This is a genomic window from Roseivivax sediminis, from assembly GCF_900112685.1.
In the GTDB taxonomy this organism is placed as follows: domain Bacteria; phylum Pseudomonadota; class Alphaproteobacteria; order Rhodobacterales; family Rhodobacteraceae; genus Roseivivax; species Roseivivax sediminis.
Window position 1 is genome coordinate 498,817 of sequence record NZ_FOMS01000001.1, and the last position, 56,883, is coordinate 555,699.

Consider the following 56,883-nt stretch of genomic DNA (forward strand, 5'->3'; position numbering starts at 1 on the left):
GGCAGGTCGTCGCAGGTCTCGCCGTAGCCGGCGGTAAAGCGAATCTCGGCGCTGCCGCCCTCGGGAATGCGGGGCAAAAGGCGCTGCTGGTAGCGCAGGCGCGGCGCGTGCATGTCGGCCGTCGTCCGGAACCGGAAGATGTCCGGATACTCGGCGGTGCCGGTCCGGTCGGTGATCGTCACCTGGCTCAGATGTGCGATCGGCGCGATAGGCAAGGGCTGCGCCTCGGGATCGTCCCAGCGCTCCAGCGTCAGGACAAAGTCTCGTTGCAGCAGCGCCTTGCCGGTGCGCGCCTCGATCGCCGCCATCGCCGCCCGCAGGAAAGACGTCAGCACGGGGTCCTGCACGGTGCTCGCCGCAAAGCCGGAGCCGAGCCGCAGATGGTGCTTCAGCGCATCGACTGGCAGCGCCGCGTCCGGCACGGATGTTTCTTTGGTCAGGATCATGGTCGTGTCTCTCCGCTCACCGGGACAGGCCGCCGCGCGTGTCGTGCAGCCGGGCCGGGGCGGCTGGCCGCCCCGCCAATTCGGGCCATGGGGCCACGGCGCGGGGCGGCGAACCGCCCCGCGCGGCGCCTTACGAGCTCGCGCAGCGCAGCAGCTTGATCGCCGCGAAGTCCGACACGTCGCCGCCCACGCGCTTGGCGGCGTAGAACAGAACGTGCGGCTTGGCGCTGAACGGATCGCGCAGAACCCGCAGATCCGGGCGCTCGGCAATCGTGTAGCCCTGGCCGAAGTCGCCGAAGGCGATCGGGAAGGCGCCTGCGCCCACATCCGGCATGTCCTCGGAGATCAGCACCGGGTACCCCAGAAGCCGCGCCGGCTCCGCCGCGGCGAACCCGTCGGCCCACAGATGCCGGCCGTCGACGTCCTTGAGCTTGCGCAGTGCGCCCGCGGTCTTGGAGTTGCACACGAACGTGGCGTTCGCCCGGTAGGGTGCCGGCAGCGCGTAGACCAGTTCGATCAGGCCGTCGCCGGTGCCCAGATCCGCGGTCGACCCGCTCTCCACGTAGCCGAGCGATTCCCACGCCCAGCTGTCGTTGGCGACCGCGGGGTGGTCGAGAAAGCCGCGCGGCTTGTCGGCGCCGTCGCCGCTGACGAACGCGGCCGCCTCGGCGCGCGCGAACTTGTCGGCGATACGCCCCGCCAGCCACGCCTCGATGTCGAAGGCGCTGTCGTCGAGCAGACGCTGCGAGGCCTTCGGCATCGCGTTGAGCTCGTAGAGCGGGATCGAGATGCGCTCGATCGTCGGCGTGCCGCTTTCGGCGGTCGGATCGGTCTCGTTCGCCCAGCCGGCGCCGGCGTCGTTGCGGTCGATCAGCACGTCGAAGGACGTCGCCTCCACGTTCACCACGTTGGCCACCGCGCGGATCGACGCGGTCGAGGCGAGCGTGGAGCGGATCATCTCCGAGGTCGCCGGATCGACGAGGTAGCCGCCGTCCGAGTTGATCGCGGTGGAGAGCGCCTTGCCCTCCAGCTCGACGCCGCGCAGGGCGTCGTCGTCGCCGGTGCGCAGGTAGGCGTTGAACGCCTTCTGGTGCGGCGCTTCGGTCTCGGCCGAGGACGCCAGGGCGGGGCGGCGGGCCGCCGCCACGGATTTACGATCAAGCATGGTCACTCGCTCTTCCTGTGCTTCGAGTTTCGCGTAGAGGTCGGCCCGCATGGCCTTGACGTCCTGGACGAGGCCCGCGATCGCGGTCCCCACCCGGAGGGCCGGAGACACGTCTTCCCCGGTCCGAGAACGGGTCTCGGTTTCACTCATTGGTCTCTTGGTCCTTCGGTCTGGTCGGGGCCGCGTCAGCCGCCCGTCAGGTCAAGGCGCGCGGCCTCCAGCGCCTGCGCCATCTCGCGCAGGGCGCCCGCCTCGGGGCTTTCCTCGCCCTTGGCCTGCACCCGCGCACTGGAGAGCATCGGGAACGTCACCAGCGACACCTCCCACAGCTCCAGTTCGGTCAAGAGCCGCCGGCCCTTGTCGGTCTTGGTGGACTTCAGCGTCCGGTAGCCGATCGACAGCCCGTCGATGGCCCCCGCCGCGATCAGCGCCGCCGCCTCGCGGCCCTTCTCGATGCAGTCGAGGATGCGGCCCTTCACGTAGAGCCCCCGGCTGTCCTCGCGCACCTCGTCCCAGACGCCGATGGGCTGCGACGGATCGTGCTGCCACAGCATCTTGACCGCGCGCCCCTCGCCCGAAAGCCGCTTCAGCGACGCGGCATAGGCGCCCTTGGCGACCACGTCGTTGCCCTGGTCGCAGGCCCCGAAATAGGAGGCATAGCCCTCGATCCGGGCGCCCTCGGCGACGGTCAGGTCCGCCTCGAAGCTGCAGAACTTGGTTTCCAGTTGCATCATCTGCCCCTTTTCCCGCCTCACGGCGCCACGCTGAGTATGGATTGGAAGGCCTGCGCCAGGATCACCGCGCAGACGCCGTAGACCGCCAGCCAGAGCCGGCGCTCGAGCCGCTCCATCAGCGCCTCGATCCGGTCGAGCCGGTCGGAGATGTTGCCGAACTGCAGGTCCGACAGCCGCTCGTGCGCCTCCAGCCTAAGCCCCGGCGCGCAGGCGAAGGGCTCATAGTCGCCGCGCGGCTCAGCCATCGTCCGCGTCCGCATCGGTTGCGCCTCCTTCGCCGGTTTCGGGCGCCGGCAGCGGCGGCAGGCCGAGAAGCGCGCGCTTCTCCGCGTCGGTCAGAAAGCTCGCCCCGGCGACGCGCGCCCATTGCGCGTCGCGCTCGGCCGACAGCGCCGGCACCTGGTCGAGGTCGGGCTTGAGCTCCAGCACCTCGCCGGTGAACTGCGACAGCCAGTGGCCAAGGCAGGCCGCCACGCGCGTCGCCAGCGGCAGCACCGTCAAACGATAGAACGCGCGGTGCGCCTCCTGATAATTGGCGTAGGTCGCCTCCCCGGGGATGCCCAGCAGCATCGGCGGCACGCCGAAGGCCACCGCGATCTCGCGCGCTGCCGCCTCCTTGGTCTTCTGGAACTCCATGTCCGCGGGCGAGAAGCCCATCGGCTTCCAGTCGAGCCCGCCTTCCAGCAGCATCGGCCGGCCGGCATTGCGCGCGCCCTGGTGGTACGCCTCCATCTCGTGCACCAGCCGCTGGTACTGGTCTGGCGAAAGGCCGCCTGCCCCGTCCGCGCCGGTATAGACGATCGCGCCCGAGGGCCGCGCCGCATTGTCGAGAAGCCCCTTGGACCAGCGCGAGGCCGAATTGTGCACGTCCATCGCCGCGGCGGCGGGCTGCATCGGCGACAGGCCGTAATGGTCGTCCTGCGGGTGAAAGCTGCGCACGTGGCAGATCGCCGGCACCTCGGTCACGTCGAAGCGCGCCTTGCGCCCGCCGACGCTGTATTCGTAGGCCACCGGCCAGCCGTCCGCCCCCGGCACCAGACGCATCCGGTCCGAGCGCAGCACGTGCAACTCGAAAGGGGCGCCCGCCTCGCCCGCGACCGCCTCCACATAGGCGTCGCCCGACAGCAGGAGCTGACCGAAGAGGGCCTCCAGCAGCTCCGCCTTGCCCTGGCCGGGGTTCGGCCGCGCCAGCAGCGACAGGACGGGGTGCGCCTCGAAGCGCTGCTCGGCGTCCTGCAGGACCAGCGGCAGCGCCGCGGCGGCCTCGGCGATGAGCTTGACCGCGCGAAACCCGACCGGATTGCCCGCGAACCCCGTGCGGGTCAGCGACACCGTGTCCCGCGGGCTCCAGGCGACGCGCCCGGCGGTGGCGTAGGCGACGACGGGACCGGTCGCGCTCGCCTTCGCCTCGGGGGCCTCGCCCGCGTTCCGGTGGAAGAGCTGAAAGACCATGCGCACCGTTCCCTTTGTTCGTCCTGGCGTGGTCCGGGGGCTGGGCGCCTGCCCGCTCCCGGATCGAAAACCAATCTATGACCGGCCCTTTAAGATGCGGATGTCACAGCGTACGCAGCGCCGGGCGCGAGCGCGGCGCGCGCAACACCAGATCGGTCAGCGCCCAGACCAGCGCGTCCACCCGGTCCGGCGACCCCGCGCCCTCGTAGCCCTGCGCCGTCATCCGGCACATCTGCTCTTCCAGCAGTTCGAACCCCGGCGCATGCGCCACCCGCCCCTGTTCGTAGAGCGCCGCCACCGGCTCGGCCCGCGCCGCCTTGCCGCGACTGGCATGGACCTTGGTCAGCGGCACGTGCGGATCGAGAGAGCGGATCACCGCCTCCACCATGTCGCCGCCCTGGTTGACCTCGGCCACCAGCCGGTCGCCCTGCCAGCGCGCCATCGCATCGAGAGCGGCCTGCGCCCAGCCGGACGGCCCCAGCCCCTGAACGCTGGCATCCTCCAGCACCACGGCGCGCAGATCGTCCGGCCCCTGCCCGCCCTGCCGCAGCCCGGCGACGACGATGCCGCAGGTATCGGCCTTCGCGCCCGAAGAGGCCGGCGGATCGACCGCCACGACGATGCGGCCGCAGACCGGCACGTCCTGCCCCCGCGCCCCGTCGAGCAGATCCTCGGTCCAGAGCGCCCCCTCCACGTCGTCGAACAGAACGCCGTCGAGTTCCTGCCGCCCCAGCCGCGTGCCGGCATAGCGCGCGCGCACCTCCTGAAGGAAACTCTCGGCAAGGTTGGCGCGGTTGGCCTCGGTCGGCGCATGGGTGCTGACCGTGGAAGGCGCCTCCAGCAGGCGCTTGAGCACCGCGACGTTGCGCGGCGTCGTGGTCACGCAGACCTGCGGGCGTTCCCCCAGCCGCAGCGCGAATTGCAGCATGTCCCAGGTGTCCTGGCCCTTCCTCCACTTGGCCAGCTCGTCCACCCAGGCGCCGTCGAATTGCGGCCCGCGCAGCCCCTCGGGCTCGTGCGCCGAGAACGCCATCGCCTCTGCCCCGTTCGGCCAGACCAGGCACTTGCGCGAGGCTTTCCATTCGGGCCGCCGGTCGGGCGGCGAGCAGGCCATGATCCCGCTGTCGCCGAAGATCATCACCTCGCGCACCTGGTCCTGCGTCTCGCCCACCAGCGCCAGCCGCCGGCACCGACCGTGATCGAGGGGTTTGGACCCCTCGACCACGCTGCGCACCCATTCGGCGCCGGCGCGGGTCTTGCCCGCGCCGCGCCCGCCCAGGATCACCCAGGCGCGCCAGTCGCCCTCGGGCGGCAACTGGTGCGGCATCGCCCAGACCTCGAAGAGATAGGGCAGCGCCAGTTCCGCGCCCTGCCCGAGCCCCGCCAGCCAGCGCTCAAGACTTGCAGCATCGCTTGAGGCGATGGAGCCGGCAGCGAATTTCGTTTCGGGCAGCTTCGAGGTCGACGGCGTATGCATGGGCGATCCCTGCCTGTTGCTTGCGGACGGTGTTGATCTCGGTCTCGGTCTCGCGCGCGGCCTTGAGCCAGTAGCGCACGTCCGACAGAAGCTTTCCGGCCTCCGTCCGCTAACCCAGTTCCCCAGCTTCCGCCCGGGCGCGCAGATCGTGAAGTTCGGTCTGGATCGAGCGCAGCGTTTCCGCGATGGCGTCACGATCCCTTTCGAGATCGGACAACCGATCTTCCAACGTTATCAAAGCCATGAACCCACCTTTCCTGAACCGCGCCGGTTAAGGCCCCGCCGCGGCACATGACCGGGTACGGGGCAGCGCGAAACGGAAAGCTAGCGGAGGGAGCGTAATGCCGCCTTGCCCTGCGGCACCGGTCCGTAATCATTCATTCAGAATACGCCATAGGCGGCCTTACGGCGCCCGGGATCCGGCTCAGAGCGGCCAGATCAGCGGGATCAGCAGCGCCGACAGGATGCCGACGCTCAGGTTCAGCGGGATCCCCACCTTCATGAAGTCGACGAAACGATAGCCCCCAGGCCCGTAGACCAGCGTATTGGTCTGATACCCGATGGGCGTGGCGAAGCTGCACGAGGCCGCCACCATCACGGCGACGACGAGGCCCCGTGGATCGACGCCCAGCGCCTCGCCCAAAGAGATCGCGATCGGCGTGACAACCACCGCGACCGCGTTGTTGCTGACCATCTCGGTCAGCACGCTCGTCATCAGGAACACCGCCCAGATGATGAACACGCCGCGCAATTCTCCCAGATATGGCACCAGCGCCTGCGCGATCAGCTCCACCGCGCCGGTACTCTCCAGCGCCGCGCCGATGGCGAGCATGGAGAAGATCAGTGCCAGCAGGCGACCCTCGACGAAGGAAAACGCCTCGTCGGCGTCGATACAGCGGGTCAGCAGCACCACCGCCACGGCGATCACCGCAAGCGCCAGGATCGGCGCCATGCCCAGCGCCGACAGCACCACGATCCCCGCCAGAGCGCCCAGCGCGATCGGCGCGTGGCCGCGCCGGAAGGCGCGCGCCGTCGGATGCGTGACATCGACCAGCGCCATCTCCTCGGCGAGGCGGGAGATATCCGCCGGCGACCCCTCCAGCAGCAGCGTGTCGCCCACGCGCACCACGAGATCGTCGAGTTGTCGGCCGATATTCTGGTTCCTCCGGTGCACCGCCAGCGGATAGACCCCGTAGCGGCGCCGCAGCCTGAGCGCCCCCAGGCTGCGCCCGACCATCTTGCACCCCGGTGTGATCAGGACCTCCACCGTGGTGGTCTCCACCGAGGACACCTGGTCGACGCGCTTCAGCGACTTGTTGCGCTGCAGGCTCAGAAGCTCGGTCATCTGCGTGCGCAGCACCACGCGGTCCCCGACCTGCAACTGGACCCCTTCGAGGTCGCGGCGCAGCGACACGTCGCCCCGGACCACGTCGATCAGACGCACGCCTTCACGCTTGAAAAGCTGCACGCCCAGCACGTCGCGGCCGATCAGGTTGCTGTCCGGGGGGATCACCGCCTCGGTGAAGAACTTCATCCGGCTGCGGTCCGACAGCATCCCCGCCATGCTTTCGCGCTCGGGCAGCAGGAACGGGCTGACGAAACGCAGGTAAAGAACGCCCCAGACCACCAGGACCAGCGCCAGCGGCGTGACCTCGAAAATCGTGAAAGGCTCCAGCCCTCGCGTGCGCGCCACACCGTCTACGAGCAGGTTGGTGGAGGTGCCGATCAGCGTCGTGGTCCCGCCAAGGATCGCCACGTAGCTCAGCGGGATCAGAAGCTTGGAGGGCGACAGCCCCAGCGTCTTCGACAATTGCACGAAGATCGGCAGCATCACCACGACCACCGGCGTGTTGTTCATGAAGGCGGAGGCTATGACGACCAGCGCCAACAGTCCCACGAGCGCGAGCCGCGGCCGCTTCTCCGCGCCGGACTGCGCCACCGACGTGACCGCCTCCAGCGATCCGGTGCGCACCAGCGCGCCCATGACCAGGAACATCGCCGCAATGGTCCAGGGCGCGGGATTGGCCAGCACGTCGAGCCCCGCCTCATAGGGCAGAACACCGGTCGCCAGCAGGGTCGCGACGCCGCCGAGCGCAACGACCTCGGTCGGATAGATCTCGCTGACGAAAAAGCCGAACATGACGACGATCACGGCGATCGCAATCAGGGCATCGGTATTCTGCCCGAGGCTCATCAAGTCCATTTTGCCCGCAATCCTGCCGCCTGCGGCCCGTTGAAAGGCCACTGGTCATATTGTCGAAGCCGAACGGGTGGCACAAGCGGGCCGTTGCCGCCCCGTGGCCTCCGGGTCACGGTGTCGCGGGCTGAAGCCGTCCGCCGTCGCGGATCATGTGCACGGCGCTGGCGCGGCCGGTGCGGTCGTCCGTCTCCACCAAGACGCCCGACAGGGTCGCCGGCCCTCCGGCCGGCTGGAACCGGCCCTTGGGCATTCCGGTGATGAACCGGCGCAGCGGCTCCGCCTTCTCCATCCCGATCACTGAATCGTAGTCGCCGCACATGCCCGCATCGGTCAGGTACGCCGTCCCGCCCGGCAGGATCTGCGCATCGGCGGTGGGCACATGGGTATGCGTGCCGACCACGAGGCTCGCCTTGCCGTCACACACGTGGCCCATCGCCATCTTCTCGGAGGTCGCCGCACAATGCAAAACAACAACGATGGCCTGCGCCTGCCCGCCCAGCGGATGCGCCTTCAGCGCCGTCTCCATCGCAGAGAACGGATCGTCGAACGGCCGCTTCATGAACACCTGGCCGAGCACCTGCACCACCAGCACCTTGCGTCCGCGCCCGTCGGTGAACAGCCGATGGCCACGCCCCGGTGCCCCCTTGGCGTAGTTCAGCGGCCGAACGATGCGGCTTTCGCCCTCGATGTATTGCAGCATGTCCTTCTGATCGAAGGCATGATCGCCCAGAGTGACGCAATCGGCGCCCGCCTCGAACAGGAGCTTGGCATGATCGCCGGTGAGCCCGGCGCCGTTCGAGGCGTTCTCGCCGTTGATGATGCAGAAATCGACGCGCCAGGCCTCGCGGAGGGCCTTCAGCCGCTCCGCCACGGCCTCGCGGCCGGCCCGGCCCATCACGTCGCCCAGAAACAGAATTCGCATGGCCCCGCCCCTTAGTCGCGCCGACGCCAAAAGCAAAGCGCAAACCGGCGCAGTACCGCGATGACGGTACCTTCGGCCGCCCGTGACGCGTCCCTGTCCCCTGAAAGCCGTTTTCGCCGCGAACGCCCACGGACGCGCCCGAATGACGCTCGTTCAGGGCCGATCGCCCCCCTTGCCAAGCGGCCGGATCGGGGGGACAAGAAGGGCCATGGCGAAGAACTCCGACAACCCGGCCGATCCGTTCAAGAAGGCGCTCGCCGAGGCCACCAAGGTCATGGCGCACGATTCCGAACTCACGGTCAGCTACACCGTCGACCCATCGGGCGTCTCCGGCGACGCGATGCGCCTGCCGCAGATCTCGCGCCGCATGGGCGTGGACGAGGTACTGCTGGCGCGCGGCACCGCCGACGCGCTGGCCCTGCACCGCCGCTACCACGACGCCGGCACGCATGCGCGCTACGCCCCGCAGGGCGACATGGCGCGCGAGATCTACGAGGCGATGGAGGTCGCGCGGTGCGAGGCGATGGGCGCGCGCGACATGCCCGGCACCGCCGGCAACATCGACGCCAAGATCGGCCACGAGGCCGCGCGCAAGGGCTACGCCGAGGTCACGGACGCCTCCGACGTGCCGCTCTCGGCCGCGGCGGGCTATTACGTGCGCCACCTCGCCACCGGGCGCGACCTGCCGGAGGGCGCGCGCAACGTCATGGAGCTCTGGCGCGGGCACCTCGATTCGCAGGCCGGCGGAGCCCTCGGCGATATCGACGCGGCGCTCGCCGACCAGACGGAATTCGCGCGGCTGGCCCGGCGCGTGATCACCGATCTCGGCTACGGCGACCAGATCGGCGACGATCCCGACGAGTTCGACGACGACGCGCAGGACGACGCCGAAGAGGGCGCCGAGGACGAGCAGGACACCGATTCGACCGGCGACGACGAGTCGGGCGAGGACGATCCCGACGCCTCCCCCGAACAGAGCCAGGACCAGACCGACGAGGCCCAGCAGGCCCAGGTCTCGGCCGACGAGATGGCCGACCAGGAGATGGGCGAGGAGACCGAGCTGCCCGAGGGTGATGCGCCGATGGAGCCGCCGCCGGCCCCCGCGCCCTCCGAGGCCGATCCCAACTACACCGTCTACAACTCCACCTTCGACGAGGAGATCCGCGCGGAGGACCTCGCCGACCCGGTGGAGCTCGAACGTCTGCGCGCCTATCTCGACCAGCAGCTCGATCCGCTCAAGGGCGCGGTGTCGCGGCTGGCCAACAAGCTGCAGCGGCGCCTTCAGGCGCAGCAGAACCGGTCGTGGGAGTTCGACCGCGAAGAGGGCATCCTCGACGCCGGCCGGCTGGCACGCGTGGTCGCCAACCCGACGACGCCGCTGTCCTTCAAGGTCGAGAAGGACATGGAGTTCCGAGACACCGTCGTGACGCTCCTGCTCGACAATTCGGGGTCGATGCGCGGCCGGCCGATCTCGATCGCGGCGATCTGCGCGGACGTGCTGGCGCGCACGCTGGAGCGCTGCTCGGTCAAGGTGGAGATCCTGGGCTTCACCACCCGCGCCTGGAAGGGCGGTCTCGCCCGCGAGGCCTGGCTCAATGCCGGGCGCGAACAACAGCCGGGCCGACTCAACGATCTGCGCCACATCATCTACAAGGGCGCCGACGCGCCCTGGCGGCGCACGCGCGAGAATCTCGGCCTGATGATGAAAGAGGGCCTGCTGAAGGAAAACATCGACGGCGAGGCGCTGGAATGGGCGCACCGGCGGCTTCAGGGCCGGCCCGAGGCGCGCAAGATCCTCATGGTGATCTCGGACGGCGCACCGGTGGACGATTCCACCCTGTCGGTGAACCCGGCGAACTTCCTCGAGAAGCACCTGCGCGACGTCATCGCCATGGTCGAGCGCAAGAAGGCCGTGGAACTTCTGGCCATCGGCATCGGCCACGACGTGACGCGCTATTACGACCGCGCGGTGACGATCACCGACGTCGAACAGCTCGCCGGGGCGATGACCGAACAGCTGGCCTCGCTCTTCGATAGCGATCCCCGGGCGCGGGCGCGCGTCATGGGGATCCGGCGCGCCTCTTGAGCGCGGTTTCGGATCGGCCTGCGGCCGATCCGACCCGCCGGGGGGCTCTGCCCCCCGGACCCCCCGGAGTATTTCCAGCCCAAAGAAGCAGGAGGACGGCGTGAGAGGAGACGGGGACGCTCCGCTTCAGAGTTTCGCCGAAAGCGCGCGGCCCGAGCAGGGACCCCCGCGGCTCGCGGCGCTGCGCGCCGAGATGAAGCGCGAAGGGCTGGACGGGACGATCGTGCCGCGCGCCGACATGTATCAGGGCGAATACGTCGCGCCGCGCGACGACCGGCTGGCCTGGCTGACGGGGTTCACCGGGTCGGCGGGCCTGTGCGTCGTGCTGGCGGATCGCGCCGGAGTGTTCATCGACGGGCGCTACCGGCTGCAGGTGCGCGGCCAGGTCGCGGAGGACTTCACGCCCGTCGACTGGCCCGCCACGCAGCCCTGGGACTGGATCGCCGAGGCGCTGCCCGACGGTGGCCGCGTCGGACTCGATCCCTGGCTGACCACGGTCGAGGGGCTCGCGCGCCTCGAGAAGGGCGCTCCAGGCGTGACCTTCGTGCGCGGCGACAACCTCGTCGACCGGATCTGGGAGGATCAGCCGGAGGCGCCGCTCGGACCGGTGAGCGCGCAATCCGAAGCGCTGGCGGGCCGTGCCCATGCCGACAAGATCGAAGCGCTCGCCAAGGACCTGGGGACCGCCGACGCGACGGTGATCACCCAGCCCGACAGCATCGCCTGGCTCCTGAACATCCGCGGCAGCGACATCCCGCGCAACCCCGTGCCGCACGCCACCGCCATCCTGCACGCGGGCGGGCGGGTGACACTGTTCATCGCCGCGGACAAGATCGCGGAGCTTGGCGACCATCTCGGCGAGCGCGTCACCGTCGCCCCGCCCGACAGCTTCGCGGATGCCCTCGCCACGCTCGAGGGCCCGGTACGGATCGACCCGGCCACCTGCCCCGTTGCCGTCGCGGACATCCTGCGCGCCGCCGGCGCCGCGATCGAGGAGGCACAGGATCCCTGCCTTCTGCCCAAGGCGAAGAAGACCGAGGCGGAGATCGCCGGCGCCCGCGCCGCCCATGCCCGCGACGCCGCCGCGATGGTGCGTTTCCTCGCCTGGCTCGATTCGCAGCCGCCCGGGAGCTTGACGGAGATCGACGTGGTGCGCCGGCTGGAGGCCGAGCGACGCGCCACGGGCGCCTTGCTCGACATCTCCTTCGACACGATCTCGGGCTCCGGCCCGCATGGTGCGATCGTGCACTACCGGGTGACCGAAGCGACCAACGCGCGCGTGGAGGATGGCCAGCTGCTTCTGGTCGATTCGGGCGGACAGTACCGCGACGGCACCACCGACATCACCCGCACCATGCCCGTCGGCAGTGTCGGGGCGGCCGAGCGCGCCGATTTCACCCGCGTTCTGCGCGGGATGATCGCCGTCTCGCGCCTGCGCTGGCCCCGCGGTCTCGCCGGCCGCGATCTCGAAGCGGTGGCGCGCGTGCCGCTGTGGGAGGCGGGGCGCGACTACGGCCACGGCACCGGCCACGGCGTCGGCGCCTATCTCAGCGTGCACGAGGGCCCGCAGCGGCTCTCGCGCAGCGGCACGGTCGCGCTCGAACCCGGCATGATCCTGTCGAACGAGCCGGGGTTCTACCGTGAGGGCGCCTACGGCATCCGCATCGAGAATCTCGTGGTGGTGCAGCCCGCGCCCGAGATCCCGGGCGCCACCGTGAGCGAGATGCTGACCTTCGAGACGCTGACCTACGTGCCCATCGACCGCCGGTTGATCGTGGCCGAGATGCTCACCCGGGCCGAGCGTGACTGGCTCGACGCCTACCACGCGACCTGCCACGCGCGACTTGCGCCGGAACTGGACGCCGAGACGCGCGCATGGCTGGACACGGCCTGTGCGCCGCTGTGACACAATCCTGTGACCCCGCGCGGGGCATAGAGAACATCCAACGAGGGAGAAACCATGAGCGACGATATCAAGATCCGCCCCGCCGACGGCACATGGGTGGTGCGCGCGGGCGGCGCCGTTCTGGGCGAATCCGCGAACGCGCTGGAACTGAGCGAAACCGGCTATCCGGACGTGATCTACTTCCCACGCGACGACATCGCGATGGCGCTTCTCGACCGGACCGACCATGTGTCGACCTGCCCCAAGAAGGGTGAGGCCGTGTATTTCTCCATCATGTCCAAGAGCCGGACCTACCTGAACGCCGTCTGGAGCTACGAGAGCCCGCACGAGGCGGTGTCCGCCATCAAGGGCTACCTCGCCTTCCAGGAACAGGACGGGGTGACGGTGGAGCAGCTCTGACCGGCGCCGCACCATCGTCGGGGCGCGGCGGCCTTCGGCCTTGGCTCCGCGCCGTGACCCCGTTCACATGTGGCGCGGGGCCGCGCAGCGCCGGGCCGCGGACCGGCGATCCCGCCGTCCGAGCAGCGCGCTTTACCGCAGCCACCTCGGCAAGACCTCGGCGCGCCGCGCCAAACCTACCAAATCGCCGGTCCAGGGGGCGGCCCGGCGATCCGCGGCGGCCTATCGGCCTTTATTCCGCGGTTGGACAACGATCACGAGAACCGCATGGCACCCGCTCCACGCCGAGGTCAGCTGTGCTCTTCCTCCGCCGTCGCCGCCAGCGCCCGGTTGTAGGCCTTCAGCGCATCCACGTGGAACAGCGCCCCCTGTAGCTCCAGCGTCCCTGTCTCCGGCGACCGGCGCACGACCGGCAGGAACTCCGCGCTGGTCTCCTCGAACCGAGGCAGCGCTGTCTCCAGAGTCGCGGAGACGTTTACCGAAACGCCTTTCTCGATCATCTCGAGACAGACTTCGGTATCCGCCGCCCCGAGGTCGGTCGGCTTGCGCATCAGCCCCTGCACCCGGAACATGCACAGAAGATAGGCCTGCGGCCCCGCGGCCAGATGCACGTTCCGCCGCTCGACCTGCGTGAGGAAGAACGACCGATCCACCAGCCGCGAGGCCACCGCGATCGACATCGACACTGACACCATCACGGCAAGGCCGGTCTGCCAGTCGCCCGTCAGCTCGAACACGATCAGCGTGGTGGAGATCGGCGCCCCCAGCACGGCCGCCGCCACCGCCCCCATCCCCGCGAGCGCATACAGCGTGTGCGACCCCGACTGGTTCGGAAACAGGCCCGTCGCGATCAACCCGAAGGCCAGCCCGGTCAGCGCCCCGATCATCAATGAAGGCGAGAACACCCCGCCGCCCATGCGACCCGCCATCGTGATCGACAGCGCGGCGACCTTGATCATCACGAAGATCACCGCCTGTTCAGCCGACAGGCTCCCGGTCAGCGCCAGCGACGTGGTCTCGTAACCGACCCCGATGATGTGCGGGAACCAGATCGCAATGACGCCGAGCATCAGGCCCGCCGCCGCCGGCCGCAGGAAGTTGGGCAGGCCAAGCCGATCCTGCCACGCGCTGGCAAGGTCGTCCGAATAGAAGATCGCCCGCATCGTCACCACCGCCACGACGCCGCAGACCAGGCCGAGGATCAGGAAAGCGGGAAGCTCCAGGTAGAACTCCACCGTCGTCGTCCCGGGCAGCCGGAACTCCGTGACGTCTCCGAAGGCGAGCCGGTTGATCACCGTGCCCGCGGCCGAGGCGATCACGATGGGCGCGAAGGCGTGCAGCGCGAAATGCCGCAGGATCACCTCCAGCGCGAAGATCGCCCCGGCGATGGGGGCGTTGAAGCTGGCCGACACCGCCGCCGCCACCGCGCAGCCCAGAAGATCGCGCCCGGTGATGCCGTCGGCATGGATGAGGTTCGCGACCCGCGACGAGATCATCGCGGCGATATGCACCACCGGTCCCTCGCGCCCGGTCGATCCGCCCGTCGACAGCGTGATCCACGAACACAGCGCAGAGGCCATCCCGGCCCGTCCCTCGAGCCGGCCGTCGTTCAGCGCCGCCCCCTCGATCACGTCCGAGACCGAGCGGATGCGCCCGTCCGGCGTGAAGAAATGCACGATGATGCCCACCGCGATACCGCCGAGCGCCGGGATCGCGATGAGCCAGGGCCAGTAGAGTCGCGCGGCGAAACTGGCCAGCAGGCTGGGGTCGTCGACCCCGTAGAGCGTCGATTGCAGCCATTCGATCCCGAGGCGGAAGATCAGCGCGGCGACACCGGCGGCGATGCCGATGGCCAGCGCGATGAACCAGAACTGCACCTGGCTCGGCCCGGCATGGCGCAGGAAATCCCACCCCCGCCGCACACGGCCCATGGCGTCTTTCACCGGTCGCGGAATGCCGTCCCTGCCGTCCATGCTTCCCCGGGCCAAGCGGCGCGATGCCCGCCGCAGCGGCCCCGGCTTAGGACGTCTCGCCCGCCCGGCCAAGGCCCACGCTCGCGAAAACCACGCAAAGCCTGCGACGAAGCCGCGAAATTGCGCGCGTTCAGCCGGCCAGAAGTGCCCGCGCCGCCGCCCGCGCCTCGTCGGTAACGGTATCACCCGACAGCATGCGCGCGATCTCTCCCTCGCGCGCGGCGCGGTCGAGCGCGGTGACCGTCGACAGCGTCGTCTCGTCCGCCACCCGCTTCTCCACCCGCCAGTGATGCGCGCCGAGCGCGGCGACCTGCGGGCTGTGGGTGACGACCAGCACCTGCCCTCCGGTGGCCAGGTCGGACAGGCGCCGCCCCACGGCGTCGGCGGTCGCGCCGCCGACGCCCCGGTCGATCTCGTCGAAGATCATCGTCACGCCGCGGTCGCGCTCCGCCAGGCACACCTTCAGCGCCAGCAGGAACCGCGACAGCTCCCCGCCCGAAGCGATCTTGTCGAGCGGCCCCGACGGCGCGCCGGGGTTGGTGGCCACCGTGAAGGCGACCCCGTCGCGCCCCTCGGGCCCCGGCGCGGCCTCCGCGATCACCGTGCGGAACACCGCGCGCTCCATCTTCAGCGGCGCCAGCTCCGCCGACACCGCCCGGTCGAGCCGTTCCGCCGCCGCGCGCCGCACTGCGCTGAGCCGTTCGGCCTCCGCGTCATAGGCCGTCTCCGCCTCGGACAGCGCCGCCTCCAAAGCGCCGAGCCCCTCGGCGCCGCGGTCGAGCGCCTCCAGCCGGCCCTCCAGCGTCTCGTGCAGCTGCGACAACTCGTCCGGCGCCACCTGGTGCTTGCGCGCCATCGCCCGGATCGCGAACAGCCGCTCCTCCGTGGTCTCCAGATCGTGCGCGTCGAAGCTCAGCCCGTCGAGGCAGGCCTCGATCCCCGACACCGCCTCACCCAGCTCCGTCATCGCCCGGTCGAGCGCGGCCAGCGGCGCATCGAGCGCGCCATCCGCCCCCTCGACCGCACCGTCGAGCCAGCGGGACGCATCGCCCACCGCCTGCTCTGCACCGTCGGAGAGCGCGGCATGGGCGCGAGCGATGTCCTCGCGGATCCGCGCGGCCGCCTGCATCCGGCGGCGTGCCACGTCCAGCGCCTCCTCCTCGCCGGGCTCGGCGGCCAGCTCGCCCAGCTCCTTCACGGCAAAGCGCAGGAAATCCTCCTCCGCCCGCGCGGCCTCCACAGCCTCGCGCGCCTCGCTCAGGGCCCGCTCCGCCGCCGCGCGCTCGGCCCAGGCGCGGCGCACCGCCGCCCGCGCCGCCCCGGCCTCGGCATACTCGTCAAGAAGCGCGCGATGCCCCTTCGGATTGAGCAGCCCGCGATCGTCATGCTGACCGTGCAGCTCCACCAGCCGGTCCGACAGCCGCCGCAGCACCTCGCCCGAGGCGCGGCGGTCGTTGATCCAGGCAGTCTTGCGCCCGTCGCGCCCGTTCACCCGCCGCAGGATCAGCGTGTCCTCCACGGGCAGGCCCGCCTCCTCCAGAACCTCGCGGGCCGGGTGCCCGTCCGGCAGGTCGAACTCGGCCGTCACCTCGCCCTGCGCCGCCCCGGTCCGGACAAGGTCCGCCCGGCCGCGCCAGCCCAGCACGAAGCCGAGCGAATCGAGCAGGATCGACTTGCCGGCCCCGGTCTCGCCGGTCAGCACGTTCAGGCCCGGCTGGAAGACAAGCTCCAGCCGGTCGATGATCAGGATGTCGCGGATCTCGAGCGCGCGCAGCATGACCGAGGATGTAGAGCGAAACCGCCCCCGCCTGCAACGGCCCGCGGTCACCCGCACCGGCTCCGGCTTCTTTGGGCCGCAAATACTCCGGGGTGAATTGGCCGCCCCGCGGCCAAGAGGGGCAGCGCCCCTCAGGGATCCGACCGCATTCGCGGGCTCTGGCCGGCGCGCCCGCGCAGGGCGGGCAATCTGCCTCCCGGGCGCTCAGACGCCGCCGCTCAGAGCCACTCGCCCTTCACCATCTGACGGTAGATCGCCGACAGCCAGTTGTCGCCGGCGGGCCGCATCTCCAGCCCCTGACCGGTGAGAAGCGCGTAGCTGTCCTCGTACCATTCCGTCGACTGGTAGTTGTAGCCCAGGATCGCGCCGGCCGTCTGCGCCTCGTCGGTCAGGCCGAGCGACAGGTAGGCCTCCACCAGCCGGTGCAGCGCCTCCGGCGTATGCGTCGTGGTCTGGAAATCCTCCACAACCACGCGGAAGCGGTTGATCGCCGCCGCGTAATGCTGGCGCTTGAGGTAGTAGCGCCCGATCTCCATCTCCTTGCCGGCGAGGTGATCGAACGCCAGGTCGAATTTCAGGATCGCCGTGCGCGCGTATTCGCTCTCGGGATAGGTCTCGATCACCTGCCGCAGCGATTGCAGCGCCTGGAATGTCAGGCCCTGGTCACGGCCGACTTCCTCGATCTGATCATAGTAGCTCAGCGCCAGCAGATACTGCGCGTAGGCGGCATCGTCGTCCAGCGGGTAGAAGTCGATGAAGCGCTGCGCGGCGGCGCGGCTGTTCTCGTAATCGCCGTCCTGGTGATACGCGAAGGCCTGCATGATAAGCGCCCGCTTGGCCCATTCCGAATACGGATACAGCCGCTCCACCTCGCCGAAATAGGTCGCCGCGTCGTCCTCGCGATTGCGCTCGAGTTCGAACTCGCCCCGCTCGAAGATCTGCTCGGCGGTGAAGTTCTCGAGCGGCACGCCGCCCGGTCCTGTGCCCGGCCCGCTGCCGTCGCCGCAGCCCGCGAGCAGACCTGCCACCACCGCGAGTCCGACCCAGGAAAACCGCCTGTTGCCCCCTGTCATACCGGATCACCTCAGCCCTCTGCGGAGCCTGCCGCCCCTTCTTCCCCACGCCTCTAGCATAGAAAATTTCGGTGCAAAACGGCTTTGGGTCACTTCACCGCGCGCGGCGCCCCGGCGCCGATGCGAAAATCGCCCCGGCCTTGCAACCAGGGCGATCCTGTCGCGTCTATTGAAACGGTTCCTGCCGTCACGCGACGGCGGGAATCTCTTCGGGCTGGATGCCCACGCCCGGCAGACGCGCCCGCGCGTCGCCTGCGACTTCCACCAGCCGGAACGCGGCCGGATTGCGGAACAGCGCGTGCAGCAGCAGGTTGGTCATCGCGTGACCCGCCTTGTAGCCCTCGTAATGGCCAATGATCGGCCGTCCGGCGAGTGCGAGATCGCCGAGCGCGTCGAGCATCTTGTGACGCACCGCCTCGTCGGCGTGCCGCAGCCCTCCGGGCGACAGTACCTCGTCGCCCTCGACCACGACGGCATTGTCGTAGGTGCCACCGAGCGCCAGCCCCTGCGCGCGCATCGCATCGACATCGGCGCGGCGGCAGAAGGTGCGGCTGTCCGACAACTCCCGCACGAAGGTGCCGTTGGAGAGGTTGAGCGCCTTTTCCTGCGTGCCGATCGCCGCATCGGCAAAGCTGATGTGGAAATCCATGGTCAGCCCCTGCCCCGGGGACAGGCGTGCCCAGCCGTTGTCGGTCTGCACGGTGACCGGCTCCAGCACCTCGAGCGCGCGCACCGGCGCGTTCAGGCTGCGCAGCCCGCGCGACAGGATCCCCCGCACGAAGGGTGCGGCCGAGCCGTCGAGAATCGGCACTTCCGGGCCGTCGATCTCCACCAGCGCGTTGTGCACGCCGCAGCCGGCCAGCGCGGCCATCACGTGCTCGATGGTCTGAACCTCGACGCCGGCCGCGTTGCGGATGCGGGTGCAGAGCGGCGAGCGGTCCACCGCGTCCCAGATCGCCGGCACCATCGTATCGCCGAGCCGGATGTCCGTGCGCTTGAACCAGATACCGTGCTCGGCGCCGGCGGGGCGGATCGTCAGACGTGCGTTGCGACCGGAGTGGAGCCCCACTCCGGCGAAGGCGATCGGTGCGCGGACAGTCGTTTGCACGGCTCGGCTCCAGTCTGACTCATCGCAAGAGGCACCACGCCCCCTGCCGCTACACCGGAGATAGAGACGGGCAGGGTTTCGCTCAAATCAAAGATTGCAACGCTCTGAAACATGCCGCGGCCCAGCGCGGCGGCCCGCAAATAACCATCCTACAACAAAAAACGCCCCCTCCAAGGAGGGGGCGCCGATCGTCCGCTGGGCCGCGGTGTTCAGTTTGCCTGGCGCCGCAGGAAGGCCGGGATCTCGATCTTGTCCTGATCCTCTTCGACGTGCTCGTCCTGCACCGGCTCGGGCCGGCGGGACTGCACCGGGGGCTGGCGGCGGGCCGTCGCGGCGGCGGGCGCCGCCTCCTGCCCGTGGCCGGTCATCCGGTTGATGAGGGAATTGATTCCGAAGCGTGTCTTTTCGTGCTCCGCAGCGCTTTGCGCGGCGGCGCGCTGCGGCGCCGGTTGCTGCCGTTGCGGCTGCTGCTGTTGCGGCTGGGACGCAGCGCGGCCGGCAGGCGCCTGAGTGCGGGCTGCCGCGGCCTGCAAGCGCGCCAGCGCCTCGGGCGACGGCGTGCCAGGCGCCGGGGCACGCGGCGCCACGTAGCTCTCGGGGCCTTCTTCGGGTTCCACTTCGACGGCGCGCGGCTCGAACTCCGCGACCTTGGGCTGGTAAGCCGGCGGCGGCAGACCGTCGTCGTCCTGCCGGCCGTCTTCCTCGAACACGTTGCCCATACCGTCGTCGGCGCGCTCGGCGTTCATGTCCTCGAACAGCGTCGGTTCCTGCTGCTCCGACGCGCGGGCGGCCGGGGCTTCGGGCTGCGGATCGGCGACCGGGGACGGGCGCGACGGCGTCTCGGAGATCTTCGGTGCCGCGTGGGCGACGTCTTCGGCCTCCACGTTCTGACGCAGCGGCTCGCGCAGACTGCGGCGCGGCACCGGGATCTCGGTGTTCACGTCGGTCGCGTCGATGCCGGTGGCGACGACGGACACGCGCATCTGGCCTTCCATCGTCTGGTCCAGCGTCGAGCCGACGATGATGTTGGCATCCGCGTCCACTTCCTCGCGGATGCGGTTGGCCGCCTCGTCGAGTTCGAACAGCGTCAGGTCGTGGCCGCCGGTGATGTTGATCAGCACGCCCTTGGCACCGCGCAGGCTGATCTCGTCGAGCAACGGGTTGGCGATGGCCTTCTCGGCGGCCTGGATCGCGCGATCCTCGCCGTCGGCCTCGCCCGTGCCCATCATCGCCTTGCCCATCTCGTCCATCACCGCGCGCACGTCGGCGAAGTCGAGGTTGATGAGGCCCGGACGCACCATCAGGTCGGTCACGCCCTTCACGCCCTGGTACAGAACGTCGTCGGCCATCGAGAACGCCTCGGTGAAGGTCGTCTTCTCGTTGGCCAGGCGGAACAGGTTCTGGTTGGGGATGATGATGAGCGTGTCGACGACCTTCTGCAGCGCCTCGACGCCGTCCTCGGCCTGGCGCATGCGCTTGGAGCCCTCGAACTGGAAGGGCTTCGTGACGACGCCGACGGTCAGCACGCCCAGCTCGCGCGCGGCCTGCGCGATGATCGGCGCGGCGCCGGTACCGGTGCCGCCGCCCATGCCGGCGGTGATGAAGCACATATGCGCGCCGGCCAGGTGATCGACGATGTTCTCGATCGACTCCTCGGCCGCAGCAGCGCCGACGGAGGCGCGCGCCCCGGCGCCCAGACCCTCGGTCACCTTCACGCCAAGCTGGATGCGGTTGTCGGCCATCGACTGCTGCAGCGCCTGCGCGTCGGTATTCGCAACCACGAAGTCGCAGCCGTCGAGCGCCTTCTCGATCATGTTGTTGACGGCGTTACCGCCTGCCCCGCCCACGCCGAAGACCGTGATCCGCGGCTTGAGATCGTCCTGACCGGGCACCGTAAGGTTGAGTGTCATCTGGTTTCCGCCTGCTTGCTCTGGGCTTCGAAACAGCCCTTTTTCCGCCTGTTTCCCCCGATTCTATCGTCAGCAGCCTCTGACGTCACGCAAAAAACACGCAAATCATACCAAATGCGGCCATTCAACCGGCTTGATTCCGCCCGATATACGCGCTCACCGCATATATGGCGTCTACCAGTTATCCCGGAACCACCTGACAGCCCGCCCGAAGGCGCGGCCGCTCAGCCGCTCCACCGGGATCTCGAAGTCCCACCATTCGTCCTGCGGATGCGCCGCAAAGAGGCACAGGCCCACCGCGCTGGCAAAGCCCGGCCCCGTGGCCGCCTGCGGCAGGCCATGCACGCGCATCGGCCGGCCCAGCCGCACCTGCTGGCCGAGGATCTTCGAGGCCAGCCCATCGAGCCCCGGGATCTGGCTGCCGCCGCCGGTCAGCACGATCTGCTGGCTCGGCAGGTATTCGAAACCTGCCGCGTCGAGCCGCGCGCGCACTTCCTCGAGGATCTCCTCGACCCGCGGGCGCATGATGCCGATCAGCTCGGCGCGGCTCACCGTGCGGCGGTCGTGGTGCCAGTCGCCGGTGTCGCCGCCCATCTCGATCATCTCGCGGTCGTCCATGCCGGTGGCGACGACGCCGCCGTAGAACGTCTTGATCCGCTCCGCCGTCGCCATCGGCACTTGCAGGCCCATGGAGATGTCGCCGGTGACGTGGTCGCCGCCCATCTTCACCGCGTCGGCATAGATCATATGCTTTTTCATGAAGATCGACACGCCGGTCGCGCCGCCGCCCATGTCGATGCAGGCCGCACCCAGCTCCTGTTCGTCTTCCACCAGGGCGGAGATCCCGCTGGCATAGCCCGACGACGCGATCCCGGCGAGTTCGAGATCGCATCGCTTCACGCATTGCGCGAGGTTCTGAACCGCCATCGCGTCAACCGTCAGCATGTGCATGTCGGTGGCCAGTTCCTGCCCGATCTGTCCGCGCGGGTCGGACAGCCCGGACCGGTGGTCGAGCGCAAAGTTCACCGGCTGGGCGTGCAGCACTTCCCGGTCGTGGCCGAATTCCGGCACGTCGCAGGCCGACAGGACGCGGGCGATATCCTGCTCGCTGACGGTGGTGCCGTGCAGCTCCACCTTGCCGGTCAGCCCGTAGCTGCGCGGCTCGGCGCCCGAAAAGCAGGCGATGACATGGTCGACCCGGATCTGCGCCATTTTCTGCGCCGCCTGCACGGCGGTGCGGATCGCGCGCTCGGTCTCCTGCATCGCGCTGATCTCGCCGAAGCGGACCCCGCGCGAACGCGTCGTCGCCGCGCCGATCACCCGGAAGCCCGACTGACCTGCCAGCGATCCGACACCGTCGATGTCGCTGAATTTCTCGCTCCCGTCGAAGCGCAGCACGAGGCACGCGATCTTGGAGCTCCCGACGTCCAGGATGGCGACCACACCGCGCTGCATGGCTGCCTTGCGCATGTTGCGCATCGCCCGCTGGGATTCGTAGAGCTCGATCATCTCAGTTCTCTTCCCCCGTCTCTATCGCCTTGATCCGCCAGAGTTCTTCCAGCGCGTGATCGGTCATCCGAAGCGTCGGCCGCTGCGCCAGGCGCAGGTCCACCGCCACCAGGTCGCGCGCCAGAAGGTCGACCGCGTCGTCCATCGCGATGGCGCGCTCGAGGGCGCTCACCGCACCCTCTTCGGGCAGCATGATCCGCTGGCCGCGATCCAGCACCACGTCCCAGCGCCGCTCGCCCTTGCGCACGAGGCCGCGCAGCCGATCCCTGATCGGCGCCGCCGCCTCGAAAAGCGCGATCGCCTCGCCCACCGCCGCGTCAGCGCCCGTGCCGGCGATCACCGGCAAGCCGGGATGGGCGCTGCGGGCGACGGCCGGGCCGACCCCCACGCCCTCCTCGTCGACGAGCGTCAGGCCCGTCGCGGTCCGCCACAGCACCGCCGGCACCCTCTCGGTCACAGCGATCTGCAGCGTCCCGCCCTGGCGGATGCGCAGATGCGCGGACTTCACCGCCGGCAGCGCAACCACCGCCTCGCGCATCGCGTCGAGATCGAGGTGGAAGGACGAGATCGGCAGGTTGACCGCGAGCGCGTCGCGCACGTTCTCGGCCAGCGCGTCCGAGGCGCCGTCGACGGCCATCAGCTTGACCATGAATTCCGGGCGCTCCTGGACCACAGCCTTCAGGTCGCTCCAGGCAAGCGCGATGCGCTCCTGCGTCGCCGGCTGGCTGAGCCACAGCGTCGCCGCGCCGAATGTCACCGCCAGCGGAATCCCGACGCGCAGGATCAGCCGGTAGAGCGGCGTCAGCATCATCCGCTGCATCCGGTAGCGCAGCCGCGACGGCGCGGGATCGGTCCGGGTCACCTGTTGCACGAGGCGTCCTCCACCAGATGACGGCACATCTGCCCGAAGGAGATACCCACCGACTCGCCCTGTTCCGGGGTGAGCGATGTAGGCGTCATGCCCGGCTGCGTGTTGGTCTCAAGCAGGATCAGCCCGTCCCGGCCGCGGCTCTCGTCCCAGCGGAAATCGGTGCGGCTGATCCCGCGGCAGCCGAGCGCGCGATGCGCGCGCTCGGCGAAGCCCAGACAGGTCTCGAAGATGTTCTGCGGGATCTCGGCGGGAACGACGTGGCGCGACCCGCCCGGCTTGTACTTGGCGTCGTAATCGTACCAGCCGTCTGTGATGATGTCGGTCACGCTCAGTGCCCGATCGCCCAGCACGGTCGTCGTCAGCTCGCGCCCCGGGGCGAAGGCCTCGACCATCACGATCTCCGGCATCGTCTCGGCCAGTTGCGGCGGCCCGTTGGTGCCGTCCGTCACAAGGTAGACCCCGACCGACGAGCCCTCGTTGTAGGGCTTCACCACGTATGGCGGCTCCATCACGTGCCCCGCGACGACCTCGGCCTTGCCGGCCTGCAGGCTCTCGACCACGGGCAGCCCTTCCCGGCGGTAGATTTCCTTGGTGCGGATCTTGTCCATCGCGAGCGCGGAGGCGAGCACACCGGAATGGGTGTAGGGGATCCCCATCCATTCGAGCAGGCCCTGCACCGCGCCATCCTCGCCCAGGGGGCCGTGCAGCGCGTTGAAACAGACGTCGGGGGAAATCTCGGACAGGCGCATGGCAAGATCGCGGCCGCAATCGACCTCGATGACCTCGAACCCTTCGCTCCGCAAAGCGGCGGCACATTCGCGCCCGCTCGACAGGGACACCTCGCGCTCCGCCGAGATGCCACCCATCAACACTGCCACTTTCGGGTTTGTCCTGCTCGACATCCCCAAAACGCCTCATGTCTCGCGCCTCCGCCGCGCGGCTGCGCGCGGTCGGGACCCGTTGTTATATCGTGCAACCTGCCTGCGGTCGCTCTCGCCGGTTACCCGGTCTGCTCGGGGGTGGTTCCGGGGCACCGAAGCGGCCCGTCCACCCTCAGTCGCGCGCCGGTTCTCCGACGCGCATGATTTCCCAGTGTAGTGATATTCCACTGGATTGAAAAACGTTTTTTCGCACTTCCTCGCCCAAACCTTCGAGATCGGCCCCGGTTGCGCCGCCGGTGTTGATGAGGAAGTTGGAGTGCTTTTCCGACATCTGCGCGCCGCCGCGAGTCGCCCCGCGCATGCCCGCATCGTCGATCACCTTCCACGCCTTCAGGTCGTGCACGTCGTCCGCGCGGCCGGTGGAGGAAAAGCCCGCCGGGTTGCGGAAGGTCGACCCCGCCGTGCGCTCCTTCGTCGGCTGGCTGGCGTCGCGCCGGGCGAGCTGGTCTTCCATCTTCGCCTCCAGCGCCTCGGGCTCGCCCGGAGGCCCTGCGAAGGTCGCCTCCACGATGACCGCCCCCTCGGGCAGGTCGGTCTCGCGGTATCGGAAGTTGAGATCGGCCGCCGTCAGCGTCGTCAATGAGCCGTCGCGCAGGACCGCCCTGGCCTCCACGAAGGCATCGGCGACGTAGGTACCGTAGCAGCCGGCGTTCATCCGCACCGCGCCGCCCACCGCGCCGGGAATCGTGCGCAGGAAGGTCAGGTCGAGTCCCGCCGCCGCCGCCTTGCGCGCGACATGAGCGTCGAGAGCGGCGGCCCCGGCGACAACGCACCCATCACCGGGCTCGATCGAGTTGAACCCGCGGCCGAGCCGGATCACCACGGCGCGCAAGCCCCCGTCGCGCACGATGAGATTCGAGCCCACCCCCATCGGGAACACCGCTACATCGGGATCGAGCGCGCCGAGGAAGTCCTGCAAGTCCGCGACATCGGCGGGCTGGAAGAGCCAATCCGCCGGCCCGCCCACGCGCAGCCAGGTCAGATCGGAAAGGAGGCGATCCGGCGTCAGCCGGCCGCGCACGTCAGGTAGCGTGATCGTCATGCACCGCCTCCTGCCCGTCCCGTCGCCGGTGGTAAAGCCCCGTCAGCACCCCGATGCCGGACCCGACCATGGCCGGCAGGCACATAAGCGCCGCCGCGACCGTGTAGCCGAGGCCGTCCCAGTCCGGAAGCCGTCGGGCCTGCCAGATCAGCCACGCCATCAGCAGACCGAGCAAGGCGGTCCATATCGCCACCAGCGGCCAGCGGCCGGACCGATCTGCGACATGCGCCGCAAGGACCCCGGCGCCGAGGCAGGTGATCGGAACGACGTAGACCATCGGAGGGCGCCCTCACGCGACCGGGCCGGCGTCAGGCCTCGGGCGCCACTTGCCGCCGCGCCCAGCGACCGAAAGAGCGCACCGGCCAGCGCAGGACGCTCATACCCGCGGCAAGCGCCAGCAGACCGATCCAGGGGCCGTTTTCGTAGGTGACAAAGCCCAGAAGCGGAATTCCGACGGCAATGAGGATATAGGCCCGGGTCCAGTGGCTGTCACGTGACGGTATCATCGCCATCACGTTGGCGGCCACCACCCAGATCAGTGCCAAAACCAGCGACAATGTCATCTCAGCATCTCCCCGATCCGCACGACTTTCCTTAAGGTTGTATAGCACACTGGGGGCCGAAACCCAGCGGCGGAGACCGCCATTGCACAAATGGCGTGCACAACGCTCATGCCGCCGCCTCCAGGCGCCGGGTCAACCCGTGTGCCCAGGCGCTGATCGTCCCCGCGCCGAGGCACACGACCATATCGCCCGGCTGCGCCTGTTCGCGCACGAGCCGCTCCAGGTCGTCCTCGTCGCGGATTGCCCGCGCGTGGCGGTGGCCATGCCGCACGAGCCCCGCCACAAGGTCGTCGCGTCCCGCCCCTTCGATCGGATCCTCGCCGGCGGCATAGACATCGGCGATGGCGACCACGTCAGCTTCGTTGAAGCAGGCGCAGAAATCGTCGAAGAGGCTTGCCAGCCGCGAATAGCGGTGCGGCTGGTGCACTGCGATCACCCGGCCCTCGCAGGCCTGCCGCGCGGCCTTCAGCACCGCCGAAATCTCCACCGGGTGGTGGCCGTAATCGTCGATCACCGTCACCCCGTCAATTTCGCCCACCCGGGTAAACCGTCGGTTAACGCCGCCGAAATTGGCCAGCGCCGCGCGGATTTCCTCGCGCTTCATGCCCAGGTGGCGGGCCACCGCCACCGCCGACAGCGCGTTCGACACGTTGTGATCGCCCGGCATCGGCAGGGTGCAGCCCTCGATCACCGCGTCCTCGGCCTGCAGCGCCACGTCGAAATGCGCGATGCCGCGCTCGTAGCGCAGATTCACCGCGCGCACGTCGGCCTGCGTGTTGAACCCGTAGGTCAACACCCGCCGGTCGGTGATCTTGCCCACCAGCCGCTGCACCTCCTCGTGGTCGGTGCAGCACACGGCGAGCCCGTAGAACGGGATGTTCGACACGAAGTCGAGGAAACCTTGGCGCAGCTTCTCGAAATCGCCCCAATGGTCGAGGTGTTCGGGGTCGATATTGGTGACGATGGCCACCGTCGCGGGCAGGCGGTTGAAGGTGCCGTCGCTCTCGTCGGCCTCCACCACCATCCATTCGCCCTGCCCCATCCGGGCGTTCGAACCGTAGGCGTGGATGATGCCGCCGTTGACCACGGTCGGATCGTAGTCGCCGGCCACCAGTAGCGTCGCCACCATGGTCGTCGTCGTCGTCTTGCCGTGCGTGCCGGCGACCGCGACGTTGGATTTCAGGCGCATCAACTCGGCCAGCATCTCGGCCCGGCGCACCACCGGCAGTCCCTTGGCACGGGCGGCGTCAAGCTCCGCGTTGCCCGGCTTGATCGCCGAGGAAATCACGATCACCTCCGCGCCCTCGAGGTTCTCGGCGCTCTGGCCGACGAAGATCCGCGCGCCGAGACCCTCAAGCCGCTCGGTGATCTTCGAGGATTTCAGGTCCGACCCCTGCACGTTGTAGCCGAGGTTCAGCAGCACCTCGGCGATGCCGGACATGCCGATCCCGCCGATCCCGACGAAATGGATGGGGCCCACGTCGGTGGGCAGCTTGGTGGCGGCATTCATCTGCTCTTGTCCTTTTCTGCCAGGTCTTCGACCAGCGCGGCGAGCTCTTCGGCCGCCTCGGGCCGGCCAACACTCAGCGCCGCGCGGTGCATCTGCAACGCGCCGTCGGGGTCCTCGAGCACGGCGCGGATCGCGTCCGTCATCGCCTCGACGGTCAGTTTCGATTCGGGAATGCGGATCGCGGCGCCCGCCTCGGTCAGTTGCCGCGCATTCGCGGTCTGGTGGTCGCCCGCGGCGGCGGCGAAGGGGATAAGCACCGATGGCCGGCCGATCACGCTCAGATCCGCCACCGACGACGCGCCGGAGCGCGAGATGACGAGCTGCGCCTCGCTCATCCGCGCGGGAATGTCGTGGAAGAACGGTTCGACCTCGGCATCGACCCCGTTCTCGGCGTAGTATGAGGCCACCCGCTCGCCGTCCTCGTCGCGGGCCTGGTGGCTGACGCGCAGGTGGCGCAGCGTCTCCATGGGCAGCGACGCGATGGCCGGCGGCACCACGTCCGACAGGATTCGCGCGCCCTGGCTGCCGCCGATGACGAGGATCGACATCGGGTAATCGCCCGGCACGATATAGCCGGCGCCGGCCCTCTCCCACACCGCGCGGCGCACCGGGTTGCCGGTATGCACGGCCTCGACGCCCTCGGGCAGCTCGGTCGGCCAGGTGCCGCAGGCGACGACGTCGACGCGCTTCGCGAAAATCTCGTTCACACGGCCGAGAATGCCGTTCTGTTCGTGGATCATGCGCGGCAACTTGAGCAGCGTCGCCGCGCCCAGCGCCGGGATCGACGGGTAGCCGCCGAAGCCGACGACCACGTCCGGCCGGTCGCGCCGCATCCGCGCGGCCATCGACAGCACGCCCCCGGCAATCCGGAACGGCGCGGCCGCCTTGGCCAGGATCCCGCCGCGCGCGAAAGTGGCCGACGACACCTGCTCGACCTCCACCGCGTGGGAGAAGCCGCCGGTGTAGCGCGCGCCGCGCGCATCGGTCGACAGCTTCACCCGCCAGCCGCGCGCCAGGAGCGCCTCGGACAACGCCTGTGCGGGGAACATATGCCCTCCGGTGCCGCCCGCGGCGATCACGATGAGTCTCTGTCGGTCGGTCACGGCCATGTCTCGCACCGGCGGAGCATCCCGCCCTTCGGGGGTGGTCAGCGGATCCTGCCGCGCAGGATGTCGCCTATCTCGCCCTGCGGGCGGGTGCGTGTAAAGGCCAGCAACATCCCCACGGCAAGGCCGCCCGCGATGAGCGAGGAGCCGCCGTAGCTGACGAAGGGCAGCGTCATGCCCTTGGCCGGCAGAAGCCGCACCGCGACGCCCATGTTGATCATCGCCTGCACGCCGAACATGCAGGCAAGGCCCGTACCGGCGAGGCGAATGAACGGGTCACGCTCCCGCATCAGGCGGGTCAGGGACCGGATCACGATGGCGGCGTAGAGAAGGATAATGCAGATCACCAGGATCAGGCCGTATTCCTCGGCCGCGACGGCGATGATGAAGTCGGTATGCGCGTCCGGCAGCGACCATTTCACCTGCCCCTCGCCGACGCCGACGCCGAAGAATCCGCCCTCCTGGATCGCGTTGGTGGCAAATCCGAGCTGCGTGTTCGGGTCGACCTCGGGGCTCAGGAAGCCGTCGATGCGGCGGGCGAAGTGCTCGGAGTTTTCGTAGGCGAGCGTGCCGGCGAAGACGACGGCCCCGGCCATGCCGATCAGCAGCAGCATTGGCGCCCCGGCGACGAAATACATCACGCCCCAGCCGAAGAGAACGAGGCACGCCTGCCCGAAATCGGGCTGCAGCGCCAGCATCAGCACGATGGCGATGGCCAGCGCGAAGGACCACAACCGCCCCGGGGGGCCGCCGATCTCGAGGCTCGCGGCCATCATCCAGGCGGTGACGATGACGAAGGTGGGTTTCAGGAATTCCGACGGCTGCACCGAGGCGAAGCCGAGGCTGTACCAACGCACCGCGCCCTTGCCGAAATCGGTGCCGAGAAACGGCAGCAGCGCCAGCGCCACGAAGGCGCCGAGAAAGCCGACCACCGCCAGCCGCCGCACCAGAGTCGGCGAGGCCAGCGACGTAAGGAACATCGCCAGGAGCGCCAGCCCCCCGAAGAACACCTGCCGCTGCACGTAGTGGAACGGGTCGAGCCCGTTGCGTTCGGCCAGCGGCGGCGACGCGGCGAGGCCGAGCAGCAGGCCGATGCCGAAGAGCACCAGGATGCAACTCAGCGACCACTTGTCGACGGTGCGCCACCATTTGGGAAGAACCGGCTCTCCCGCTTTCACGGGAGCCGCGCCATACACCATTTCCGTCATGGGAAACTGCCTCGATCCGCTCGATTTTTTTCGTTGGTGCTGCCTGCATCGCCCGGTTTTCCGGGTCTGATTTCACAAGTGTAACGAAATTCGCGCCTTGTCGCCAGCACAAACGGATCCGGCGCAAGCCGGCGTCAGCCCTTTCGCAGCATGATCTGCATCCACACCGCCCCCGGATCGTACAGCGTCCATTCCCGGCGCAGTCCCTCCGGTCCGAATTCGGCCTGCGACAGGCCCATCACGTGCACCTCCGCCCCGGTCGGGGCGCCGAACGGGCCCCAGCCGTCGTGCCGCCCGGTCAGCGACCAGCGCAGGGCCGCGCGCGGCGGCAACAACGGCGCCTCCGCGCCCATGGCGTGGTGCACCTCGAACTGACCGTCGGGGAAGGCCGCGCGCAGGCCCATCCAGAACCCCCGCGCCGCCGCGGGTCCGTGTGTGCTCTGCCCGCCGGGATAGCTCAGCTCGGCCCCGGGGGCATACTGCGCCTCGAAAAGGCCGAAAGCCCCTTCCATCGCCCGCTCCACGAGGTCGGCCCAGACCGCGCCCCAGCCTGACGCGGCGCCCCGGCCCGCATGCGCCGCCGGCAGATCGAGCGCCGGAGTCAGCGGCTGCGCCTCCGGATCGCGGGCCTTGAGCGCGGCATGGGCCCAGCCCTCCGGCGTCTGGCCAAGCGCCGACAGGAGCGCGGCGCGATCCGTCACCCGCCAGATATCGCTGATACGCCCGTCCCGCTCCGCCGTCTCCGTCATTACCCGGACGCGCACGCGCCGCCCTGTCGGTGCCCCGAACAGGCCCGCGCCGTCGTGCCGCGCCTCCACCACCCGGCGCAGGGCGGTGACGATGGCCCCGCCCTCTGGCCGGTCGAGGATCGCGTCCTCGGGGTACCAGGTCTGATCCGGCAGCGCCGCCAGCAGCGCGAGCGCGTCGGTCGCCACCGCCATGCGGCCCTGCACCACCGCCTCGGGTGCACGCAGGACGACATTCTTGGCCAGGTGCGCATCCACCGGCGCGGCGAAATCCGCCTGCCGCCAGATCGCCTCCGCCGCGTGGGCGGCGACACCTTCGGCCGCCGCCTCGGTCCAGTTGTCCTTCACCTCGACCTCCGCCAGGCTTTGTTCGCGCCCTGTCTAGCGCGCGGCCCTTAAGCGGTGATTAACGTTAACGCGGGCGTTCCTGAGCCGAGCTACGGCGCCGGCAGCGCCTCGGCCCAGCCGAGGATCCGCGCGGCCACCGGATCGGTCAGCCCCGGCGACAGGATGTCGCCGGCCAGCACATGCGCGAACGGATCGTCCTGCGGCCCCGGGGTGACGATCTCCGTCTCCGCCGGTCCGCCCCAGGCTTGCGCGACGCGCGCCGTCGTCGCGGCGTCGACCACCCGGTCACCCTCGGCGTAGACGAAGAGCGCCGGCACCCGGATCGCCCCGTGATCGAGGCCCCGCGCCACCGCGACGCTCGCCGCCATCGGCAGCGTCGCGACGATGGGATACCGTTCCGTCCAGTAGCGCGCCTGGGCCTCGTTGACCGGGGTAAAACCGCGCTCGCGCCCGGCGATCAGCGGCCCCCAATACCTGGCGCCCGGCCATGTGAGCACGCGCGCCGCGGGACTTTTCACCCGGTAATTGGGCGAGAGCAGCGCCAGCCCGGCGAGCCCTTCGGACATCTGAGGATCGGCCGCCGCGATGGTCGCAAGCGTGCCGCCGGTCGAGGTTCCGATCACCAGCACCCGGCGGCCGATACGCCGGCCGATCGCCATCGCCTCGGCCATGTCGCGCATCCAGTCGGCGAGCCGCGGCTCGGCCATCGCCGCGCCACCGCGCCCGTGTCCGGCAAGGCGGGTGAAGAACAGGTTGGCGCCCAGCCCCTCCGCCACGCGGTCGGGCAGCGGCCGCGCCTCCTCGGACGAGGCCGAGAAGCCGTGCACGTAGATCACGGACCACTCGGTCGCGGCCCCCGGCTCTCCGGCCCAGATCACGCGCTTTTCCGTGCCGGGCACGATATCGTCGAAGCGCGCTTCCTGCGCCGCGAAGTAGGCGTCCAGGTCGGCGCCCAGCGCCGCGTCGTCGAAACTCACCGCCACCTCCCGCGATTCGCGCGGCGCGAAGACCCAGACCAGCGCGACCGCAAGCGCCAGCCCCAGCACGAGTCCGAGGATCCAGCGCAGGGCCAGTTTCATCGCGCCGTCTTCGCGCGCGGCGGCACGGCGGGCCGCGCATCCGCACGGGGCGGGCAGCTCACCCGCCCACCTCCGTGATCGCCTGCTCCACCAGCGAAAGGCAGGCCGGGGTGGAGAAGCGATGATCGGCATCCTTCACCAGCGTCAGCCGCACGTCGTCGCCGTCGATATGGTCGAGAAGCCGCAGCGGCACGTCGCCGGCGACCGCCTCGTCCTTCGTGCCCTGCAAGAGGCGCACCGGGAACGGCATCGGCAGCGCCGCGCGCATCACCAGGTTCTCGCGCCCGTCCTCGATCAGCCGGCGCGTGACGATGTAGGGCTCGCCGTAATCGGACGGCAGCGACAGCGCCCCGTCCTCCATCACCTTCCCGCGCTCCTCGTCCGAGAAACCGGCCCAGAAGCTGTCCTCTGTGAAATCGGGCGCCGCCGCGATGCCGACAAAGCCCGCGACCCGGGTCAGCCGCTGCGTCAAAAGACAGCCGATCCAGCCGCCCATGGACGATCCCACGAGCACCACCGGCCCGCCGGTCGCGGCCTCGATCACCGCCTGCGCGTCGGCGGCCCAGTCGCCGATCGCGCCGTCCTCGAACCGGCCCGCGGAGGCTCCGTGCCCGGAATAGTCGAAGCGCAGGAAGGCGCGGCCGCGCGCCTGCGCCCAGGCCTCCAGGTGCACCGCCTTGGTGCCCTCCATGTCCGATTTGTAGCCCGGCAGGAAGACGATGCAGGGGCCGTCCCCGTCGCTCTTCACATAGGCGAGCCGCCGCCCGCTGGGCCCCACCACAAAGGATGTTGGTGCCATGTGTCCCCCTTCGCTGCCATCGCGCCCGCGCACCCTAGCCGCGCCCCGGCCCGACTTGCCACCCCCGGATCATCTTCGCCGGATCTTCCGACTTGGTACGGGGCCCCTTAGTTCGAAAGGTCGGAATGCCCGGAGCGCGGGAGCGAGGGGCCAGCCCCTCGCGCTCCCCGGGATATTTAGGGGCAGATGAAACACGAGCGCGGGGGGCGGCCGCCTTCAGTCGGGATCTTCGGATTTCTCAACCTCGTGCAGGCCCAGGGCGATCCAGGCGCCGATGGCCGAGAGCAGTGCAAACCCCGAGAGCGCCCAGATTGCACCGCCGACGGTGAGCGCGCCGCCGAGCGCACCGGCGGCGAGCAGGAGAAGCCCGATGGAGGTGTTGGCGATGGCGGCATAGGTCGACCGGGCCTCCTTCGGGGCCATGTCGACGAGATAGGTTCCGCGTGCTTCGCGCACGCCCTGGTAGGCGATCTGCATCACGAAGAGGATCAGCGGCGCCGCCACCAACCCCTCGGTCCAGCCGAACGCGCCAGCGAGGGCAGCGGCCGCCATGGACAGCGCACCGGCGAGCCCTGCGACGATCAGAACCTGGCGCGAGGACCGGTCCGACAGCCGCCCCCACACATAGGAGGATACGAAGGCCGCCGCCGCGGAGGCAAGCAGCAACGCCCCAAGCCGCTGGAGCGCACCGTCGCCCCCGGTCAGAAGGACAAGGTAGGGCGGCGCCAGCGCCGTCGCCGTCAGCGCCCCGCGCGCGGCAATGAAGCGGCGGAACTGCGGGTCATTTCGCAAGGGCGTGAGGTCGAGCGCCTGCCGCGCCTGCGGCTCGGAGGCGCGTTCCTCAAGCGTCGCGAAGACCAGCGCCGCCAGGAGCCAAAGCCCTGCCGCGAGCGCGACTGCCGCGATCAGCGGCCCGGTGTCCTGCAACAGGCCCGACACCAGCAGCAGCGCGAAGACCACCACGGCGGCCGAGGAGGCCGAGCCCGCGACGCCCTTGACCGCGCCGCGCCGCGTCTTCCCGACCGACTTGCCGAGGATGTCCTTGTAGCTGACCGAGCAGGCCGCCCGCGCCAGTGCCAGCACCGCAAGGCAAAGGCAGATCGCGATGCCCGCGGCCCAGCCCTCGAACAGGAGCGCAGAGGCGGCGATGCCGGCCGCGCCCACGCCCTGCATCGCGCATCCCGCGACCCAGACCCACTTGCGTATCCTGCGGGCCTCCACCACGCCGGCGAGGAAGACCTGCGGCAGCAGCGCCCCCGCCTCCCGGATCGGCACCAGCGCGGAGACGAGGAAGGCGGGCGCGCCCACCGCGTTCATCAGCCACGCCAGCACCAGCTTGGGCTCGATCAGCCCGTCGGCCACCTTCTGCACCGACAGCGACACCATGTGGCGCAGCCCGTTGCGCGCCTCGCGCGCATCCGCGCCCTCCTCGGCTCCGGTAAGCGTTCCGTAGACCTCGCGGACCTCCGCGTCGGGGGCATCGACCATGTCTCGTCTCCTGGGGTGTCCACCTGGGATCGGCGCGGCTTGACAGGCCGGGCACCGGGCGGCACATAGCCCGCGTTACATAACCCGCAACCGGGCGTTCCGTGGGCGCCAAACCGACGAGGAGCAAGGCCGATGGCCGACGAGCTTTCCGAGAATCTGTCGAACGGCAATGCCGTTCCCGAGACGATGGTCAAGGGCGGCAGCAGCGTCACGCTGACCTTTCCCGATGGCAATGCGCGCGAATTTCCTGCCGGCATCACGCCGGGCGAGGTCGCGCAGGCGATCTCCACCTCTCTCGGGAAAAAGGCGATCTCTGCCACCGTGAACGGCGCGCACTGGGATCTCGCCTGGCCGATCGAGGGCGACGCCGAGATCGCCATTCACACCATGCAGGACGACGAGCAGGCGCTGGAACTCATCCGCCACGACTTCGCCCACGTCATGGCCCGCGCGGTGCAGGAGATCTGGCCCGACACCAAGGTCACCATCGGCCCTGTCACCGAAAAGGGCTGGTTCTACGACTTCGACCGCGCAGAGCCGTTCACGCCAGAGGACCTCGGCCGCATCGAGGCGAAGATAAAGGAGATCGTCGCCGCCCGCGATCCCGTCACCACGGAAATCTGGGACCGCGACCGCGCCATCGCGCATTACAAGGAACGGAACGAGCCGTTCAAGGTGGAGTTGATCGACCGCATCCCCGAAGGCGCGCCGATCCGCATGTACTGGCACGGCGACTGGCAGGATCTCTGCCGCGGGCCTCATTTCCAGCACACCGGGCAGCTTCCGGCGGACGCGTTCAAGCTGATGGGCGTCTCGGGCGCCTACTGGTTCGGCGACACCTCGCGCCCGATGCTCCAGCGCATCCAGGGCGTCGCGTTCAAGAACCGCCAGGACCTCAAGGCGCACCTGACCTTCCTCGAAGAGGCAGCCAAGCGCGACCACCGCAAGCTCGGCCGCGAGATGGACCTGTTCCACATGCAGGAAGAGGCGCCGGGCCAGGTGTTCTGGCACCCGAACGGCTGGACGATCTACACCCAGCTTCAGGACTACATGCGCCGCAAGCAGCGCGCCGGCGGCTATCGGGAGATCAACACTCCGCAGGTCGTCGACCGCAAGCTCTGGGAGGCGTCCGGTCACTGGGAGAAGTACCAACACCACATGTTCATCGTGGAGGTGGACGAATCCCGCGACGGCGAGAATGACGACGCGGCGGTGAAGGACAAGGCGCAGACGCGCATCAACGCGCTGAAGCCGATGAACTGTCCCTGCCACGTGCAGGTCTACAACCAGGGGCTCAAGTCCTACCGCGATCTGCCGCTCCGGCTGGCCGAATTCGGCTCCTGCGCGCGGTTCGAACCGTCGGGCGCGCTGCACGGCATCATGCGGGTGCGCGGCTTCACCCAAGACGACGCGCATATCTTCTGCACCGAGGACCAGATCCAGGAGGAATGCGCGCGCTTCATCGACTTCCTCGCCGGGGTCTACCGCGAGCTCGGCTTTCCGGACTTCGAGATCCGCTTCGCCACCCGCCCCGAGAAGCGCGTGGGAACCGAGGAAAGCTGGGACTATGTCGAGAACGCGCTCGAGAACGCCATCAAGGCGGTCGGCCGCGACTACGTGCTGGAGCCGGGCGACGGCGCCTTCTACGGGCCGAAGCTCGACTTCTACCTGACCGACGCGATCGGCCGGGTCTGGCAGTGCGGCACCTTCCAGGTCGATCCGAACCTGCCCGAGCGGCTGGACGCGACCTATATCGGCGCGGACGGTGAGAAGCACCGTCCGTTCATGCTGCACCGCGCCGCATTGGGATCGTTCGAACGCTTCGTCGGCATCCTGATCGAGGAACATTCCGGCAAGCTGCCGTTCTGGCTGGCCCCCCGGCAAGTCGTCGTCGCCTCGATCGTGTCGGAGGCGGACGACTACATCCGCGAGATCGTGGCCGAGCTGCAGAAGGCCGGTGTGCGCGCCGAGGCCGACCTTCGGAATGAGAAGATCAACTACAAGGTGCGCGAGCATTCCGTCGGCAAGGTGCCCGTGATCCTCGCCATCGGGCACCGCGAAGTGGCTGACCGGACGGTGACGGTCCGGCGCCTGGGCGAGAAGGCGACGGATGTGACGTCGCTCGAGGAAGCCGTGAGTACGCTGGCGCGCGAGGCGACGCCGCCGGACCTTCTGTGATATTCCACTTATGGAACGCTTCAAGGACCCCGGCCCAGGCCGGGGTCTTTTGGTGAGTACGCCGGATTTCGCCCGCGTTCAGGCCTAGAGACCGAGCGCGCGCTGGACCTCGGCGCTCCAGCCTAGGTGCAACGTGCCGCCATCATCGATCAGCGGGCGCTTCATCAGCGCCGGATGGGTGCCAAGCTGCACCTCCGGCGCGTCCGCCCGCTCCGCCTCCGTCATCCCGCGCCACGTCGTCGAGCGCGAATTGACCAGCGCATCGCCGAAGGCCGCGATGGCGCGGTCCCGCACCTCCTCGGGCAAGCCTGCCTCCCGGATGTCGACGAACTGCGCCTCGGGCAGCGCCTTGCGCGCCTTGCGGCAGGTGTCGCAGGTCTTCAGTCCGTAGATGATCATATCGCCCCCGCCGGATCGCTTCGTGACCAAATCGCCCGACGGGCCGGCGCTGCCAAGCGCTTTCTCTTGCTTTTTACATAGACCGTGTAATCGTGAATGTGTGACCTTCGAGACGAACGGGCCGGTTTACGCCGTGGCGCTGCCCCGACTGCCTTTCCGAATCGAACGTGACGCAAGGACCCCGCAATTTCGGCGGGGGGAACGAACGACGACAAAGGAGACACGGGACATGCCGAGCGGCACCGTGAAATGGTTTAACACGACCAAGGGTTACGGGTTCATCGCCCCCGAAGACGGCGGCAAGGACGTGTTCGTACATATCTCGGCTGTCGAGCGGTCCGGTCTGACCGGCCTCGCCGACAACCAGAAGGTCAGCTACGAACTGAAAGAGGGACGCGACGGCCGGATGATGGCCTCCGACCTCAAGACCCTCTGAAAGACGCCCTTCGGGCGCGAATCGCGAACGACGGCGCATCGCGCATGCCGCCTCAGGCGGCCTGCAGGCGGTGTGCCTCGTCCTGCGCGAGCCCGATCAGGTCGGTCACGTAGGCCTTGCCGGCATCTGCCGTCCGTGTCGCCGCATAGAGCCGGCGTGTCAGCCCCGTCTTGGTGAGCGGGCGGGTGACGTAGTCCGAATTGTACTTCACTTCGCGCACCACCCAGTCGGGCAGCACCGCGACCCCGCGGTTGGAGGCGACGAGCAGCAGGATCACCGCCGTCAGCTCGGCCTGCCGCACCGCCGCGGGTTCGACCTTTGCCGGCGTCAGGAGCTGGTTGAAGACGTCGAGCCGCGTCCGCTCCACCGGGTAGGTGATGAGCGTCTGGCCGCGGAAATCCTCGGCCGAGATCCACTCCTTCTGCGCCAGCGGGTGGACGGAGGCGGCGACGAAGACCGGCGAATAGTCGAAGAGCGGCGTGAAGCTGACCCCGGGCAGGTCCTCGGGGTCCGACGAGACCACGAGGTCGACCTCCTCCTTCATCAGCGCCGGCAGCGCGTCGAAGGCAAGGCCCGGCTTGATGTCCACGTCGACGTCGGGCCAGTTCTTGCGGAATGCCTCGAGCACCGGGAACAGCCATTCGAAACAGGCATGGCACTCGATGGCGATGTGCATCCGTCCCGACGACCCCTTGCGCAGCCCCTCGAACTCGGCCGCCAGCGCCTCCACCTGCGGCAGCACCTGTTCGGCGAGCTTCAGGAGCCGCAGGCCCGCCGGCGACAGCCGCATGGGCTTTGATCGGCGGATGAAAAGCTCAACCCCCGCCTGCTCCTCCAGGCCCTTGATCTGGTGGCTGAGCGCGCTTTGCGTTATGTTCAGGCTCTCGGCCGCGCGGGCGACGCCGCCCAGATCGTGGATCGCCTTGATCGTGCGAAGATGGCGGAACTCGATGTGCATATGCGTGTTCGCCTCATGATGGTCTTGAGATTTATGAGTTTGTCTCACGACGCCCCACGTGGCACAAGAGGCTCAACCGAAAACGAGGAAGGCATCCTATGCAGCGCCCCGACATTTCTCTGGAATTCTTTCCGCCGAAGTCGCTCGAGGCGTCGTTCCGGCTGTGGGACACGGTGCAGAATCTCGCACCGCTCGGCCCGCGATTCGTGTCCGTGACCTACGGCGCCGGCGGCACCACGCGCGAGCTGACGCGCGACGCCGTGAAGGCGATCCACAAGCATTCCGGTCTGCGCACCGCCGCGCACCTGACCTGCGTGAACGCCACGCGCGAGGAGACGCTGGGCATCGCGACGGAGTTCTGGGACGCTGGCGTGAAGGACATCGTCGCCCTCCGCGGCGACCCGCCGAAGGGTCAGGAGCGCTTCACCCCGACCGATGGCGGGTTCGAGTCCTCGCCCGAGCTGATCGCCGCGCTCAAGGACACGCGCGATTTCACCGTCCGCGTCGGCGCCTATCCCGACATTCACCCGAACGCCGGGTCGATGGACGACGACGTTCAGTTCCTCAAGCGCAAGTTCGAGGCCGGCGCGGACGAGGCTCTGACCCAGTTCTTCTTCGAGGCGGAGACGTTCTTCCGCTTCCGCGACGCCTGCGAGAAAGCCGGCATCGACAAGCCGATCGTGCCGGGCATCTTCCCGGTCGAGAACTGGAAAGGCGCGCGCCGCTTCGCCGAGGGCTGCGGCACCAAGATCCCGCAATGGGTCATCGACGCCTTCGAGAAGGCGGAGCGTGACGGTCACACCGACCTTCTGGCCAAGTCCCTCTGCACCGAGCTCTGTTCGGAGCTGATCGATGGCGGTGTCGACAAGCTGCACTTCTACACGCTCAACAAGCCCGAGCTGACCCGCGACGTCTGCCACGCCATCGGCGTGACGCCGGAGACGCGGCTGGAGAACGTTGCCTGAGCCAGCGGCTGGTTCGGTAACGTCACCGAAGCGCCGGACCTCCATTAGAGGTTCGGCGCTTTACTTTTGCGGGGCCGCGGTTTGCCTGGCTTCGGTGGGTCCACGCACCCGCCCCGCCCGAACAGCACCGAAGGTGCCGGGCCGGTGCGATGTCACCCTCGTGCGGCGTTCATATTTCGGAGGAACGTGGCCGGGATAAAGCGGTGACCTCGGAAGTCGCAGCGCCAGTCTCCGGTCCGGCGCGCGTCCGGCACCACGCCGCCCCTTGCACCTGCCGAAAATCTGACCAAACGTCCGCGCACCTATGACCGGCGGAGGCTTTCCCATGCGCATCGCGATCAACGGTTTCGGCAGGATCGGCCGCACCGTCCTGAGGCAGATCCTGACGCGCCCGGGCGACGCCGATATCGAGGTCGCGCTGATCAACGACATCGCGCCGCTCGACACCTGCGCCTATCTCTTCCGCTACGACAGCGTCTTCGGCCCCTACCCCGGCACCGTCACGGCCGCGCCGGGCGCGCTCGACATCGACGGGCGCCGCATTCCTGTCCTGTCGGAACGCGATCTCGGCCGCCTGCCGCTGGAGGGCGTCGACGTGGTGATGGACTGCACCGGCACGATCAAGACCCGCGCGCAGGCGCAGGCCGGGCGCGACGCCGGCGCCGCCAACGTGCTGATCTCCGGCCCATGCGACGAGGCCGAGGAAACGCTCGTCCTCGGCGCCAACGAGGACCGGCTCGGCTCTGCGACCCTCGTGTCGAACGCCTCCTGCACCACCAACGCACTCGCCCCGCTCCTGAAGGCGATCCACGCCGCGCACCCGATCGCGCAAGGGCACATGACGACGATCCACTGCTACACCGGATCCCAGCCGACGGTGGACGCGCCGCGCGGCGACCTCGCCCGCAGCCGCGCCGCCGCCGTCTCCATGGTGCCCACGACCTCGAGCGCGACACGCCTTCTCGGCACCGTCCTGCCGGCGCTCGAAAACCGGATCACCGGAGCGGCCGTGCGGGTGCCGGCGCTCAGCGTCTCGGCGATCGACGCGGTGCTGACCTTCGAGGGCACGCTGCCCGACGATCCCGCCGGGTTCCTGCGCAGGCTGGCCGAGGCGAGCCCCGTGCTCGGCGCGACGGACGACCCTTGCGTCTCAACCGACATGCGCGCCCGCCCCGAAAGCCTGGTGATCGCCCTGCCCGAAACGCTGGCCGCCGGCCCGCGTCAGCTGCGCATCTTCGGCTGGTACGACAACGAATGGGGCTTCTCGGCGCGGATGATCGACATGGCCCGGCTGATGGCCGCGCGCTAGCGTACCAGCCGGACGAGTTGATCGGCGGCGGCGGTCGCCGCCTCGGTCTGCCCCTTGTGCAGGAGCCCCGACAGCGCCTTCAATCCGTCGCCCAGGCTGGAAGGGTCGAAGGTCGCCGCCTCGCCCCCCTGCCGCCGCCGGATCGTCAGCGCCGGCGTCTCGCGGTCGCGCGCCCCGAAAGCGTGATGGTAACGCGCCGCACCCCGGCCGAAATCGTAAAAGGCAAAACCCTGCTCGATCGCCCAGCGGATCGCCTCGGCATGCAGCAGGACGCCAATGGAGGCCGCCTCCTCGCCCGGCACCGCGCCGCCCTGCACCACGTGCACCCGGTCCATCTCGTGATCGAGCACGTGGGCCAGCCCACCGAGCGGGCGCTCGCCCTCCCAGAGCGTCAGGACGAAAAGGCTCCGCGACGTTTGCGCATTGGCCAGCACCGCGCGGCCGTCCGCGACCATCCGCTCGGTCATCGACGCCCCGTGCGCTTCCGTCCAGGTGGCCTGCGCCGGGGTGAGCACGATTCCGGCATCGCGGGCGAAGGTATCTTCGCTGCCGACGAACACCCGGCGCGCACCGGAGCCCAGGAACCGCCGCTGGAAGCGCCGGATGCGCTGCGCGAATTGCGGCGCGGGGCCGGTCTGCAGCCAGCTTTCGTAGCTGTCGGGCAGCGCCAGCACCGGCCGCGTCGCCGGCGCCTCTGCCGGCTCCAGCGTCTCGAAGACGCCTGCATCGAACGCCGCGGCGAAGCGGCGCGCGCGGGCCGGGGCCGTCTCCGCCAGCAGTGTCAGGTCGGCCCAGGGGCGCGCGCCGAGCGCCCGTGCAAGCGCCCGCAGCGCATCGACCTCGTGTTCCGGCGCCAGGAGGAGGCCCGTCAACTCGCTCAGGATCAGCCGCCCGGCCGAGACCAGGCCGGTCTCGAGCCGCCCCTCTGCCGCGTTCCAGCGCGCCCGCTGCATCACCGGGAAGATCGCCACCGCCGCGCCGCGCTCGGCCGCGCTGCGCACCACGAAGACGCGCCAGCGGCCCGGATTGTCGCGGAACGCCCGGTCGAGCCAGGCCCACGAGAGGAACACCGTCATCTCCGGATCGCGCGCCTCGAGCGCCTGCCAGTCGCGTTTCAGCCGGCGAAAGGATTCGTGGCCCTCGACCACCTGAACGCTCATCTGCGTTGGTGCCACGGCCGGATCGGCCTCTTGCTGGGTCGTCGTCGAATCGAGCATGGGGCGCTCCGTCGGATCTGCCACGCGCCTCTCTTGCGACGCTTCCGACATGGCTATGCTCCGGGATTGGGGCAATTTTAGGGAGTGGTCGGTCACGCCCCGAGCGCCACCGACAGCGCGCCCTCCAGCTTGTCCACCAGTTCCGCGATCTCGGCGTCCGCGATGATGAAGGGCGGCGCCAGCAGAACATGATCGCCGCTGCGCCCGTCGATCGTGCCCGACATCGGGTAGCAGATCAGCCCCGCCTCGAAGGCCGCCGCCTTGAGCCGCGCCGCCAACCGCTCGCCTGGCTCGAACGGCGCCTTGCTTGCCCGGTCCGCCACCAGTTCCAGCCCGAGGAAGAGGCCCCGCCCCCGGATGTCTCCGACATGAGGATGCTGGCCGAACCGCGCCTCCAGCGCCGCGCGCAGCGCCGCGCCCTGACTGGCCGACCGCGCCACGAGATCGCGCTCGATCAGGGCCTTTACCACGGCATGCCCGGCCGCCGCCGCCGCCGGATGGCCGAGATAGGTATGCCCGTGCTGGAAAAACCCCGACCCGTCCCGGATCGCGCCGTAGATTTCGCCGGAACACAGCATCGCCCCGATCGGCTGGTAGCCCGCGCCCAGCCCCTTGGCGATGCACAGTATGTCCGGCGCGACGCCGTCCTGTTCGCAGGCGAACAGCGTGCCCGTGCGGCCCATGCCGCACATCACCTCGTCGAGGATCAGCAGGATGCCATATCGGTCGCAGATCTCGCGGATGCGCCTGAAATAGCCCGGCGCCGGCGGCACCGCCCCCGCGGTCGCGCCGACCACCGGCTCGGCCATAAAGGCCATCACGGTCTCCGGCCCGACGCGCAGAAGCTCTTCCTCCAGCGCATCGGCGGCGCGGCGCCCGTAGGCCTCCGCATTCTCGCCATCCTCGCGCAGGCGGTACTCGTAGCACGGCGCAATATGACTGACATCGAGGAGGAGCGGCCCGAACTGCCGGCGCCGCCATTCGTTGCCTCCCGCCGACAGCGCACCTATCGTGTTGCCGTGATAGCTTTGCTGCCGCGCGATGAGCCGGCCGCGCTGCGGCTCTCCGCGCTCCACGAAATACTGCCGGGCAAGCTTGATCGCCGCCTCGGTCGCCTCCGAACCGCCCGAGACCAGGTAAACCCGGTCGAGCCCTTCGGGCGCGTGCGCGATCAGAAGGTCCGCCAGCGCCTCGGCGGGCTCGGAGGTGAAGAACCCGGTATGGGCAAAGGCCACGCGATCGAGCTGCGCCTTCACCGCGTCGATCACGCCCCGATCGCCGTGCCCGAGACAAGACACCGCGGCGCCGCCGGAGGCATCGAGATACCGCTTGCCGGCGGAGTCGATCAGGTAGCAGCCCTCTCCGCCGACGCAGACGGGCGGCGCTTTCGCGGTGTGACGGGGAAAGACGTGAGACATGGACCACTGCTCCTGACCGGCGGGCTGAGATCTTGGGCCGCGCGACCGCGATCACAACCGGCATGCGGCTCGCATGTCGCGGACAAGGCCGACCCGCGCCCGGGCATTCATCTGCCCGGAAATATCCCGGGGGTGTGGGGGCTGGCCCCCACTCCCGAACGCGCCGCCCGGGCGCCGGACCGGAGGGCTCAGCCCTTGCCGCCGCCCTCGAGCGCCGCGATGCGCGCCTTCAGCGCCTCGTTCTCCTCGCGCGCCTTCTGCGCCATGGCGCGGACGGCGTCGAATTCCTCGCGGGTGACGAAGTCGCGGTCGGCGAGCCAGCGGTCCATCATGCCCTTCACGGCGGTTTCGGCCTCCGACCTTGCGCCCTGGGCGACACCCATCGCGTTGGTCATCAGCTGGCTCAGATCGTCGAAGACCTTGTTGCGGGTCTGCATCTCGGGCCCTTTCCTGTCTCAGGCGTGTGACGTTCCGTGACTATATGGCCCGCGCCGGGCCCGGTCTCAAGGTTGACACCGCGCGCGCCGGCTCGCAAAGGAGGCGCCGATGATCACCGCCGCGATCCCCTTCCCGCCGCTCTCTCCCGAACTCGTGTCGATCACCATCGGCGGGTTCGAACTGGCTTTGCGCTGGTACGCGCTGGCCTATATCGCCGGCATCCTGATCGGCTGGTGGCTGGCGGTGCGCGTGCTGAAGCGGCCCGGGCTCTGGCCGAACGACACGCCCCCCATGGCGCCCGGCCGGGTCGAGGACCTGATGACCTGGGTGGTGATCGGGGTGATCGTCGGGGGGCGGCTCGGCTTCGTGCTGTTCTACCAGCCGGGATATTACCTGGCGAATCCCTGGCAGATCCCGATGATCTGGACCGGCGGGATGTCCTTCCATGGCGGCCTGATCGGCGTCACGCTCGCCTTCCTGCTCTGGGGCCGGCGCACCGGCGCGCCCTACCTGCCCACCGCCGACATGATGGCGCTCGCGACACCGCCGGGGCTGATGCTCGGGCGCATCGCCAACTTCATCAATGCCGAGCTCTGGGGCCGCGCCACGGACGTGCCCTGGGCGGTGATCTTCCCCGGCGCGGCAGCGCAGGATTGCGGCCAACCGGCCGGAGAGCTCTGCGCGCGTCATCCCTCGCAGCTCTACGAGGCGGGGCTCGAGGGCCTGCTGCTCGGGCTTGTCCTGATCTGGCTGGTCTTCGCGCGAAACGCGCTCAAGCGGCCCGGCCTCGTCACCGGCGTCTTCGCCGCGGGCTACGGCATCGCTCGGTTCATCGTCGAGTTCTTTCGCCAGCCCGACATGCAGTTCCAGAGTCCGGGCAACCCGCTGGGCCTCGCACTCCACCTGGGCGGCTGGGGCCTGACCATGGGCCAGATCCTCTGCCTTCCGATGATCGCCCTCGGCGCGGCGCTGATCGTGCGCGCCCGCCGCCGCCGGGCCGAACCGCGCCCGGCATGACTCCCCTGCACCGGATCATTGCCGGCCGCATCGCCGCCGAGGGACCGATGAGCGTGGCCGAATACATGCATCTCTCTCTTCTGCACCCCGATCATGGCTACTACGCCACGCGCGACCCGCTGGGCCGCGCCGGAGATTTCGTCACCGCGCCCGAAATCTCCCAGATGTTCGGCGAACTCATCGGCCTCGCGCTCGCGCAGGCTTGGTTGGACCAGGGCGCCCCCTCCGGCGCGGTGCTGGCCGAGCTCGGACCCGGCCGGGGCACGCTGATGGCCGACGCCCTGCGCGCCACCGCCCGCGTGCCCGGGTTTCACGCCGCGGTGTCGCTGCACCTCGTGGAGGCCTCGCCCACCCTGCGCGACCGCCAGGCGGAGGCGCTGTCCGGCCACGCCCCCACCTGGCACGACCGTGTGGAGGCGCTGCCCGACGGACCACTCTTCGTCATCGCCAACGAGTTCTTCGACGCCCTGCCGATCCGCCAGTTCCAGCGCGCCGAGAGCGGCTGGCGCGAGCGCGTGATCGGACTGGAGGGCGAGACGCTGGCCTTTGGTGGCACCGAGGCGCTGCCGCGCACGGATCTCGGGCACCGCGAGGCCGACACCCGTCCCGGGGATCTCGTGGAGACCTGCGCGCCCGGGGCCGCCATCGCAGCCGCGCTCGGCGCGCGGATCGCCGCAGAGGGCGGCGCGGCCCTACTGATCGACTATGGCGACTGGCGCAGCCTCGGCGACACGCTGCAGGCGGTCCGTGCGCACGAAACCGCCGATCCGCTCGTCGCACCCGGCGAGGCCGACCTGACCGCGCATGTCGACTTCGAGGCACTCGCCGCCGCCGCCGCGCCCGCCCGGGTCAGCCGCCTCACGCCGCAGGGCGTGTTCCTCGAGCGGCTGGGCATCACCGCTCGCGCGCAGGCACTGGCCGCCGGGCTGACCGGCGAAGCGCTCACCGCGCATGTCGCCGCCCATCGCCGGTTGACCCACCCCGAGGAAATGGGAACGGTGTTCAAGGTCCTCGGAATCGCTCCTGGGGACGCACCACCCCTTCCCGGTCTGGACACGTGACGCTCGAGATCATTACCGCCAAGGCCCTGCAGCCCTTTCGCCACGGCTTCTTCACCCGCCGGGGCGGCGCCTCGTCCGGCGTGTTCGCGGGGCTGAATTGCGGCACCGGCTCGACCGACCAGACCGAGATGGTGCAGATCAACAGGATGCGAGCCGCCGACGCGATGGGCGTGGCGCCGGAAAACCTCGTGACGCTGAACCAGGTTCATTCGGCCGAGGTTGTCCGCGTGCAAAGCCCACTGAACGGCGCCCGTCCGCGCGCCGACGCGATGGTCACCGCGACGCCGGGCCTCGCGCTCGCGGTGCTGACGGCCGATTGCCAACCGGTGCTCTTCGCCGATGCCGAGGCGCAGGTGGTCGGCGCGGCCCATGCCGGCTGGCGCGGCGCGCTCGACGGGGTGCTGGAAGAGACGGTCGAGGCGATGATCTCGCTCGGCGCCCGGCGCGAAAACATACAGGCGGTGATCGGCCCGTCGATCAGCCAGCGCGCCTACGAGGTCGGGCCGGACTTCCTCGACGCGTTCATCGCCGATGCGCCGGAAAACGCCCGTTTCTTCGCCGGCGGCCACGGCGACCGGCTGCATTTCGACCTGCCCGGCTTCGGGATGGAGCGGCTGCGCCGCGCCGGGGTGGAGGCGGAATGGACGCGCCACTGCACCTATTACGATGCTGAACGCTTCTTCTCCTACCGCCGCGCCACCCATGCGCGAGAGGCCGATTACGGGCGTCTGATCTCCGCTATCCGGGTCTGACCCCGGCCCGCACATCGGCCACGCACTTGACCAGAAGCCTGAATGAGCACGGAACGCCGGAATGGCGCCGCCGCGAGTGTATCGTGCACCTTTCCATCGAGTTCCCCCGGATCGGGCAGGATGCGGCCCCAAACACCCGGCAACCTGGCGCCGGACCGGCAGAACGCACCCGGCGCACCCAGAAGGACACAGCCCCTGAGAACCCGTTTCACAGCCTCCGCCGTTGCGGCCTCCGAGGCGCCCGCCCCGGCCCTGCCCTATCAGCGCGGCCAGCGCCGGGCGCTGGCGGAGCGCCGCTCAGCCCCCTGGCCCAGACGTTGAAGCGCGCCCTGACCGGCGGCAGCGATTCGAAGTGGTCCGACCGATTGTGGCGGGATCGATGCCTGCGCCGGGGACAATCGCGCGCGGCTCCCCGGATTGACGCGCCCCCACCCGCAATCCGCGGGTTTTATTGACAATCCTGGCAAATTGCGGGCATCCCTGCCTGACAAGCAGCCGCAAATGTCCGTCTGTCGTTGTTGGTGGGGGCCAACACGGATGTGACCCAACCCGTTGGGAGCATCACATGCAAAGCCCCGCCACCGCCCGGCCGGACCCTCGCGACTCTCTCTCTCTCCAGGTCCCGCGGGACCCGTTTGCTCGCATCGACGGGCGGCCTCGTCGCGCTCCTTCTCTCATGCGCCGCTACGAGGCCGCCGCCCTCCTGCCCGACCTCTCCGTCAGCCGCGTGTCGGTCACAGCGCCGGCGATCCCGGTGTTCGAGGATGCCGCGTCCGCCTTCGCACGGGGCACATTGATCCGCACGGTCGGCGGCCCGGTCGCGATCGAGGACCTTCTGCCCGGCGACTACGTGGAGACAGAGCGCGGCGCCGAACCCGTAGTCTGGATCGGCTCGACCACCTTCGTGCCCGGCCTCGACAGCGAAGCCACCGGACTGACTCGGCTGACCCGGATCGTGACCGACGCGATGGGGCCCGGGAATACCGGCTCCGACATCGTCACGGGCCCGGCCGCGCGTATGGTCGTGGACGTCCCCCGGCTGAAATCACTGATCGGCCATTCCCGCGTGCTGGTGCCCGTGGCGGAATTCGCGGACGGCGACCGCTTTCTCGACATCGCGCCGGCGGGGGCGGTGCAACTTTATCACCTGGCGCTGCGGCGGCATGCCACGATCCGCGTCGGCGGCATCGAGGTGGAGACCTATCACCCCGGCACGTCGATCCGCCGCCAGCTCGGCGACGCCCATGCCGAGCGGTTTCTCAAGCTCTTTCCGAACGTAGGCGGGATCGAGGATTTCGGCGAACTCGCCCTGCCGCGCAGCACGCGCGACGTGCTCGACAATCTCGGCTCACGCTGACCGCGAGAGCCGCTCCTCCAGCACCTCGAAGGGCACGCCCGGATCGTCCTTGGCGCCCCGGATCACCAGCGAGGTCTTGACCGATCCCACATTGGGGGCGGTCAGCAACTCTCCGGTCAGGAAGGCCTGGAAGGTCGACAGGTCCGGCGAAACGCATTTGAGGATGAAGTCGACCTCGCCGTTGAGCATGTGGCATTCGCGCACGAGCGGCCAGTTGCGGCAGCGCGTCTCGAAGGCCGAAAGGTCCGCCTCGGCCTGGCTCTGCAGGCCGACCATGGCGAAGACCTGCACTTCGAAGCCAAGCTCGCGGGGATCGACCTCTGCGTGGTAGCCGCGGATGAAGCCCTGCTCTTCCAGTGCGCGCACCCGGCGCAGACAGGGGGGCGCGGAGATCCCCACCCGCTTGGCAAGCTCGACGTTGGTCATTCGCCCGTCCGCTTGCAGCTCCGCGAGAATCTTGCGATCTATCGCATCGAGCCGGTGGCTTGGCATTGTCATGTCTCCCTTGCGCGTGTGTAGATCCTTACTTCGCACTCCGGGGATACGCAATAAAGTTTCACAACTTCACAACATTATTGCTGAAAACTCGTTCCACACGGACATGCCGCTGCGGCGGAGCGGCGCCCTTCGCCCCGGTCCGGCGTCGCGACGGAGCTCAGGAAAACCGCTTGCGCGCTTCGGCCGCAGCGTCGTGCATGCTGCGCGCGAACAGCAAGACATCGATATCCGTTGCGATGTAGGAGGCACCCGCAGCGCGGCAGTCCCGCTGGAAGCCGGGGTCGAGCGTCAGCACCCCCGCCGCCTTGCCGGCCGCCGCGATCTTAGCCAGCGCGTCGATGACCTTGCGGCGGACCTCGGGCGCCTCGGGCTGACCGATATGGCCCAGATCGGCCGCCAGGTCGGAGGGGCCGATGAATACCCCGTCGAGGCCGTCGACCTCCAGGATGTCGTCCAGCGCCGCGAGCCCCTTGCGGTTCTCGACCTGGACCAGAAGGCAGATCTCGTCCCGCGCGGTCGTGAGGTAGTCGGGAATGCCGGAGAAATCCGAGGCCCGGGCCAGCGCCGCGCCGACACCGCGCACGCCGTGGGGCGGGTAGCTCACTGCCTCGACCAGCGCGCGGGCCTGATCGGCGCTCTCGACCATCGGGATCAGCAGGCTCTGCGCACCGGCATCGAGCAGTTGCTTGATCATCCATGCCTCCCCGATCGGCGGGCGCACTACGGCATGCGTGTCGCGTGTCGCGATCACCTGCAATTGTCCGACGATGGAGCGCAGGTCGTTCGGGGCGTGCTCGCCATCTACCAGCAGCCAGTCGAAGCCGGCACCGGCGCTGATCTCGGCCACGTAGGGGTCAGCGAGACCGAGCCAGCAGCCGAACTGGAGCTGTCCCTCGGCGATGGCGTGCTTGAACGGATTGCGGGGTGCGGGCATGAAACCTCCTGAGGCAAGAAAAATTTCGGCGGCATCCGGACGGGTGACGCAGCCCGGCAGGATGACATGACCCGGCTCGATGCACGGGTCGCGATCCGCCATCCTGCCCGGCCGGCGAGCCGATGGCGATGATATCGCCGGGTTCCCGCGTCATGAAGATGCGAATGCAGACCCAGGAGGGCCGCCGCCGGAGTGGTCCGCTCACCGGGAGAACAATGACATGATCCTTGCGAGAGCCCGGGAATGGCCGGGAAGCGAGAAAAGCCGCCGGATATCGTCTTGAAGCTGCGGCTGGTCGGGCTGCTGCTAGGCCGTGGTCTGTCGGTTGGTGATGCGGTGCGCCTTCGCACCGGCGCGACGTAGCCTCGATGCCATGAGGCGGCCCCTCCCGAACAGACCCGCATGCGGTGCCCGGACTTGGTTGACGAGGGACATGTATCATTTCGGCCGGAAGCGGCACGCAAAAAAACCTGGCGAACCCGAATTGGAGTGCCGCGGCTGCAGCGTCGTTCTTCAGAGTGACATGCGAAAGAGCTTACAGAACGCGGCAGCAGACAAACGCTTCGCGTATGGACGAGTACACGTCGCGGCTCGAAACGGCATCGCCGATGCGGTGCAATTCGCATCGTGGCATCGGTTTGCCGGCGTCATCGCCGGCGGCCTGCGCGCCGGACAGCAAGGCATCGTAAAGTGAATCGTCAGGCAATGTTCCGTGTTCGACCACCACACGATTCGCGCTGAACTCGACCTCCGCGCCGGTCAGCTCGTGTACGAACGTCGCCGAAAGACCCTTCGCCTGCCGCTGGACTTTCACCAAACGCAGCTCCGGGCGACGATCGACGGTCATCTCGGCCAGTCGCTTCCGGAACCCCACGCGGTCCGGATAGGGCATTTCGACCGCTACGGCGTCGTCCGGGGTCACGAACGTGACCGATGTTCCGGCGCGCGCCAGCGCCAGCGCGGCGGACGGTGCCGGCTGGCGCCCGGTGCCGTCGTAAACGATCGCTGTTTCAGCAGCCGCGACCGAGCCGCCGAGAACGTCCCATGTCGTGTCGCAAAATTCTGCGCCTCGCAGCCAGTCGAGATCGGGCAAACCGCCGCTGGCGATCACGACGACATCCGGCGCTTCCGCCATGACGTCGTCGGCCTCGACATAGGCATTCAACCGGATATCCACGTCGAGACGGGCCAGTTCCGCCTCGCGCCAGTCGACGATGCCGATCAAATCGCGCCGTTCCTCGGCGCGGGCGGCGATGCGCACCTGCCCGCCGAGCTCGGCCGTCGCCTCGAAGAGGATCACGCGGTGCCCACGCTCCGCGAGCACGCGGGCCGCCTCCAGCCCTGCCGGACCGCCGCCGACGACCACCGCCTTGCCCGGGTGTTGCGCCGGCTCAATACGGTCTGGGACGTCCAGTTCGTTACCGGTCGAGGGGTTGTGGATGCAATTGACCTTCCGCAGCAGACAATAGCTTGCGCCGACGCAGGGGCGGATGCGGTCTTCCTCGCCCCTTGCGAGGCGTGAGACGATGTCGGGATCGGCGAAATGCGCGCGCGTCATACCGACAAGATCGACGATACCCTCGACCACGGCGTGCCTTGCCGTCGCGGTGTCGCGGATCGCCGCCGCATGAATGAGCGGCAGGGAGATCTCTGACCGGAATGTCTGCATGCGTTCAAGGAACGGCGCGCTGCGCTGGAAGAGGCCGGGCATGTTGTGCTCGCTCAGCCAATGGTCGCTGTCCATGCGTCCGTAGATCGCGTTGAAGAAATCGATATGGCCTTCGGCTTCGAACAGGCGCGCGATCTCGATGCACTCCTCAAGACCGAGGCCGTGCTCGTCACCCTCGTCGATGACGAAGCGGATACCGATCAACATGTCGTCGCCGACTGCGCGACGTATCGCTTCATGGACCCGCAGGCCGAAAGCGGCGCGGTTCGCCACACTCCCGCCCCATCGGTCGGTGCGCTTGTTGCTGGCGGGCGACAGGAACTGACCGATCAGGTGCCCCCCGGTCACTGTCTCCACCCCGTCGAGCCCGCCGTCCCGGCAGCGCCGCGCGGCGCTGGCGTAGTCGGCGACGATCCGTTCGATATCGGCCTCGTCCATCGCCCGCGGAAAGCTTCGGCTGCGCGTTTCGCGGACGGGCGACGGCGCCAGGACCGACGCCCCCCGCATCGCGGCGGACGAGGCCCGACGCCCCAGGTGAGAGACCTGCGACATCACCAGCGTCCCGTGCCCGTGCACCTCTTCGGCCAGGGTCGTCAGGTAGGGTATCACCCGGTCGTCGGTGAGATCGAGCTGCCCGCCCCCCCAGGTGCTTTCCGGCGACGCCATGGCCGAGCCGCCGATCATCGTCATGGCCAGCCCTCCCCTTGCCTTGCGCGCGTGGTAGGCCCGGTAGCGATCGGCCGGCATGCCCTGATCGTCGAGCATCGCGGCGTGAGAGGTGCTGACGATCCGGTTCCGGAACCGGTGGCCACGGATCGCGAAGGGGCGGAGCAAGGGATCCGAAACCGCCGATCGTGAATGGCCGTCCATCTCACAATCCTCCGATATGGAAGGCCTTCGTCTCCAGGTATTCGTCGATGCCCTCCTGCGCACCCTCCCGGCCCAGGCCGGACATCTTGACCCCTCCGAAGGGGGCGACCTCGTTGCTCAGGACGCCGGTATTGAGCGCCACCATGCCGGTCTCCAGCGCTTCGCCAAAGCGGAAGGCGCGCGCCATGTCGCGCGTGTAGAAATAGGCGGCAAGTCCGAACGGCGTTCCGTTCGCGATCGCGAGTGCCTCTTCCTCGCTGTCGAACCGGAAGATCGGCGCGACAGGGCCGAAGGTCTCCTCCTCGGCGCAGCGCATATCGGTCGTCGCGCCGGTGAGCACGATCGGTTCGGCGTAGTGGCCGGGAAGCTCGCGCGATGCCGTCACGCGTCGGGCGCCCTTGCCCATCGCATCCGCAACATGATCGCGGATCTTCGCCGTCGCGGCGTCGTTGATCATCGGGCCGATGGCGACCCCGTCTTCGGTGCCCGGCCCCACCTTCAGCGCGTCCACGCGCTCGGCCAGCTTCGCCGCGAACGCATCGTGGATGCCGCTCTGCACGAGGATGCGGTTCGCGCAGACGCAGGTCTGACCGCCGTTGCGGAACTTGGACGCCATCGCCCCCTCCACGGCGAGGTCGAGATCGGCGTCGTCGAAGACCACGAACGGCGCATTGCCGCCGAGCTCCAGCGACAGTTTCTTGAGCGTCGGCGCGCATTGCTCGGCCAGCAAAGCGCCGACGCGGGTCGAGCCGGTGAACGACAGCTTGCGTACGGTGGCCGAGGCGGTGAGCGTGCGGCCGATTTCCTCGGGACGGCCGGTCAGCACGTTGAGCACGCCCTCCGGCAGGCCCGCGCGTTCTCCCAGAACGGCGAGGGCGAGCGCCGAATAGGGCGTGAAGTCGGAGGGCTTCACCACCATCGTGCATCCCGCCGCGAGCCCTGGCGCCACCTTGCGGGTAATCATCGCGATGGGGAAGTTCCAGGGCGTGACGATCGCGCAAACGCCGACCGGTTCTTTCAGGGCGAGGATGCGCTTGGAATTGTCCGGGGCGGGGATGACCTTGCCGTTGATGCGCCGCGCCTCTTCGGCGAACCAGCGCACGAAGGATGCGCCGTAGGCGACCTCTCCGCGCGCCTCGGCCAGGGGCTTGCCCTGCTCGGCAGTCAGGATCTGCGCCAGATCCTCGGTATTGTGAAGGATCAGGTGGTACCAGCGCATCAGGACGTCCGCGCGGTCGGCATGGGTGCGCGCGCGCCAGTCGGTCATGGCCCGGTCGGCTGCGGCGATGGCCGCTTCGGTCTCGGCCGCGGTGATGTCGGGCATGGTGCCGAGCGACGCGCGGGTCGCGGGGTCCGTGACCTTCATGTCGGCGCGGTCGATCCAGGCGCCGTCGATCAGCGCCGCCTGGCGGAAGAGATCGGGATCGGAAAGGTGCATGCTCATCCCTTCAGCGCCTCCAGCACGGTGTCGGTGATCTCCGCCGTGGAATGGCTGCCGGGGCGCACGCCGATGCCGCGGCCGGTGGCGGTCTCGATCGCCGAGAGGACCGCCGCGGCGGCCTCCGCCTCGCCCAGATGATCGAGCATCATCGCTCCGGACCAGATCGCCGCGATGGGGCTGGCGATCCCCTGCCCCGCGATATCGGGTGCCGAGCCGTGCACCGGTTCGAACATCGAGGGCGCGGTGCGGTCGGGATTGATGTTTGCCGAGGCGGCGAAGCCCAGTCCGCCCTGAATCGCCGCGCCGAGGTCGGTGAGGATGTCGCCGAACAGGTTGGAGGCGACCACGACGTCGAGCGTCTCGGGCGCCATGACCATCTTCGCGGCCATCGCGTCGATGTGGATCTGGGCGACCGTGACGTCGGGATACTCGGCCGCGAGCGCGCGGGTGATCTCGTCCCAGAAAACCATCGAGTATTGCTGTGCGTTCGACTTGGTGACGGAGGTCAGATGCCCGCGCCGGGCCCGTGCCTGTCCGAAGGCGAAGCGCAGGATGCGCTCCACCCCCATGCGCGTGAAGACGGAGGTCTCCGTGGCGACCTCGTTGGCCGTGCCCTGATGGACGCGCCCACCGGCACCGGCATATTCCCCTTCCGTGTTCTCGCGGATGCACAGGATGTCGAAGCCGTCGGTTCTCAGCGGCCCCTCGATACCCTGCAGCAGGCGATGCGGCCGGACATTCGCGTACTGGTCGAAATGCTTGCGGATGGGCAGAAGCAGCCCGTGCAGCGACACCGCGTCCGGCACCGTGTCGGGCCAGCCCACCGCGCCGAGGAAGATCGCGTCGAAGCCGCGCAGGGTCTCGATCCCGTCCTCGGGCATCATCGCCCCGGTTTCGTGGTAATGCGCGCAGGACCAGGGAAAACGCGTCGGCGCGAGCGAGAAGCCGAAGCGGCTGGCGGCGGCCTCGAGCACGGTCATGGCGGCGTCGGTCACATCGACGCCGATCCCGTCGCCCGGAATGACGGCGAGGCTGTATTCGGTCATGGTGTTTGTCCTCAAAGGTCGATCAGGACGGACTTGGTCCGCCGGTTGGCGAGATACGCTTCGCGCCCGAGATCCTTGCCCAGCCCGCTCGCCTTCCAGCCGCCGGTGGGCAGGATATGGTCGCGCGACCGGCCGTAGCGGTTGACCCAGACCGTCCCGGCTTCGATCCGCCGCGTGACGCGAAGCGCGCGAGACAGATCGCGGGTGAACACGCCCGCGCAAAGTCCGTAGGTCGGGTGGGCCGCCAGGCGCAGAGCCTCTTCCTCGTTCTCGAAGGTCTGGAAGGTGGCCACGGGGCCGAATATCTCTTCGGTGACGGCAGGATTGTCAGCGGTCACTCCGCCGAGCAGTGTCGGACGGTAGAAACTGCCCTCGCGGTCGAAACGCCCGCCGCCGCAAAGCACCTCGGCACCGTGGTCGCGCGCGGCGGAGACGATGGACTCGATCCGCCCCAACTGACGTTCGGAGATGATCGGCGAGAACCCGGGCTCGGCCTCCCATGTGGCGGCCGGCTGATGCCCCGCAAATCGCGCAGCCAGCTTCTCGGCCAGCGCCTCGGCGATCTCGCGCGCCACGAGGATGCGCGAACCGGCGACGCAGAACTGGCCGGCATTCGGCGTGATCCCGCGATCAAGGCATTCGGCCGCGAGATCGAGATCGGCATCGGCGAACACCACCATCGGGGACTTGCCGCCCAGCTCGAGCGTCATCGGCTTGATTCCGGTCCGCGCGATGCTCTCCATGATCTGTCCGCCCGCCCGGGTGGAGCCGGTGAAGGAGACCTTGTCGACACCCGGATGTTCCACGAGCGCGGCACCGGTCGTCGGCCCGTCGCCGAGCACGATGTTGATCAGCCCCTCCGGAAGGCCCGCGCGCTGCGCGAGCTCGGCCATGTAGAGCACCGAATAAGGTGTCATCTCCGAGGGTTTCAGCACGACGGCATTGCCCGCCGCGAGCGCCGGCCCGAGCTTCCAGCCCGCCATGGAGATCGGGAAGTTCCAGGGCGTGATGGCACCGACGACGCCATAGGGCGCCTCGTCGATGAAGCCCATCTGCTTGTCCGAGGTCGGCACCGTCCGCCCACCCTCCTTGTCGGCGAACTCCGCGAAGAATCGAATCTGCTCGGCCGTGACCATCACGTCGCCGGTGCGCGCCTGCGCCACGGGACGCGAGGAGCAAACAGCCTCGATCCGCGCCAGTGTCTCGGCCTCGGCCTCGATCAGCGCCGCCCAGGCGTGGAGCGCGCGAAGGCGGTCGCGCGGCGTGCAGCCTGCCCAGCCGGAGCGGTCGAGCGCGCCGCGTGCCGCCGCGACCGCCCGGTCCACAAGGTCCGCATCGCCGTTCGGGATCGGCGTCAGCCGCCGGCCGTCCGATGGCGCGTGCACCTCGATCGCGCCGGGCCCCTCGACATAGGCGCCGCCGATGAAATGGCCCGAGGGCAATGCGATGTGCGACGGATCGAATGCCGGCATTCTCCAGTCTCCTTTGCTTGCGAGAGGACCCTGCCCCCTGTCCAACCGCGCATGGTGCCGATTGCGCGCGGCCTTCGGCAGATTACGCTTCCCGGCCGTCTCTGCGTGGCACGGAATGTTGCGCTCTCACGATCCGCGCGGTTCCGCCAGCGCCTCGATCGAGGCCGGGCGAACGGGCGGCTGCGCGCGCAGACGGCCCATCCTTTCGGGGCCGACGCCGCATGCGCCGGCCATGATCTCGGCGCCCGCAAGCTGGCAGAACCGACCCTGACAACGCCCCATGCCGACACGGGTCACCGATTTGGCGCGGTTCGCGTCCTGGCCCGAGCCGGGCAGCGCGGCGCGCAATTCCCCCGCCGTGATCCCTTCGCAGCGGCACAGCACCGCCTCGTCCGGCAGCGCGCGCACGGCCCGCGCTGGCCACGGGAAGGCACGGGCGATCCCGTCGGCAAAGCGCCGCATCCGGCGCATACGTCGAAGATCGCGCAAAGGGTCCGGCGCCGACAGGCCCAGATCCGCCAGGCAGGCGATCGCCGCAAGACGACCGGCGATTTCGGCCCCGTCCGCGCCGAGGATCGAAAGGCCGTCGCCGGCAAGGTAGACGCCCCCGCCGGCCCGCCCCATCTCGTCGGCGCGCGGGAGCCATTGCGCCCAGGTATCGGACCAGTCGAACGGGACACCGGCGAGATCCGCAAGCGCCGTTTCGGACCGCAGATGCCAGCCCATCGCCACCGCGTCGCATGCGGTGCGGTGCGCGCCGCCGCGCCCGTCGCGCCAGCTTAATTCGAGCTCACCCTCCGCACCCGCGTCGATCCCGTCGAGGCGCACGCCGGCGCGGTAGGTACCACCCAGCCGCGCGCGCATCGCCAGCCCGCGTGCGGTGACCCGGGGCCGGGCGGCGGCCATGCGTAGACCTCCTGCAAGCTGTGTAGAGAGGCCGGCCGTGTCGAGCACCGCCTCTACCGACGCTCCGGCGGCCCGGTACTGCGCGGCGACGAGCGTCAAGAGCGGCCCGGTTCCGGCCAACACGACGCGCCGTCCGATGGCGACGCCCTGCGACTTCAGCGCGATCTGTGCCGCGCCCAGCGAATACACCCCTGCCGACTGCCAGCCGGGCACCGGCGCCAGACGATCGCTCGCCCCCGTCGCCAGGATGAGCCGGTCGTGGTGCAGACTTTCAACCCCGTCGGGTCCGAGAACTTGCGCCTGCCCCCTGTAAAGCCCCAGCACCGAAGATCGCGGCAAATGCCTCACCCGCCCCTCGGCCACGAGTGCATCAAAGACCCGGTGCAGGTCTGCCGCCTTGCCCGCCTCGCTGCCGTACAGCTTTCGGCCCGGTCGGCTGAAACCGTCCGGCGGGCGCCGGTAGATCTGCCCGCCTCCGCGCTCCGCCTCGTCGACAACGACCGGCTTCACTCCGGCCGCGGCGAGCGTCTCGGCCGCGCGGATGCCCGCGGGCCCCGCCCCGACGATCAGAACATCTGTCATTCCGACCGCTCCGGCCATGACATCGGCGCGGTGGAGCGCAGGCGCATACCCTCCGCGACAGGGGTGGTGCAGGCGCGGAGCCGCGCGCCGCCCTCCTGCCAGAGCCAGCAATCCTGGCAGGC

At 69.2% G+C, this 56,883-nt stretch carries 51 protein-coding genes (2 of these 51 cut by a window edge); 11 read left to right on the forward strand and 40 right to left on the reverse strand.

From position 1 onward, the window contains the following. From F3H57_RS02510 to F3H57_RS02550, 9 genes are all read right to left on the reverse strand, one after another. Positions 1-446 carry the 5' portion of a head-tail connector protein gene (locus tag F3H57_RS02510; RefSeq protein ID WP_149754281.1) on the reverse strand. The gene continues 148 nt to the left of window position 1, outside the view, so only the first 446 of its 594 coding nucleotides appear in the window; the start codon lies at positions 444-446; the stop codon falls past the left edge of the window. 130 nt (positions 447-576) lie between these two features. Then, positions 577-1,761 carry a phage major capsid protein gene (locus F3H57_RS02515; RefSeq protein WP_149754282.1) on the reverse strand — a complete coding sequence of 395 codons (1,185 nt, stop codon included), beginning with the start codon at positions 1,759-1,761 and terminating at the stop codon, positions 577-579. A gap of 35 nt (positions 1,762-1,796) precedes the next feature. After that, positions 1,797-2,342: an HK97 family phage prohead protease gene (locus tag F3H57_RS02520; RefSeq protein ID WP_149754421.1), complete on the reverse strand. Its 546-nt coding sequence runs from the start codon at positions 2,340-2,342 to the stop codon at positions 1,797-1,799. Between the two features lie 20 nt (positions 2,343-2,362). After that, a complete protein-coding gene (locus F3H57_RS02525; protein WP_149754422.1) occupies positions 2,363-2,590 on the reverse strand; it encodes a GTA head formation protein, RCAP_rcc01685 family in 228 nt (75 codons plus the stop codon). Beyond that, entirely contained in the window at positions 2,583-3,797 is a 1,215-nt protein-coding gene (locus tag F3H57_RS02530) for a phage portal protein (protein WP_149754283.1), read from the reverse strand. Before F3H57_RS02530 ends, F3H57_RS02525 begins: the two co-directional genes overlap by 8 nt. Positions 3,798-3,900: 103 nt before the next feature. Further along, positions 3,901-5,274: a DNA-packaging protein gene (locus F3H57_RS02535; RefSeq protein WP_149754284.1), complete on the reverse strand. Its 1,374-nt coding sequence runs from the start codon at positions 5,272-5,274 to the stop codon at positions 3,901-3,903. A 109-nt stretch (positions 5,275-5,383) separates the two neighbouring features. Continuing rightward, complete coding sequence (locus F3H57_RS22735) at positions 5,384-5,518, reverse strand: hypothetical protein (protein WP_262504483.1); 135 nt, start codon at positions 5,516-5,518, stop codon at positions 5,384-5,386. Positions 5,519-5,698: 180 nt separating this feature from the next. Then, on the reverse strand, positions 5,699-7,468 hold the full coding sequence (locus tag F3H57_RS02545; RefSeq protein WP_394349813.1) for an SLC13 family permease: 1,770 nt from the start codon (positions 7,466-7,468) through the stop codon (positions 5,699-5,701). 115 nt (positions 7,469-7,583) lie between these two features. Beyond that, positions 7,584-8,396, reverse strand: coding sequence for a TIGR00282 family metallophosphoesterase (locus F3H57_RS02550; RefSeq protein WP_149754286.1), 813 nt, complete (start codon positions 8,394-8,396; stop codon positions 7,584-7,586). A 208-nt stretch (positions 8,397-8,604) separates the two neighbouring features. On the opposite strand from F3H57_RS02550, the gene cobT reads away from it, so the two are divergent. The 3 genes from cobT (at position 8,605) to F3H57_RS02565 (ending at position 12,787) form a co-directional block, all read left to right on the forward strand. Then, positions 8,605-10,482, forward strand: a complete 1,878-nt coding sequence (gene cobT, locus F3H57_RS02555) for a cobaltochelatase subunit CobT (RefSeq protein ID WP_149754287.1) — start codon at positions 8,605-8,607, stop codon at positions 10,480-10,482. Between the two features lie 100 nt (positions 10,483-10,582). Next, positions 10,583-12,388: an aminopeptidase P family protein gene (locus tag F3H57_RS02560; RefSeq protein ID WP_223162918.1), complete on the forward strand. Its 1,806-nt coding sequence runs from the start codon at positions 10,583-10,585 to the stop codon at positions 12,386-12,388. 54 nt (positions 12,389-12,442) lie between these two features. After that, complete coding sequence (locus F3H57_RS02565; RefSeq protein ID WP_149754288.1) at positions 12,443-12,787, forward strand: DUF427 domain-containing protein; 345 nt, start codon at positions 12,443-12,445, stop codon at positions 12,785-12,787. 290 nt (positions 12,788-13,077) lie between these two features. On the opposite strand, the gene F3H57_RS02570 is transcribed toward F3H57_RS02565, so the two are convergent. The 18 genes from F3H57_RS02570 to F3H57_RS02655 form a co-directional block, all read right to left on the reverse strand. Beyond that, entirely contained in the window at positions 13,078-14,760 is a 1,683-nt protein-coding gene (locus F3H57_RS02570) for a chloride channel protein (protein ID WP_149754289.1), read from the reverse strand. 130 nt (positions 14,761-14,890) lie between these two features. Beyond that, positions 14,891-16,537, reverse strand: coding sequence for a DNA repair protein RecN (recN, locus tag F3H57_RS02575; RefSeq protein ID WP_149754290.1), 1,647 nt, complete (start codon positions 16,535-16,537; stop codon positions 14,891-14,893). Positions 16,538-16,755: 218 nt separating this feature from the next. Continuing rightward, positions 16,756-17,610, reverse strand: a complete 855-nt coding sequence (locus F3H57_RS02580; protein WP_149754291.1) for an outer membrane protein assembly factor BamD — start codon at positions 17,608-17,610, stop codon at positions 16,756-16,758. Between the two features lie 187 nt (positions 17,611-17,797). After that, positions 17,798-18,718 (reverse strand): UDP-3-O-acyl-N-acetylglucosamine deacetylase, encoded by a 921-nt coding sequence (gene lpxC, locus F3H57_RS02585; RefSeq protein WP_149754292.1) that lies wholly within the window; start codon positions 18,716-18,718, stop codon positions 17,798-17,800. Positions 18,719-18,927: 209 nt separating this feature from the next. After that, entirely contained in the window at positions 18,928-20,628 is a 1,701-nt protein-coding gene (gene ftsZ, locus F3H57_RS02590; protein ID WP_149754293.1) for a cell division protein FtsZ, read from the reverse strand. 174 nt (positions 20,629-20,802) lie between these two features. Continuing rightward, positions 20,803-22,137, reverse strand: a complete 1,335-nt coding sequence (gene ftsA / locus F3H57_RS02595) for a cell division protein FtsA (RefSeq protein ID WP_149754294.1) — start codon at positions 22,135-22,137, stop codon at positions 20,803-20,805. Position 22,138: 1 nt separating this feature from the next. Further along, a complete protein-coding gene (locus F3H57_RS02600) occupies positions 22,139-23,008 on the reverse strand; it encodes a cell division protein FtsQ/DivIB (protein WP_223162919.1) in 870 nt (289 codons plus the stop codon). Then, positions 22,996-23,916 (reverse strand): D-alanine--D-alanine ligase, encoded by a 921-nt coding sequence (locus F3H57_RS02605; RefSeq protein ID WP_223162920.1) that lies wholly within the window; start codon positions 23,914-23,916, stop codon positions 22,996-22,998. Before F3H57_RS02605 ends, F3H57_RS02600 begins: the two co-directional genes overlap by 13 nt. A 145-nt stretch (positions 23,917-24,061) precedes the next feature. Further along, positions 24,062-24,991: a UDP-N-acetylmuramate dehydrogenase gene (murB, locus tag F3H57_RS02610; protein ID WP_149754296.1), complete on the reverse strand. Its 930-nt coding sequence runs from the start codon at positions 24,989-24,991 to the stop codon at positions 24,062-24,064. After that, on the reverse strand, positions 24,972-25,268 hold the full coding sequence (locus F3H57_RS02615) for a hypothetical protein (protein ID WP_149754297.1): 297 nt from the start codon (positions 25,266-25,268) through the stop codon (positions 24,972-24,974). The genes murB and F3H57_RS02615 overlap by 20 nt, the downstream gene beginning before the upstream one ends. Positions 25,269-25,299: 31 nt before the next feature. After that, positions 25,300-25,554, reverse strand: a complete 255-nt coding sequence (locus F3H57_RS02620) for a DUF2484 family protein (protein WP_149754298.1) — start codon at positions 25,552-25,554, stop codon at positions 25,300-25,302. A gap of 106 nt (positions 25,555-25,660) precedes the next feature. Continuing rightward, positions 25,661-27,064: a UDP-N-acetylmuramate--L-alanine ligase gene (gene murC / locus F3H57_RS02625; RefSeq protein ID WP_149754299.1), complete on the reverse strand. Its 1,404-nt coding sequence runs from the start codon at positions 27,062-27,064 to the stop codon at positions 25,661-25,663. After that, complete coding sequence (locus F3H57_RS02630) at positions 27,061-28,173, reverse strand: UDP-N-acetylglucosamine--N-acetylmuramyl-(pentapeptide) pyrophosphoryl-undecaprenol N-acetylglucosamine transferase (protein ID WP_149754300.1); 1,113 nt, start codon at positions 28,171-28,173, stop codon at positions 27,061-27,063. Before F3H57_RS02630 ends, murC begins: the two co-directional genes overlap by 4 nt. 38 nt (positions 28,174-28,211) lie before the next feature. After that, positions 28,212-29,378, reverse strand: a complete 1,167-nt coding sequence (gene ftsW, locus F3H57_RS02635) for a putative lipid II flippase FtsW (protein WP_149754301.1) — start codon at positions 29,376-29,378, stop codon at positions 28,212-28,214. A 134-nt stretch (positions 29,379-29,512) separates the two neighbouring features. Then, positions 29,513-30,472 carry a nuclear transport factor 2 family protein gene (locus F3H57_RS02640; RefSeq protein WP_149754302.1) on the reverse strand — a complete coding sequence of 320 codons (960 nt, stop codon included), beginning with the start codon at positions 30,470-30,472 and terminating at the stop codon, positions 29,513-29,515. An 89-nt stretch (positions 30,473-30,561) separates the two neighbouring features. Continuing rightward, on the reverse strand, positions 30,562-31,551 hold the full coding sequence (locus F3H57_RS02645) for an alpha/beta hydrolase (protein ID WP_149754303.1): 990 nt from the start codon (positions 31,549-31,551) through the stop codon (positions 30,562-30,564). A 58-nt stretch (positions 31,552-31,609) separates the two neighbouring features. Beyond that, positions 31,610-32,350, reverse strand: a complete 741-nt coding sequence (locus F3H57_RS02650; protein ID WP_149754304.1) for an alpha/beta hydrolase — start codon at positions 32,348-32,350, stop codon at positions 31,610-31,612. Between the two features lie 216 nt (positions 32,351-32,566). After that, positions 32,567-33,838, reverse strand: coding sequence for an MFS transporter (locus tag F3H57_RS02655; RefSeq protein WP_149754305.1), 1,272 nt, complete (start codon positions 33,836-33,838; stop codon positions 32,567-32,569). A gap of 186 nt (positions 33,839-34,024) precedes the next feature. Between F3H57_RS02655 and thrS the strand changes: the two genes are divergently transcribed. Further along, on the forward strand, positions 34,025-36,016 hold the full coding sequence (gene thrS / locus F3H57_RS02660; protein ID WP_149754425.1) for a threonine--tRNA ligase: 1,992 nt from the start codon (positions 34,025-34,027) through the stop codon (positions 36,014-36,016). A gap of 84 nt (positions 36,017-36,100) precedes the next feature. Here the strand turns inward: thrS and F3H57_RS02665 are convergent, their stop codons facing one another. Further along, entirely contained in the window at positions 36,101-36,415 is a 315-nt protein-coding gene (locus F3H57_RS02665) for an ArsC/Spx/MgsR family protein (protein ID WP_149754306.1), read from the reverse strand. Between the two features lie 229 nt (positions 36,416-36,644). On the opposite strand from F3H57_RS02665, the gene F3H57_RS02670 reads away from it, so the two are divergent. Continuing rightward, entirely contained in the window at positions 36,645-36,851 is a 207-nt protein-coding gene (locus tag F3H57_RS02670; RefSeq protein ID WP_149754307.1) for a cold-shock protein, read from the forward strand. Positions 36,852-36,903: 52 nt separating this feature from the next. Here F3H57_RS02670 and F3H57_RS02675 read toward each other — a convergent pair whose 3' ends face one another. After that, the gene (locus F3H57_RS02675) at positions 36,904-37,809 is read right to left on the reverse strand and encodes a LysR family transcriptional regulator (RefSeq protein ID WP_149754308.1); all 906 of its coding nucleotides are present in this window, start codon (positions 37,807-37,809) and stop codon (positions 36,904-36,906) included. A 98-nt stretch (positions 37,810-37,907) separates the two neighbouring features. Here F3H57_RS02675 and metF point away from each other — a divergent pair, with 98 nt between their 5' ends. Both metF and F3H57_RS02685 read left to right on the forward strand, forming a co-directional pair. Continuing rightward, a complete protein-coding gene (metF, locus tag F3H57_RS02680) occupies positions 37,908-38,774 on the forward strand; it encodes a methylenetetrahydrofolate reductase [NAD(P)H] (RefSeq protein ID WP_149754309.1) in 867 nt (288 codons plus the stop codon). Positions 38,775-39,099: 325 nt separating this feature from the next. Continuing rightward, on the forward strand, positions 39,100-40,083 hold the full coding sequence (locus tag F3H57_RS02685; RefSeq protein ID WP_149754310.1) for a type I glyceraldehyde-3-phosphate dehydrogenase: 984 nt from the start codon (positions 39,100-39,102) through the stop codon (positions 40,081-40,083). On the opposite strand, the gene F3H57_RS02690 is transcribed toward F3H57_RS02685, so the two are convergent. The 3 genes from F3H57_RS02690 to F3H57_RS02700 all read right to left on the reverse strand — a co-directional run bounded on the left by F3H57_RS02690 (position 40,080) and on the right by F3H57_RS02700 (position 43,155). Then, entirely contained in the window at positions 40,080-41,300 is a 1,221-nt protein-coding gene (locus tag F3H57_RS02690; protein WP_188129579.1) for a GNAT family N-acetyltransferase, read from the reverse strand. The genes F3H57_RS02685 and F3H57_RS02690 overlap by 4 nt on opposite strands. Before the next feature lie 92 nt (positions 41,301-41,392). After that, positions 41,393-42,718, reverse strand: a complete 1,326-nt coding sequence (locus tag F3H57_RS02695; RefSeq protein WP_149754312.1) for an aspartate aminotransferase family protein — start codon at positions 42,716-42,718, stop codon at positions 41,393-41,395. Positions 42,719-42,906: 188 nt separating this feature from the next. Then, complete coding sequence (locus tag F3H57_RS02700; protein WP_149754313.1) at positions 42,907-43,155, reverse strand: accessory factor UbiK family protein; 249 nt, start codon at positions 43,153-43,155, stop codon at positions 42,907-42,909. Between the two features lie 112 nt (positions 43,156-43,267). On the opposite strand from F3H57_RS02700, the gene lgt reads away from it, so the two are divergent. The 4 genes from lgt to F3H57_RS02720 all read left to right on the forward strand — a co-directional run bounded on the left by lgt (position 43,268) and on the right by F3H57_RS02720 (position 47,343). Continuing rightward, positions 43,268-44,173: a prolipoprotein diacylglyceryl transferase gene (gene lgt / locus F3H57_RS02705; protein ID WP_149754426.1), complete on the forward strand. Its 906-nt coding sequence runs from the start codon at positions 43,268-43,270 to the stop codon at positions 44,171-44,173. Then, a complete protein-coding gene (locus F3H57_RS02710) occupies positions 44,170-45,234 on the forward strand; it encodes a class I SAM-dependent methyltransferase (RefSeq protein WP_149754314.1) in 1,065 nt (354 codons plus the stop codon). Before lgt ends, F3H57_RS02710 begins: the two co-directional genes overlap by 4 nt. After that, on the forward strand, positions 45,231-45,986 hold the full coding sequence (gene pgeF / locus F3H57_RS02715) for a peptidoglycan editing factor PgeF (protein ID WP_149754315.1): 756 nt from the start codon (positions 45,231-45,233) through the stop codon (positions 45,984-45,986). Before F3H57_RS02710 ends, pgeF begins: the two co-directional genes overlap by 4 nt. Before the next feature lie 676 nt (positions 45,987-46,662). Continuing rightward, positions 46,663-47,343, forward strand: a complete 681-nt coding sequence (locus F3H57_RS02720; RefSeq protein WP_149754316.1) for a Hint domain-containing protein — start codon at positions 46,663-46,665, stop codon at positions 47,341-47,343. Here F3H57_RS02720 and F3H57_RS02725 read toward each other — a convergent pair. From F3H57_RS02725 to F3H57_RS02760, 8 genes are all read right to left on the reverse strand, one after another. Beyond that, positions 47,335-47,835 (reverse strand): Lrp/AsnC family transcriptional regulator, encoded by a 501-nt coding sequence (locus F3H57_RS02725; protein ID WP_149754317.1) that lies wholly within the window; start codon positions 47,833-47,835, stop codon positions 47,335-47,337. The two genes, F3H57_RS02720 and F3H57_RS02725, sit on opposite strands and share 9 nt — an antisense overlap. Before the next feature lie 163 nt (positions 47,836-47,998). Further along, positions 47,999-48,775 carry an aldolase/citrate lyase family protein gene (locus F3H57_RS02730; RefSeq protein WP_149754318.1) on the reverse strand — a complete coding sequence of 259 codons (777 nt, stop codon included), beginning with the start codon at positions 48,773-48,775 and terminating at the stop codon, positions 47,999-48,001. Between the two features lie 535 nt (positions 48,776-49,310). Continuing rightward, positions 49,311-51,314 (reverse strand): oxidoreductase, encoded by a 2,004-nt coding sequence (locus tag F3H57_RS02735; protein ID WP_149754319.1) that lies wholly within the window; start codon positions 51,312-51,314, stop codon positions 49,311-49,313. 1 nt (position 51,315) lies between these two features. Further along, positions 51,316-52,752, reverse strand: a complete 1,437-nt coding sequence (locus F3H57_RS02740; protein WP_149754427.1) for an NAD-dependent succinate-semialdehyde dehydrogenase — start codon at positions 52,750-52,752, stop codon at positions 51,316-51,318. Positions 52,753-52,754: 2 nt separating this feature from the next. Further along, a complete protein-coding gene (locus F3H57_RS02745) occupies positions 52,755-53,801 on the reverse strand; it encodes a tartrate dehydrogenase (protein WP_149754320.1) in 1,047 nt (348 codons plus the stop codon). 11 nt (positions 53,802-53,812) lie between these two features. After that, on the reverse strand, positions 53,813-55,273 hold the full coding sequence (locus F3H57_RS02750) for an aldehyde dehydrogenase family protein (protein WP_149754321.1): 1,461 nt from the start codon (positions 55,271-55,273) through the stop codon (positions 53,813-53,815). A 126-nt stretch (positions 55,274-55,399) separates the two neighbouring features. Further along, positions 55,400-56,761, reverse strand: coding sequence for an FAD/NAD(P)-dependent oxidoreductase (locus F3H57_RS02755; protein WP_223162921.1), 1,362 nt, complete (start codon positions 56,759-56,761; stop codon positions 55,400-55,402). Beyond that, positions 56,758-56,883, reverse strand: partial view of a (2Fe-2S)-binding protein gene (locus tag F3H57_RS02760; protein WP_149754323.1) — the end only. It continues 180 nt past the right edge of the window; the window shows 126 of its 306 coding nt (coding positions 181-306); its start codon lies off the right edge, out of view — the gene reads right to left on this strand; it ends in the stop codon at positions 56,758-56,760. The genes F3H57_RS02755 and F3H57_RS02760 overlap by 4 nt, the downstream gene beginning before the upstream one ends.

What these genes read in the sequence shown, in the direction of transcription:
- F3H57_RS02735 (WP_149754319.1), bottom strand. Translation starts at nt 51,314, where the DNA reads ATGGACGGCCATTCACGATCGGCGGTTTCGGATCCCTTGCTCCGCCCC.
- ftsW (WP_149754301.1), bottom strand. Translation starts at nt 29,378, where the DNA reads ATGACGGAAATGGTGTATGGCGCGGCTCCCGTGAAAGCGGGAGAGCCG.
- F3H57_RS02710 (WP_149754314.1), top strand. Translation starts at nt 44,170, where the DNA reads ATGACTCCCCTGCACCGGATCATTGCCGGCCGCATCGCCGCCGAGGGA.
- F3H57_RS02670 (WP_149754307.1), top strand. Translation starts at nt 36,645, where the DNA reads ATGCCGAGCGGCACCGTGAAATGGTTTAACACGACCAAGGGTTACGGG.
- F3H57_RS02725 (WP_149754317.1), bottom strand. Translation starts at nt 47,835, where the DNA reads ATGCCAAGCCACCGGCTCGATGCGATAGATCGCAAGATTCTCGCGGAG.
- F3H57_RS02740 (WP_149754427.1), bottom strand. Translation starts at nt 52,752, where the DNA reads ATGCACCTTTCCGATCCCGATCTCTTCCGCCAGGCGGCGCTGATCGAC.
- F3H57_RS02550 (WP_149754286.1), bottom strand. Translation starts at nt 8,396, where the DNA reads ATGCGAATTCTGTTTCTGGGCGACGTGATGGGCCGGGCCGGCCGCGAG.
- F3H57_RS02720 (WP_149754316.1), top strand. Translation starts at nt 46,663, where the DNA reads ATGCGCCGCTACGAGGCCGCCGCCCTCCTGCCCGACCTCTCCGTCAGC.
- recN (WP_149754290.1), bottom strand. Translation starts at nt 16,537, where the DNA reads ATGCTGCGCGCGCTCGAGATCCGCGACATCCTGATCATCGACCGGCTG.
- F3H57_RS02565 (WP_149754288.1), top strand. Translation starts at nt 12,443, where the DNA reads ATGAGCGACGATATCAAGATCCGCCCCGCCGACGGCACATGGGTGGTG.
- F3H57_RS02630 (WP_149754300.1), bottom strand. Translation starts at nt 28,173, where the DNA reads ATGGCCGTGACCGACCGACAGAGACTCATCGTGATCGCCGCGGGCGGC.
- F3H57_RS02755 (WP_223162921.1), bottom strand. Translation starts at nt 56,761, where the DNA reads ATGACAGATGTTCTGATCGTCGGGGCGGGGCCCGCGGGCATCCGCGCG.
- F3H57_RS02690 (WP_188129579.1), bottom strand. Translation starts at nt 41,300, where the DNA reads ATGCTCGATTCGACGACGACCCAGCAAGAGGCCGATCCGGCCGTGGCA.
- F3H57_RS02675 (WP_149754308.1), bottom strand. Translation starts at nt 37,809, where the DNA reads ATGCACATCGAGTTCCGCCATCTTCGCACGATCAAGGCGATCCACGAT.
- F3H57_RS02655 (WP_149754305.1), bottom strand. Translation starts at nt 33,838, where the DNA reads ATGGTCGATGCCCCCGACGCGGAGGTCCGCGAGGTCTACGGAACGCTT.
- F3H57_RS02535 (WP_149754284.1), bottom strand. Translation starts at nt 5,274, where the DNA reads ATGCATACGCCGTCGACCTCGAAGCTGCCCGAAACGAAATTCGCTGCC.
- ftsZ (WP_149754293.1), bottom strand. Translation starts at nt 20,628, where the DNA reads ATGACACTCAACCTTACGGTGCCCGGTCAGGACGATCTCAAGCCGCGG.
- F3H57_RS22735 (WP_262504483.1), bottom strand. Translation starts at nt 5,518, where the DNA reads ATGGCTTTGATAACGTTGGAAGATCGGTTGTCCGATCTCGAAAGGGAT.
- F3H57_RS02750 (WP_149754321.1), bottom strand. Translation starts at nt 55,273, where the DNA reads ATGCCGGCATTCGATCCGTCGCACATCGCATTGCCCTCGGGCCATTTC.
- murC (WP_149754299.1), bottom strand. Translation starts at nt 27,064, where the DNA reads ATGAATGCCGCCACCAAGCTGCCCACCGACGTGGGCCCCATCCATTTC.
- F3H57_RS02525 (WP_149754422.1), bottom strand. Translation starts at nt 2,590, where the DNA reads ATGGCTGAGCCGCGCGGCGACTATGAGCCCTTCGCCTGCGCGCCGGGG.
- F3H57_RS02515 (WP_149754282.1), bottom strand. Translation starts at nt 1,761, where the DNA reads ATGAGTGAAACCGAGACCCGTTCTCGGACCGGGGAAGACGTGTCTCCG.
- ftsA (WP_149754294.1), bottom strand. Translation starts at nt 22,137, where the DNA reads ATGATCGAGCTCTACGAATCCCAGCGGGCGATGCGCAACATGCGCAAG.
- F3H57_RS02570 (WP_149754289.1), bottom strand. Translation starts at nt 14,760, where the DNA reads ATGGACGGCAGGGACGGCATTCCGCGACCGGTGAAAGACGCCATGGGC.
- F3H57_RS02685 (WP_149754310.1), top strand. Translation starts at nt 39,100, where the DNA reads ATGCGCATCGCGATCAACGGTTTCGGCAGGATCGGCCGCACCGTCCTG.
- F3H57_RS02530 (WP_149754283.1), bottom strand. Translation starts at nt 3,797, where the DNA reads ATGGTCTTTCAGCTCTTCCACCGGAACGCGGGCGAGGCCCCCGAGGCG.
- F3H57_RS02620 (WP_149754298.1), bottom strand. Translation starts at nt 25,554, where the DNA reads ATGACATTGTCGCTGGTTTTGGCACTGATCTGGGTGGTGGCCGCCAAC.
- thrS (WP_149754425.1), top strand. Translation starts at nt 34,025, where the DNA reads ATGGTCAAGGGCGGCAGCAGCGTCACGCTGACCTTTCCCGATGGCAAT.
- F3H57_RS02580 (WP_149754291.1), bottom strand. Translation starts at nt 17,610, where the DNA reads ATGACAGGGGGCAACAGGCGGTTTTCCTGGGTCGGACTCGCGGTGGTG.
- metF (WP_149754309.1), top strand. Translation starts at nt 37,908, where the DNA reads ATGCAGCGCCCCGACATTTCTCTGGAATTCTTTCCGCCGAAGTCGCTC.
- F3H57_RS02615 (WP_149754297.1), bottom strand. Translation starts at nt 25,268, where the DNA reads ATGGTCTACGTCGTTCCGATCACCTGCCTCGGCGCCGGGGTCCTTGCG.
- F3H57_RS02545 (WP_394349813.1), bottom strand. Translation starts at nt 7,468, where the DNA reads ATGAGCCTCGGGCAGAATACCGATGCCCTGATTGCGATCGCCGTGATC.
- F3H57_RS02650 (WP_149754304.1), bottom strand. Translation starts at nt 32,350, where the DNA reads ATGGCACCAACATCCTTTGTGGTGGGGCCCAGCGGGCGGCGGCTCGCC.
- F3H57_RS02665 (WP_149754306.1), bottom strand. Translation starts at nt 36,415, where the DNA reads ATGATCATCTACGGACTGAAGACCTGCGACACCTGCCGCAAGGCGCGC.
- murB (WP_149754296.1), bottom strand. Translation starts at nt 24,991, where the DNA reads ATGACGATCACGCTACCTGACGTGCGCGGCCGGCTGACGCCGGATCGC.
- cobT (WP_149754287.1), top strand. Translation starts at nt 8,605, where the DNA reads ATGGCGAAGAACTCCGACAACCCGGCCGATCCGTTCAAGAAGGCGCTC.
- F3H57_RS02645 (WP_149754303.1), bottom strand. Translation starts at nt 31,551, where the DNA reads ATGAAACTGGCCCTGCGCTGGATCCTCGGACTCGTGCTGGGGCTGGCG.
- F3H57_RS02745 (WP_149754320.1), bottom strand. Translation starts at nt 53,801, where the DNA reads ATGACCGAATACAGCCTCGCCGTCATTCCGGGCGACGGGATCGGCGTC.
- F3H57_RS02520 (WP_149754421.1), bottom strand. Translation starts at nt 2,342, where the DNA reads ATGCAACTGGAAACCAAGTTCTGCAGCTTCGAGGCGGACCTGACCGTC.
- F3H57_RS02695 (WP_149754312.1), bottom strand. Translation starts at nt 42,718, where the DNA reads ATGTCTCACGTCTTTCCCCGTCACACCGCGAAAGCGCCGCCCGTCTGC.
- F3H57_RS02730 (WP_149754318.1), bottom strand. Translation starts at nt 48,775, where the DNA reads ATGCCCGCACCCCGCAATCCGTTCAAGCACGCCATCGCCGAGGGACAG.
- F3H57_RS02700 (WP_149754313.1), bottom strand. Translation starts at nt 43,155, where the DNA reads ATGCAGACCCGCAACAAGGTCTTCGACGATCTGAGCCAGCTGATGACC.